The 57,671-nt window shown below is 35.8% G+C and carries 63 protein-coding genes and 4 tRNA genes (2 of these 67 only partly in view); 44 read left to right on the forward strand and 23 right to left on the reverse strand.

Features of this window, described 5'->3' with window-relative positions:
- The 4 genes from SMAR_RS05560 to SMAR_RS05575 form a co-directional block, all read left to right on the forward strand.
- Positions 1–145, forward strand: partial view of a ferritin family protein gene (locus SMAR_RS05560; RefSeq protein ID WP_011839362.1) — the 3' end only. The gene continues 173 nt to the left of window position 1, outside the view; 145 of the gene's 318 nt are visible here — the last part of the coding sequence; the start codon falls outside the window, past its left edge; the stop codon is at positions 143–145.
- Positions 146–167: 22 nt separating this feature from the next.
- The gene (locus tag SMAR_RS05565) at positions 168–644 is read left to right on the forward strand and encodes a hypothetical protein (RefSeq protein WP_011839363.1); all 477 of its coding nucleotides are present in this window, start codon (positions 168–170) and stop codon (positions 642–644) included.
- Between the two features lie 66 nt (positions 645–710).
- Positions 711–1,415 (forward strand): DNA/RNA nuclease SfsA, encoded by a 705-nt coding sequence (gene sfsA, locus SMAR_RS05570; protein ID WP_011839364.1) that lies wholly within the window; start codon positions 711–713, stop codon positions 1,413–1,415.
- 67 nt (positions 1,416–1,482) lie between these two features.
- A tRNA-Glu gene (locus tag SMAR_RS05575) sits at positions 1,483–1,594 on the forward strand.
- 8 nt (positions 1,595–1,602) lie between these two features.
- Here SMAR_RS05575 and SMAR_RS05580 read toward each other — a convergent pair.
- The 6 genes from SMAR_RS05580 to SMAR_RS05605 all read right to left on the reverse strand — a co-directional run bounded on the left by SMAR_RS05580 (position 1,603) and on the right by SMAR_RS05605 (position 8,092).
- Positions 1,603–2,877: an MFS transporter gene (locus SMAR_RS05580; RefSeq protein ID WP_011839365.1), complete on the reverse strand. Its 1,275-nt coding sequence runs from the start codon at positions 2,875–2,877 to the stop codon at positions 1,603–1,605.
- A gap of 102 nt (positions 2,878–2,979) precedes the next feature.
- Positions 2,980–3,510, reverse strand: coding sequence for a dCTP deaminase (gene dcd, locus SMAR_RS05585; protein ID WP_011839366.1), 531 nt, complete (start codon positions 3,508–3,510; stop codon positions 2,980–2,982).
- A complete protein-coding gene (gene thyX / locus SMAR_RS05590; protein ID WP_148676757.1) occupies positions 3,500–4,471 on the reverse strand; it encodes an FAD-dependent thymidylate synthase in 972 nt (323 codons plus the stop codon). Before thyX ends, dcd begins: the two co-directional genes overlap by 11 nt.
- Positions 4,472–4,475: 4 nt before the next feature.
- Entirely contained in the window at positions 4,476–5,279 is an 804-nt protein-coding gene (locus SMAR_RS05595) for an anaerobic ribonucleoside-triphosphate reductase activating protein (RefSeq protein WP_011839368.1), read from the reverse strand.
- A 61-nt stretch (positions 5,280–5,340) separates the two neighbouring features.
- Positions 5,341–7,224, reverse strand: a complete 1,884-nt coding sequence (locus tag SMAR_RS05600) for an anaerobic ribonucleoside triphosphate reductase (RefSeq protein ID WP_052833938.1) — start codon at positions 7,222–7,224, stop codon at positions 5,341–5,343.
- 175 nt (positions 7,225–7,399) lie between these two features.
- On the reverse strand, positions 7,400–8,092 hold the full coding sequence (locus tag SMAR_RS05605) for a 16S rRNA methyltransferase (RefSeq protein ID WP_011839370.1): 693 nt from the start codon (positions 8,090–8,092) through the stop codon (positions 7,400–7,402).
- Between the two features lie 174 nt (positions 8,093–8,266).
- Here SMAR_RS05605 and SMAR_RS05610 point away from each other — a divergent pair, with 174 nt between their 5' ends.
- The 21 genes from SMAR_RS05610 (at position 8,267) to SMAR_RS05705 (ending at position 22,224) form a co-directional block, all read left to right on the forward strand.
- Entirely contained in the window at positions 8,267–8,614 is a 348-nt protein-coding gene (locus tag SMAR_RS05610; RefSeq protein WP_052833845.1) for a ribonuclease P protein component 4, read from the forward strand.
- Positions 8,533–8,901: a YhbY family RNA-binding protein gene (locus tag SMAR_RS05615; RefSeq protein WP_011839371.1), complete on the forward strand. Its 369-nt coding sequence runs from the start codon at positions 8,533–8,535 to the stop codon at positions 8,899–8,901. The genes SMAR_RS05610 and SMAR_RS05615 overlap by 82 nt, the downstream gene beginning before the upstream one ends.
- Positions 8,886–9,383 carry a 30S ribosomal protein S19e gene (locus tag SMAR_RS05620; protein WP_011839372.1) on the forward strand — a complete coding sequence of 166 codons (498 nt, stop codon included), beginning with the start codon at positions 8,886–8,888 and terminating at the stop codon, positions 9,381–9,383. Before SMAR_RS05615 ends, SMAR_RS05620 begins: the two co-directional genes overlap by 16 nt.
- 17 nt (positions 9,384–9,400) lie before the next feature.
- Positions 9,401–9,727, forward strand: coding sequence for a DNA-binding protein (locus tag SMAR_RS05625; RefSeq protein WP_011839373.1), 327 nt, complete (start codon positions 9,401–9,403; stop codon positions 9,725–9,727).
- 17 nt (positions 9,728–9,744) lie between these two features.
- Complete coding sequence (locus SMAR_RS05630) at positions 9,745–9,900, forward strand: 50S ribosomal protein L39e (protein WP_011839374.1); 156 nt, start codon at positions 9,745–9,747, stop codon at positions 9,898–9,900.
- Positions 9,901–9,941: 41 nt separating this feature from the next.
- A complete protein-coding gene (locus SMAR_RS05635) occupies positions 9,942–10,250 on the forward strand; it encodes a 50S ribosomal protein L31e (RefSeq protein ID WP_011839375.1) in 309 nt (102 codons plus the stop codon).
- An 87-nt stretch (positions 10,251–10,337) separates the two neighbouring features.
- On the forward strand, positions 10,338–11,021 hold the full coding sequence (locus tag SMAR_RS05640; RefSeq protein ID WP_011839376.1) for a translation initiation factor IF-6: 684 nt from the start codon (positions 10,338–10,340) through the stop codon (positions 11,019–11,021).
- A 2-nt stretch (positions 11,022–11,023) separates the two neighbouring features.
- On the forward strand, positions 11,024–11,287 hold the full coding sequence (gene rpl18a, locus SMAR_RS05645; protein ID WP_011839377.1) for a 50S ribosomal protein L18Ae: 264 nt from the start codon (positions 11,024–11,026) through the stop codon (positions 11,285–11,287).
- Positions 11,284–11,763, forward strand: coding sequence for a prefoldin subunit alpha (pfdA, locus tag SMAR_RS05650; RefSeq protein ID WP_011839378.1), 480 nt, complete (start codon positions 11,284–11,286; stop codon positions 11,761–11,763). Before rpl18a ends, pfdA begins: the two co-directional genes overlap by 4 nt.
- A 50-nt stretch (positions 11,764–11,813) precedes the next feature.
- Positions 11,814–12,701 carry a signal recognition particle-docking protein FtsY gene (ftsY, locus tag SMAR_RS05655; protein ID WP_011839379.1) on the forward strand — a complete coding sequence of 296 codons (888 nt, stop codon included), beginning with the start codon at positions 11,814–11,816 and terminating at the stop codon, positions 12,699–12,701.
- A 20-nt stretch (positions 12,702–12,721) separates the two neighbouring features.
- Positions 12,722–12,910, forward strand: coding sequence for a SecE/sec61-gamma family protein translocase subunit (locus tag SMAR_RS05660; RefSeq protein ID WP_011839588.1), 189 nt, complete (start codon positions 12,722–12,724; stop codon positions 12,908–12,910).
- Positions 12,911–12,914: 4 nt separating this feature from the next.
- Positions 12,915–13,394: a transcription elongation factor Spt5 gene (locus tag SMAR_RS05665; protein ID WP_011839380.1), complete on the forward strand. Its 480-nt coding sequence runs from the start codon at positions 12,915–12,917 to the stop codon at positions 13,392–13,394.
- Between the two features lie 2 nt (positions 13,395–13,396).
- Positions 13,397–13,927 (forward strand): 50S ribosomal protein L11, encoded by a 531-nt coding sequence (locus SMAR_RS05670; protein ID WP_011839381.1) that lies wholly within the window; start codon positions 13,397–13,399, stop codon positions 13,925–13,927.
- 7 nt (positions 13,928–13,934) lie between these two features.
- On the forward strand, positions 13,935–14,582 hold the full coding sequence (locus SMAR_RS05675; RefSeq protein ID WP_011839382.1) for a 50S ribosomal protein L1: 648 nt from the start codon (positions 13,935–13,937) through the stop codon (positions 14,580–14,582).
- A 7-nt stretch (positions 14,583–14,589) separates the two neighbouring features.
- Entirely contained in the window at positions 14,590–15,606 is a 1,017-nt protein-coding gene (locus SMAR_RS05680) for a 50S ribosomal protein L10 (RefSeq protein WP_011839383.1), read from the forward strand.
- Between the two features lie 116 nt (positions 15,607–15,722).
- Positions 15,723–16,049 (forward strand): 50S ribosomal protein P1, encoded by a 327-nt coding sequence (gene rpl12p / locus SMAR_RS08420; RefSeq protein WP_148676881.1) that lies wholly within the window; start codon positions 15,723–15,725, stop codon positions 16,047–16,049.
- Between the two features lie 207 nt (positions 16,050–16,256).
- On the forward strand, positions 16,257–18,986 hold the full coding sequence (gene alaS, locus SMAR_RS05685) for an alanine--tRNA ligase (protein ID WP_011839384.1): 2,730 nt from the start codon (positions 16,257–16,259) through the stop codon (positions 18,984–18,986).
- Positions 18,987–19,036: 50 nt separating this feature from the next.
- Positions 19,037–19,111: transfer RNA gene (locus SMAR_RS05690), tRNA-Arg, on the forward strand.
- 211 nt (positions 19,112–19,322) lie between these two features.
- On the forward strand, positions 19,323–20,756 hold the full coding sequence (locus SMAR_RS05695; protein ID WP_011839385.1) for a TrkH family potassium uptake protein: 1,434 nt from the start codon (positions 19,323–19,325) through the stop codon (positions 20,754–20,756).
- A gap of 27 nt (positions 20,757–20,783) precedes the next feature.
- Positions 20,784–21,428 (forward strand): potassium channel family protein, encoded by a 645-nt coding sequence (locus tag SMAR_RS05700; RefSeq protein WP_011839386.1) that lies wholly within the window; start codon positions 20,784–20,786, stop codon positions 21,426–21,428.
- Positions 21,429–21,480: 52 nt separating this feature from the next.
- Positions 21,481–22,224, forward strand: a complete 744-nt coding sequence (locus SMAR_RS05705) for a hypothetical protein (protein WP_244372347.1) — start codon at positions 21,481–21,483, stop codon at positions 22,222–22,224.
- Here SMAR_RS05705 and SMAR_RS05710 read toward each other — a convergent pair.
- Positions 22,216–23,505, reverse strand: coding sequence for a tRNA (N(6)-L-threonylcarbamoyladenosine(37)-C(2))-methylthiotransferase (locus SMAR_RS05710; RefSeq protein ID WP_011839388.1), 1,290 nt, complete (start codon positions 23,503–23,505; stop codon positions 22,216–22,218). The genes SMAR_RS05705 and SMAR_RS05710 overlap by 9 nt on opposite strands.
- A gap of 111 nt (positions 23,506–23,616) precedes the next feature.
- Between SMAR_RS05710 and SMAR_RS05715 the strand changes: the two genes are divergently transcribed.
- The 9 genes from SMAR_RS05715 (at position 23,617) to SMAR_RS05750 (ending at position 29,197) form a co-directional block, all read left to right on the forward strand.
- Positions 23,617–24,045 (forward strand): translation initiation factor IF-2 subunit beta, encoded by a 429-nt coding sequence (locus SMAR_RS05715; RefSeq protein WP_011839389.1) that lies wholly within the window; start codon positions 23,617–23,619, stop codon positions 24,043–24,045.
- 93 nt (positions 24,046–24,138) lie between these two features.
- Positions 24,139–24,465, forward strand: coding sequence for a DUF424 domain-containing protein (locus SMAR_RS05720; RefSeq protein ID WP_011839390.1), 327 nt, complete (start codon positions 24,139–24,141; stop codon positions 24,463–24,465).
- A gap of 22 nt (positions 24,466–24,487) precedes the next feature.
- A complete protein-coding gene (locus SMAR_RS05725; RefSeq protein WP_011839391.1) occupies positions 24,488–25,573 on the forward strand; it encodes a 60S ribosomal export protein NMD3 in 1,086 nt (361 codons plus the stop codon).
- Entirely contained in the window at positions 25,566–25,901 is a 336-nt protein-coding gene (locus SMAR_RS05730) for a translation initiation factor aIF-1A (RefSeq protein ID WP_011839392.1), read from the forward strand. The genes SMAR_RS05725 and SMAR_RS05730 overlap by 8 nt, the downstream gene beginning before the upstream one ends.
- The gene (locus SMAR_RS05735; RefSeq protein ID WP_011839393.1) at positions 25,898–26,707 is read left to right on the forward strand and encodes a serine protein kinase RIO; all 810 of its coding nucleotides are present in this window, start codon (positions 25,898–25,900) and stop codon (positions 26,705–26,707) included. The genes SMAR_RS05730 and SMAR_RS05735 overlap by 4 nt, the downstream gene beginning before the upstream one ends.
- Positions 26,680–27,282, forward strand: a complete 603-nt coding sequence (locus tag SMAR_RS05740) for a KH domain-containing protein (RefSeq protein WP_011839394.1) — start codon at positions 26,680–26,682, stop codon at positions 27,280–27,282. The genes SMAR_RS05735 and SMAR_RS05740 overlap by 28 nt, the downstream gene beginning before the upstream one ends.
- Before the next feature lie 162 nt (positions 27,283–27,444).
- Positions 27,445–28,353: a hypothetical protein gene (locus SMAR_RS05745; protein ID WP_011839395.1), complete on the forward strand. Its 909-nt coding sequence runs from the start codon at positions 27,445–27,447 to the stop codon at positions 28,351–28,353.
- A 299-nt stretch (positions 28,354–28,652) separates the two neighbouring features.
- A tRNA-Trp gene (locus SMAR_RS08570) sits at positions 28,653–28,829 on the forward strand.
- 274 nt (positions 28,830–29,103) lie between these two features.
- A tRNA-Val gene (locus tag SMAR_RS05750) sits at positions 29,104–29,197 on the forward strand.
- A 46-nt stretch (positions 29,198–29,243) separates the two neighbouring features.
- On the opposite strand, the gene gcvH is transcribed toward SMAR_RS05750, so the two are convergent.
- Both gcvH and glyA read right to left on the reverse strand, forming a co-directional pair.
- The gene (gene gcvH / locus SMAR_RS05755) at positions 29,244–29,675 is read right to left on the reverse strand and encodes a glycine cleavage system protein GcvH (RefSeq protein WP_011839396.1); all 432 of its coding nucleotides are present in this window, start codon (positions 29,673–29,675) and stop codon (positions 29,244–29,246) included.
- A gap of 46 nt (positions 29,676–29,721) precedes the next feature.
- Entirely contained in the window at positions 29,722–31,041 is a 1,320-nt protein-coding gene (gene glyA, locus SMAR_RS05760) for a serine hydroxymethyltransferase (RefSeq protein WP_011839397.1), read from the reverse strand.
- Positions 31,042–31,109: 68 nt separating this feature from the next.
- On the opposite strand from glyA, the gene SMAR_RS05765 reads away from it, so the two are divergent.
- Positions 31,110–32,222, forward strand: a complete 1,113-nt coding sequence (locus SMAR_RS05765; RefSeq protein WP_011839398.1) for an ATP-NAD kinase family protein — start codon at positions 31,110–31,112, stop codon at positions 32,220–32,222.
- Here SMAR_RS05765 and gcvT read toward each other — a convergent pair whose 3' ends face one another.
- On the reverse strand, positions 32,223–33,335 hold the full coding sequence (gene gcvT / locus SMAR_RS05770; protein WP_011839399.1) for a glycine cleavage system aminomethyltransferase GcvT: 1,113 nt from the start codon (positions 33,333–33,335) through the stop codon (positions 32,223–32,225).
- An 89-nt stretch (positions 33,336–33,424) separates the two neighbouring features.
- Here gcvT and gcvPA point away from each other — a divergent pair, with 89 nt between their 5' ends.
- Genes gcvPA through lpdA form a run of 3 tightly spaced genes read left to right on the forward strand, consistent with a single transcriptional unit; the run spans position 33,425 to position 37,779 of the window.
- On the forward strand, positions 33,425–34,834 hold the full coding sequence (gcvPA, locus tag SMAR_RS05775) for an aminomethyl-transferring glycine dehydrogenase subunit GcvPA (RefSeq protein WP_011839400.1): 1,410 nt from the start codon (positions 33,425–33,427) through the stop codon (positions 34,832–34,834).
- Between the two features lie 5 nt (positions 34,835–34,839).
- Positions 34,840–36,405: an aminomethyl-transferring glycine dehydrogenase subunit GcvPB gene (gene gcvPB, locus SMAR_RS05780; protein ID WP_011839401.1), complete on the forward strand. Its 1,566-nt coding sequence runs from the start codon at positions 34,840–34,842 to the stop codon at positions 36,403–36,405.
- Between the two features lie 18 nt (positions 36,406–36,423).
- Entirely contained in the window at positions 36,424–37,779 is a 1,356-nt protein-coding gene (gene lpdA, locus SMAR_RS05785; RefSeq protein WP_011839402.1) for a dihydrolipoyl dehydrogenase, read from the forward strand.
- A 4-nt stretch (positions 37,780–37,783) separates the two neighbouring features.
- On the opposite strand, the gene SMAR_RS05790 is transcribed toward lpdA, so the two are convergent.
- Entirely contained in the window at positions 37,784–39,259 is a 1,476-nt protein-coding gene (locus SMAR_RS05790; RefSeq protein WP_148676760.1) for a DUF2139 domain-containing protein, read from the reverse strand.
- 119 nt (positions 39,260–39,378) lie between these two features.
- Between SMAR_RS05790 and SMAR_RS05795 the strand changes: the two genes are divergently transcribed.
- The gene (locus SMAR_RS05795) at positions 39,379–39,774 is read left to right on the forward strand and encodes a translation initiation factor IF-5A (RefSeq protein ID WP_011839404.1); all 396 of its coding nucleotides are present in this window, start codon (positions 39,379–39,381) and stop codon (positions 39,772–39,774) included.
- A 48-nt stretch (positions 39,775–39,822) separates the two neighbouring features.
- On the forward strand, positions 39,823–40,521 hold the full coding sequence (locus tag SMAR_RS05800) for a 50S ribosomal protein L11 methyltransferase (RefSeq protein WP_169696942.1): 699 nt from the start codon (positions 39,823–39,825) through the stop codon (positions 40,519–40,521).
- Here SMAR_RS05800 and SMAR_RS05805 read toward each other — a convergent pair.
- The 4 genes from SMAR_RS05805 to SMAR_RS05820 form a co-directional block, all read right to left on the reverse strand.
- Entirely contained in the window at positions 40,518–40,874 is a 357-nt protein-coding gene (locus tag SMAR_RS05805; protein ID WP_011839406.1) for a hypothetical protein, read from the reverse strand. The genes SMAR_RS05800 and SMAR_RS05805 overlap by 4 nt on opposite strands.
- Positions 40,837–41,772 carry a carbon-nitrogen hydrolase family protein gene (locus tag SMAR_RS05810; protein WP_011839407.1) on the reverse strand — a complete coding sequence of 312 codons (936 nt, stop codon included), beginning with the start codon at positions 41,770–41,772 and terminating at the stop codon, positions 40,837–40,839. Before SMAR_RS05810 ends, SMAR_RS05805 begins: the two co-directional genes overlap by 38 nt.
- Entirely contained in the window at positions 41,745–45,686 is a 3,942-nt protein-coding gene (gene rgy / locus SMAR_RS05815) for a reverse gyrase (RefSeq protein ID WP_011839408.1), read from the reverse strand. Before rgy ends, SMAR_RS05810 begins: the two co-directional genes overlap by 28 nt.
- Positions 45,687–45,777: 91 nt before the next feature.
- Complete coding sequence (locus SMAR_RS05820; protein WP_011839409.1) at positions 45,778–46,533, reverse strand: KaiC domain-containing protein; 756 nt, start codon at positions 46,531–46,533, stop codon at positions 45,778–45,780.
- Positions 46,534–46,666: 133 nt separating this feature from the next.
- Between SMAR_RS05820 and SMAR_RS05825 the strand changes: the two genes are divergently transcribed.
- On the forward strand, positions 46,667–48,868 hold the full coding sequence (locus SMAR_RS05825) for a CDC48 family AAA ATPase (protein WP_011839410.1): 2,202 nt from the start codon (positions 46,667–46,669) through the stop codon (positions 48,866–48,868).
- A gap of 21 nt (positions 48,869–48,889) precedes the next feature.
- On the forward strand, positions 48,890–51,346 hold the full coding sequence (locus tag SMAR_RS05830) for a tRNA(Met) cytidine acetyltransferase TmcA (protein ID WP_011839411.1): 2,457 nt from the start codon (positions 48,890–48,892) through the stop codon (positions 51,344–51,346).
- Here the strand turns inward: SMAR_RS05830 and SMAR_RS05835 are convergent.
- Positions 51,329–52,171 carry a KaiC domain-containing protein gene (locus tag SMAR_RS05835; RefSeq protein ID WP_011839412.1) on the reverse strand — a complete coding sequence of 281 codons (843 nt, stop codon included), beginning with the start codon at positions 52,169–52,171 and terminating at the stop codon, positions 51,329–51,331. The genes SMAR_RS05830 and SMAR_RS05835 overlap by 18 nt on opposite strands.
- A 15-nt stretch (positions 52,172–52,186) precedes the next feature.
- A complete protein-coding gene (locus SMAR_RS05840) occupies positions 52,187–52,477 on the reverse strand; it encodes a hypothetical protein (RefSeq protein ID WP_011839413.1) in 291 nt (96 codons plus the stop codon).
- Positions 52,478–52,616: 139 nt separating this feature from the next.
- On the opposite strand from SMAR_RS05840, the gene SMAR_RS05845 reads away from it, so the two are divergent.
- Complete coding sequence (locus tag SMAR_RS05845; RefSeq protein WP_011839414.1) at positions 52,617–53,204, forward strand: UbiX family flavin prenyltransferase; 588 nt, start codon at positions 52,617–52,619, stop codon at positions 53,202–53,204.
- On the opposite strand, the gene SMAR_RS05850 is transcribed toward SMAR_RS05845, so the two are convergent.
- The 3 genes from SMAR_RS05850 to SMAR_RS05860 form a co-directional block, all read right to left on the reverse strand.
- Positions 53,201–53,596, reverse strand: coding sequence for a hypothetical protein (locus tag SMAR_RS05850; RefSeq protein WP_011839415.1), 396 nt, complete (start codon positions 53,594–53,596; stop codon positions 53,201–53,203). The genes SMAR_RS05845 and SMAR_RS05850 overlap by 4 nt on opposite strands.
- A 120-nt stretch (positions 53,597–53,716) precedes the next feature.
- The gene (gene endA / locus SMAR_RS05855) at positions 53,717–54,304 is read right to left on the reverse strand and encodes a tRNA-intron lyase (protein ID WP_341871639.1); all 588 of its coding nucleotides are present in this window, start codon (positions 54,302–54,304) and stop codon (positions 53,717–53,719) included.
- On the reverse strand, positions 54,271–54,936 hold the full coding sequence (locus SMAR_RS05860; protein WP_011839416.1) for a DUF47 domain-containing protein: 666 nt from the start codon (positions 54,934–54,936) through the stop codon (positions 54,271–54,273). Before SMAR_RS05860 ends, endA begins: the two co-directional genes overlap by 34 nt.
- A gap of 116 nt (positions 54,937–55,052) precedes the next feature.
- On the opposite strand from SMAR_RS05860, the gene SMAR_RS05865 reads away from it, so the two are divergent.
- The gene (locus tag SMAR_RS05865; protein WP_341871637.1) at positions 55,053–56,651 is read left to right on the forward strand and encodes a B12-binding domain-containing radical SAM protein; all 1,599 of its coding nucleotides are present in this window, start codon (positions 55,053–55,055) and stop codon (positions 56,649–56,651) included.
- A gap of 17 nt (positions 56,652–56,668) precedes the next feature.
- On the opposite strand, the gene SMAR_RS05870 is transcribed toward SMAR_RS05865, so the two are convergent.
- From SMAR_RS05870 to glyS, 3 genes are all read right to left on the reverse strand, one after another.
- Positions 56,669–57,055, reverse strand: a complete 387-nt coding sequence (locus SMAR_RS05870; protein WP_011839418.1) for a hypothetical protein — start codon at positions 57,053–57,055, stop codon at positions 56,669–56,671.
- A gap of 50 nt (positions 57,056–57,105) precedes the next feature.
- The gene (locus tag SMAR_RS05875; protein WP_011839419.1) at positions 57,106–57,501 is read right to left on the reverse strand and encodes an AbrB/MazE/SpoVT family DNA-binding domain-containing protein; all 396 of its coding nucleotides are present in this window, start codon (positions 57,499–57,501) and stop codon (positions 57,106–57,108) included.
- A 78-nt stretch (positions 57,502–57,579) separates the two neighbouring features.
- Positions 57,580–57,671 carry the final stretch of a glycine--tRNA ligase gene (gene glyS / locus SMAR_RS05880; RefSeq protein ID WP_011839420.1) on the reverse strand. Its footprint extends 1,675 nt past the window's final position, so only the last 92 of its 1,767 coding nucleotides appear in the window; its start codon lies beyond the right edge, outside the window; its stop codon occupies positions 57,580–57,582.

Genomic DNA, 57,671 nt, shown 5'->3' on the forward strand with positions numbered 1-57,671 from the left:
TGCTCGAGAAGAAAAGACTCATCTAGGCGAGTTTCTCACACTTCTAAAAGCTCTGGATCCGGAGCAAGTAAAAGAATTACGTGCAGGACGCGAAGAAGTAGTTGAGTTAACTGGGATGGAAATACCTAATAACAATTATGATTAAAAATTAGATATGGTGAATAAATATGAAGATTGAGGAGATACGTGAAAAAGCTCGGGAAATGAGTGAGCTAGAAAGGAAATATGCTGAAGAACTAAGAGAATTAGCAAGCAAGTTTAAACACCCAGTTCTCCAAGCATTAATTCTAGGCATAGCTCAAGACAGTGATAAACACAGCATATTCTATAAATCCCTATATGAACTCTTGTCTCGTGCACAGCCGTTGCTAACTGAGGAAGAGCTCGCAATTATTAAGGAAGGCATTAGGAAACATATAGAGACAGAAGCTGAAATGGTTAGATTAACCGAAAAACTTGCTCAAGAATCCGAGGATCCGAGAATGAAGTTAATATTTGAAGCAATACATGAAGACGAAGTTAAACACCATAAGTTACTAATACTAATCCAGGAAAAGATTGCTGAGAGAGAGACTTTTACCGAAGAAGACCTATGGGACGCTATATGGAAGGATAGTCCCTGGCACGGCTCACCTGGTGGTTAGAACACAAATTTTTTCTTCAATTAAAACACTTATTGCTTTTCTTACCATATATTAGACGGTGTTATAATGATTATTTTTAACGATTTAGATCATATCCCTTGTCAGATATTAAGGCGAATTAATAGGTTTGTAGTTGAAGTCAATATTAATAATAGAATTGAGAAAGTACATATTAATAATACTGGTAGACTGAGAGAGTTCCTTGTAAATGGTCAGGTAGGGTATTGTCGAAGAATAAAGGGTAAAAAGCTAAAGTATAGATTATTCGCAGTAAAAAATAAAGAATATGCTTCACTAATAGATACTAATCTCCAAGAAAAAAGCTTTATCAAACTACTTAACGACAATCATATTCCATGGCTTAAAAACTGTGTATTAGTAGCTCGAAACGTTCACTTAAATAACTCTCTAATAGATTTCCTTGTAAAATGTAATAATCAATACGTATATACAGAGCTGAAGAGCGCTGTTCTTAGATATCAGCAAATATATGCTGCATATCCAGATTGTCCAACTATTAGGGGTAGAAAACAAATTAGAGAATTAATAAAACATGTTGAAGAGGGTGGTAAATCATTAATAGTTTTTATGGCAGCTCTACCCCATGTTAAAGGGTTCAAACCATATAAACATGGTGACCAAGTTATTGCCGAATTACTGCGTGAGGCTAGAGAGAAAGGAGTATTAATTAAAGCTATAAACATATATTATGACCCAATTAATAGAAGCATTGTCCTCGCAAACCCTGATCTCCCAGTAATACTAGACTGAAACAAAATATATAGAATATAGAACGTAAAATTAATTAGCACCACATAGGACACAGAAATACCTAGAAGCCGCCGTAGTATAGCCCGGCCAAGTATGCGGGCCTCTCGAGCCCGTGTCCACAGGGCCAATACAAGAAGGCCCGTGCGCGGGAGACCCGGGTTCAAATCCCGGCGGCGGCATATAAAAATCATTCAATCATTTCTTTTCTTGCCAGTTCTTTACCTGTTAGAACACCTAGTGCTCCAATGAAATGTATTGTTGCGAAGAATATGAATATTGATTGCCAAGATCCTAGGAAGGGAACTATATATGGGCCAAGTATTCCGCCTAGTCTACCAATAGTTGATGCCCAACCGGTTCCTAATACTCTAATACTGGTTGGATACTGTTCAGGTGTATACGTATATAATGCCGCCCAAGCCCCTAGATCAAAGAAGCTTAATGCTATTCCCGCCGTTAAGAACTGGTCTATGGTTCTAGCATACGCTAGTATAAATGCTGATAAACCTGTTAGTACGAGATATGTTCCAAGAAGTTTTTTACGGCCTATACGATCAACTAATAGTACAGCACTATAGTATCCAGGTATTTGTGCAAGTGTTATGATCAATAAGTATTCTAGTCTTTTAGTCTTTAAGTAGTTAGCTAATGCTTCAAAGCCGATCTCGGCTCCATGTGTTGATAGGAGTCTTGGATACCATATGAATAATCCATAATATCCCATTGTAATTGTAAACCATATAATCCATAAACCTATAGTGGTTTTCCAAAGATCCTTGCTGAATAACAACTTAACTCCGGCTATGAGGTTTGTTTTCATACCAATGTGCTTCGATAGTTTAATATTATATTTTTCAATTAATCTTTGGGCTTCATCTTTTCTCCCTATTGATAGAAGGTATCGTGGGCTTTCTTCTAAGAATAAGACTGAAAGTGAAAGAATTAATGCAATTATGCTGGTAATTAATCCATAAACCCGCCACCCCATAATGCCTAGGTAAAGATATGCTATGGTGATGGGTATGAGCCATCCTAAAGCCCAGCTACTCTCGAGTAGGCTTACTCTTTTACCTCTACTGCTCGGTAAACTATATTCTGATACAAGACTAGCTAATACAGGCAGTATTCCGCCTAATCCTATGCCGGCTAGAATACGCCATGTTATAAACCATAATGGATTAATAACTAAAACAGCTATAACACCTGATATTCCATGTAGTACTGCGAAAATTATAGCTGTCTTCTTTCTCCCTATATTATCACCGAGGAATCCGCTGATAAATGCTCCTATAAGCATCCCAAATAAACTACTAGAGCCGAGAAGACCCTTCAATCCTGGATCAGTGATTTGTAACTCGTTTATTAAACCATTAATTATGAATCCTACATTACCTAGGTTAGCAGCAACACTCATCCATGCTAGCATAGATAAAGCTAGTATTTTATCAAATGTTTTATTCATTATGTTCAGCATCACCTCTATATTCAGGATTTGAACATCTAGGAATGATCCAACCATTATCTAATAAATAAACTAACTATAAAATATTATTTTTGCTGAAGATTAGTCGGGTTTCGGAGGAGTAACACCTCTCTGCTTTTGGTATTTTCCGCTATATGGTCTATATACTGGACTACTTGTTCTAGCAAAAATTACGTGAAGGAATCTCTGTTTTGGATATACTTTTACAGGTATACTTCCACCTATTAATTCAATGGTGATATTTCCTTTAAATCCAGCATCAATTATGGTAGGCGGTATATATAGTGAGTATCTGGCAAATGTACTTCTTAAATTAACGAAGCCAATTAGATCATTAGGCATTTCAACCCATTCAAGAGTAGTAGCTAATACGTGTTCTAAAGGATTTATTATTATGCCATTATTTTCATCTGTTTCTTCACAAACCAATGTTTTATCTACAGGATCTCTTGCTGTATCTACTATTATGTTTTGGTCTTTCTTAAACCTACAAAATTGATATCCGAACCTTAGATCAACACCGTTTTCACGTATAGTATCGGGAAATAATGGATTAATTACTAATAGTTTCTTTTCAAGATAAACTCGTATATCCCAATCACTAAGTATCAATTATTTCATCACCCATACTATTCCATAAATCTTTAGATGCATAATTAATGCATTTTCTTATACCTTCTCTAGGTACTAGTTCTGGGCATCTAGTTATGATGAATTCACATTTCCCATTAATATATTCGTCTAGTTTGCAGGGTTGTTGTCTAACTCTGTTTTCCATATATACGCATCGGGGGCCAGCATAACTGAATATTTCGGGATGTATTTTTACAAGTTGTCTCCATAACTGCCAAGCTATGTATCTAATCTCCCACTGAGCATGACTACACATTCTCAGAGGCAAAAAGCTTTCTAGGAGTTCTCTTGCATTCATAGATACAAGTATACGTGTCTTAACTGCTTGGGGAAGTATGAAGCGAGCGTCTTCATAAGATATGCCATTATTTATTAATGAATAATATGTCTTAACGCTTCTTAGCAGTTGTTTGAGAAATTCTCTATTATTCGATTTCACTATCTTCGGCGGTACAATGAAGGCTTCACCAATAATTTCTAACATGTCCCAAAAGCTTAGACTCGAATCTATGGTCTCCTCTAATATCTTCATGTATTCGCCTATATTGTTTTTCTCTATATTTTCATAGCCAAGCTTAGTTGCTGCAAGCATGATCATGTTTCTCAAATATTTATCATTATATCTCTGGCTTAACTGTGTATAGCTGGCTATTCGGTGTCTCACGAGTTGATGACTAGCTACACGACTACATGTTATTTCGAATATGTAAATACTATGTTCAAGCGGTGAACCATGTCCTCTTCTTATTAGTTCAGTGATCCACTTCATTGTCTTATCTTTATTCATTTTCCCATATATTTCGCTGAATTCCTTCGGTGATAATGTTTGTTTACCTGCTGAAGCGATTATTCTAGGGGCATCCCCTATATAATTAAATAATTTAACACTAGGCTTAATCTTTGATAAAATTCTATGGTTTGCTAATGTTTCTTCAAGCATTTCTTCACCCAAAACTTAATGTTTCACGTACGATAAGTCTTTGTATACCCATATTTTCTAGTTCGTTCTTAATAAGATAAAGTGTATGCTTATCTGGATCACAGTATTTTCTGCACCATTCCGGATTTCTAGGATTTGTTATGGGTGGACCCAGTAATGGCTGAATAATAACATAGTAGTTATTGTGTTTATCGAGTTTATCGAGAGCTTCAGCTAGGTATTTTCTGAATATTTTAATATTAATGTTTTTCATAACAGGTATTCTAAGTTCTAGTGGAACATTATATTCAGATACAAGTGCTAATGATTTAATGAATAGTTTCCACAGGGTATCAGCTACTTCTTTACTATGTCCATAGAGAAGATCATATGGTATCTTTAGATCAGTTGCTAAATGATCAACTATGCCTGAATCTATCAAGTGTTTTAATGGTTTATATAATGTGAAATTCGTGTTTATACTAATATTGACTCCGATATTATTCTTTGCCAGCGATAATATCTTTTCTAATTCACGGTACTGTATAAGCGGTTCTCCCCCAGTTACATGTAGGTAATCTATTAATATTCTAGCAGACTCTAGTTCTTCGATTAGCTTATTAATATCTAGGTAACGACATGTACTTGGATGATTTATGGCTAGCATCCAGTTATGGCAGAAAGGACATTTTAGATTACAGCCACACAGCCATAATGTGAATGTTACAGAGTTGTATACGTCTATCATGCTAATAGGTTTCCAACCACTACCGATCAAATAGATATTTCTATGTTTAATCTCTGAGAACTGTTCAGTAGTTATAGACAATTCCTTCACCATTAATTAATTGTTGAGTGATAAGCAATAAAAGTAGGTTGATAAAAGTTTATTATTTCTGCTTATAATGTTTACGAGTCCAAAATTCTCTTCTACGGAATGGATTCCAGTTCTTTAGTGGACGATAATATCCTATAATTCTACTCCACACCTCTACGTCTTCGCTTCCACAAACTGGGCATCTACGATATAATCCTGTAAATGTTCTACCACACTTGTTACAATGTGTTATTGCAGGTGTATAGCTCCAATAGACTAGATCGGTTTGCATCAGTCTCTTCGTCAATTTAGCGAGAGCTTCGGGATCAGGTTCTTCGCCTAGGAATATGTGCATCATTACTCCTCCAGTAAATATTTTCTGAACTTTTGATTCAATCTCTATTCTCTCAGGTAGATCTATTTCTCCATAGTATGGTGCTATACTTGTTGAATAGATAGGATTATCTGGATCACTTAGATATTCTAGTACTTCCGGATACTTCTTTACATCCTTGATAGCTAGTTTAGCAGCTGCTGATTCACCAGGTACTTCTTCAACATTCCACGGCGTACCTGTTTCTTTCATCCATTTCCTAGCATGACTAACTGCGTATTCAACCATTTTCTTCATAATATCCGTTGCTTTTAGCCAATCCCTCCTTGACCCCTCCATCCAGAGCCTAGGTTCTTGTAAATAGATTGCAGCCGCCTCTGGTAATCCAAGAATACCGATGGTGTTGAAATGAGATGATGGGAATTCTTTCAAGTATTCTTTTATCATAGAGTACATTCCAGTATATTTAGCCATGAGGTCTAGGTAGCGTCTTCTAAACCATTCTTCACTAATCCTAACAATTTCTAGTACCTCGCTATAGAGTTCCCAGAATCTTGTATCATCGCCTCTAGCTTCTAGAGCTATACGTGGCAGATTTACTGTTGTAACATTTACAGAGCCTGTAATATCTGGGAGTGCCCATAATCCGCCGAATCTTTGTTGTTCTATCTTCTTCATTGTTTCCTCTTTTTGTTGTTCTAGATCCTTCTTCAGGCTAAAGTTTAATCCTAATCCTTTAGGTTTTGTCCCATATGCGTAGAGGAGTTCGTTTTTATCTATATTTATGCGGCAACACATAGCATAGCTTGCATCGGGGTCGACCACTCTAGTATTTAACCAGTAAAAGCTTCCACGATGTGCTGCTGTTTTAAATACTGCTTCGAAAACCTCTGGTTCATCCCAGATCATATTCGCGGTTGTCATAATTGTTGGTATTGGGAACGTGAATGGTTGTCCATACATGTCTCCATGGTATAGAATATCTGTTAGAGCTAAGAAGAATGTTTTTGCTTCCTTATAGTATTCTCCTAGCGGCTCAATTTTCTGTCCATCATATACTGCATAGTCTCCTGTAAGCATTTTCTTCGGAGCATCAAGTGTTACTGTGAAGTTAGTGAATGGTGTCTGCATACCGACACGTGTTGGATAATTTAAGTTGAATATGAGTCTTTGAATCTGTTGTTTTACAGTTCTATAATCTAGTCCATCTTTCCTTATGAATGGCCCAGCATACCATTCAACACTTGAGAATGCTTGAGCTCCTGTAAAGTAATGCTGTAATGTTATTAGATAATTAGCTATGTGATCAACATATGTGTCAAAATGTCTTGCAGGCCTTGATATGATTGTAGGTGTTTTTAAGCCCTTCTCTAATAGGCGTGAAACACTGTGTCCTGTACAGTATGGAATATATATGCTATAAGGTAATTTGTGAACATATATGTATCCATCAATATGTGCTCTTAGTACAGGCGATGGCAGTAGATCAAGTAGTGTTTTCATCATGTATTCTTCGAGTAGATAGCTAAAGAAGCCTGTTGGGCCCATGTATCTATTTGCATTCTCGTTCACGTCGAGACTGTTCCATTTAGCATATTCTATTATAGGGTCTTTTTTCTGCATATCTAGTAGCTTCTCCAAAATATTTCCCTCCTAAAACAGTATAGGTGCTTTTAAAACGAAACTTTTTTGCAAATAGTCTATGTCTTGGTAATACCTTATAATAATGACGGTTATTCCGCTATTGTTAGGTTTTTTATGGAAGAATAATAGCATTAAATATTGTTTAATCAGTTGATTATATGATATTGTATAGGTGTTCGGCTCCTACTATTACTCGAGATATAGTGATCCATGTGGTTAATGGCTTATTATATATGGAGAATTCAGCCTTACTAATACTAATAATTTCTTGGCTATAGTCTCCGTGAGGAAATCCCCCGATGCCAATTGCATAATTGTTTTCAACAGCATATTTTACAATATTTTCAGGTTTTTCCTTTTCTCCATGTTCTCTCAACAATATGATTCCATTTTTATTTATTTTTTCGAGAAGATCACTTATTGTCATAGTTTTCACATATAATAATGGGTCGTCGCTGTCGGGGGGTACTTTGCCATGTATTAGTAGTTGTTCCATTAAACCGACAAATCTATTATAATTTCTTGGAATCCTAGTTTCTGGTTTCACAAATATTATGTGTCCGGGATAAGTATGTATATATATTCGTAGATATCCTTCTTTGTTTAATGGGCTTTCAAGAGCGTTTAATAAGGATATATGAACAATATCTGGTCTTCCTCGTTTCTCTTTGTCCTTCAGTTTCTTCATTGCATGATAATGAAGTGAAACATCAAGCAAGGTCTCGCCAGGTTTTTTCCCTCTTCTCCTCGCATTCTTTACCACGGCTGGGTGCTTCCATAACTCCTTAGGAACTAGTTCTAGAGCTGATTCTAACAATATTATGCTTATCGGTTCTTTCATGTTCATATTACTACACCATTATACCAATATTTCATGAATACCGTGATAATTGGTAAATACATGTTGATGGCTTAATATATTATAGCATCAACCATAATTAAACAATACAGAATCCAGGATTTGAATTTGTAATACTCTATAGTTGGTGATTGGGGCCTAGGTGAGAGGGGATATTATAGTTTGAGAAAAAACGTTTTGAAAGATCTAGCCATTCAGAGAATAAGGTATTTGTATAAATTAGCGCTTGACAGGACTCGTAGTGGTGATTATGATTTAGCCCGCAGATATATAGAGTTAATCATTAAATATGCTCACAAAGCAAGAGTAAAACCCCCAAAATATATTAGGAGGGGTTATTGTAGAAAATGTAGGATACCATTAATACCTGGCTTAACAGCTAGGGTTAGAATTCAGAGTGAAGGTAAGGGTTCAAGGGTTGTTGTAACATGTCTCCTCTGCGGCTGGAGAAGAAGATATATGATAAAGACATCTGGAGAAAAATCAAGGATAGAAAAGCTGGAAAAGTAGATGTACAACTAGGTAAGAAAGGATTGACACAAGGTTTTATAAACGAAGTTAAAGCAAGGCTTGAAAAACACGGCGTAGTTAAGATAAGGATGTTAAAATCATATGTTAAATCAACAAATACTGATAGAAGAGAAACAGCTAAGATAATAGCTAAGGTCTTAGGGGCAAAACTTATAGAAGTTCGAGGATATACCTTCATAATCGCTAGAAATAAAGATAAATATAGGAGTTTAAAGATTGTAGGAGAGAAAGAGAATAGTAGGGATAGAAAATGGTTACAGCATTAGAGGTGCCAGCTGACAAATTAATCGCGAGATTAGCCACGTATTTAAAGGAAAATGTGCCAGAAGTTAAACCACTTCCATGGGCATATTTCGTTAAAACAGGTGCACATAAAGAGAGGCCACCCCAGGATCCAGACTGGTGGTATTATAGAGCAGCTAGTATTCTGAGAAAACTATACAAATCCGGTGAACCAATCGGTATTGAAACTTTTAGAACAATTTATGGTGGAAGGAAAAACTATGGATCAGCCCCTGAGCACTTTGTAAAAAGTGGTGGAAGCATTATTAGGAGGATTCTTCAACAACTAGAGCAAGCTAGACTTGTTAGAAAAATAAGGGGCAGAGGCCGCATATTAACTCCTCAAGGACGAGCCCTACTTGATCGATTGGCATATGAGGTAATGCTTGATCTAGTAAGAGAGCAACCTGAGCTGGCAAAGTATTTGCCTCCGAGTGTTAGGTCTAAAATATACTTTAAGAAATAATATTTTTGGTGATAAAAGTGAGTGAATCCTACGATGCTGAACTGGAGGAAATTAAAAAACGTAAACTACTAGAATTGCAGAGAAAGATGGAGGAAGAGAAACAGAGGAGAATGCAAATAGAAGCTATACTTAGAAGAATTCTCACACCAGAAGCTAGAAGTAGGCTTGCTAATCTAAGACTTGTCAAACCAGAATTAGCAAATATTGTGGAACAACAACTTATCACACTTGCGCAGTCAGGAAGAGTTCCTGTCCCGATCACAGATAATTTTCTGAAGAAACTCCTTGCACAAATATATGAGCAAACACATCGTGAAACACATATACGTATTTTGAGGAAATAAATTGGAGGGTTTTAATTATGGCTAGAAATAAACCACTAGCTAGAAAGCTTAGATTAGCAGCAGCTTATAAAGAGAATAGGCCTGTGCCTATCTGGGTATCTGTAAAAACTAGGTTAAAGGTTAGAAGAGGCTTTAGACTTAGACATTGGCGCAGAACAAAACTTAAGGTATAATAAAATTAATGATTTACCGAGTTAAGAAGAGGTTGATTTAAATGAGTGAGGAAGGAAAAATAACTAGGTCAATACATGTTATTCCTTTAAAAAGAGTATACTGGGGTAGAAGAACCAATAGAGCAGATAGAGCTGTTCGATTGATAAGAAAATATGTTAGAAGACACTTCAAAGAAGCTGAAAAAATAATCATTGATCCGGCTGTCAATGAATATGTATGGAGTAGGAGCAGGGAGAAACCCCCTCGAAGAGTAATTGTTGAGATCAGATTTGATAAGGAAGAAAAAACCGCTAAGGTTTTATTAATAAGGTCTTCTAAAGCCAAGATAATGTCAGCAAACAGTAAATAAGGCTAATTATATATTTTGCCTTCTAAAAAGAACTAATTATTATAGGTATTCAAAATATTTTTACATAGTTATACGGGATGATCATCCATGGAAATTGTTAGACTAAGCTTATTCGGAAATCCAAACATCGGTGTATACGTGTTCGCAAACAATTCCATTGCTTTAGTTCCTCCAAGCCTATCTAGTGGAGAGAAAAAAGTAATTGCGGAAACACTCGACGTAGAACTTGTAGAGACAAAAATTGCAAACACAATTCTAAATGGAGTATTAGTTGTCGGAAATGATAACGGTATTATTCTTCCGAGAATAATATTAGATGAGGAACTTGATATTCTAAATAACAATTTAAAGAAACATGATCTAAACATATATGTTTCAAGATCTAAAAATACAGCTCTTGGAAACATACTTTTATGCAATAATAAAGCATGTATTGCTGGCTCCGAGCTTGAACGACAAGAACTGAATAAGATTTCGGAAGCTCTCGGCGTCGAAGCACTATATAAGGATATAATGAATTTAACAATTCCCGGTAGTTTAGCTGTTGTAACCGATAAGGGAGGAGTAATACATCCAGATATTTCCGATGATGAAAATAGAGAATTAAAAGAAATATTTAAAGTAGCCTTCGAACGTGCTACTGTTAATTCGGGGATACCCTTTATTAAGAGTGGTTTAATAGCTAATAATAAAGGCATAATTGTAGGTGAATATACGACAGGCCCCGAAATACTCCGAATAAGAAGGGGATTAAGTGGAGGTGCTATATAGGAATGAGCGAAATAAAGATCTATAGAGTAGAAGGTGTAATGTTACTTAGCCATGATAGGTTCCCAGTATGGCAGAAGTTTACTAAGGAAGTGCGGGCACTAAATAAAGAACAAGCTATTGAATATGTCTACTCGGTTCTAGGAAGTAATCATAAGCTTAGAAGAAAACATATTAGGATAACAAAAATTGAAGAGATAACATTGAGTGAAGTAAGGGATCGTAGAATAGTTGCCTTAGCAAGACTCGAGAGGTTTGTTAAGTTATGAGCAAAAATATACGTGAAAAAAGAACTGCTGTGACACTTACAGAATTAATAGCCAGAGCAAATGAGCTCCGAGAATACTTAAATATTTTACAGGCACAAATAGAGACATATACTTCGCAATTATCAGAGTTGCAACTAGTCAAGAATACACTTGAAGAACTACCTATTAATACATTTGATGGCTTAGTAGTTCTTGACAGATTAAACACAGCATTTATACCTATAAGAATCAGTGAAAATTGGCATAACAATGTAATTGTAAATATTGGACGCAACTATTATGTGAAGACAAATAAGGAAAAAGCTTCAAAGATAGTTATTGATAGAATATCCGTTATCAGAAGAATACTCAATGATCTTAGGAAGCAATACCAAGCTGCACTAATGGAGTATAATACTATACAGCAAATACTTGCAAAAATATATGTTCAATCACAACAATCACAACAAGCACCGCAACAAACAGGCGCTAGCTGATATCATAATTATTCTAGGTGTTTAAACCATAACAAGAAACGGTGATATTTTTGTTTCGCAGAATTAAAAGAGTATTTTCAAAATTCATCGATAAAGCATCAGCTCTACTATTTTCTAAAGAACAACTAATGGATTTAATAGATGAGTTTAAATTCGAGCTAATATCAAATGATGTAGCATACGATGTAGCAGAGGAAATCACAACTAAACTTGTTGAAGCAGTTGAGAATAAAATAGTTAGAGATAAAGAATCTTTGATAGAGTTTTTAAAGAAAACTATTAGGTCATATTTTGACTCTGTGGAATTAATCGATATTTTTCATGAAGCATCTAAGACTAAACCTTACATAATAGTTTTTCTAGGAGTTAATGGTGTTGGTAAAACAACAACGATAGCTAAAACAGCAGTATTGTTTAGAGATAAAGGATTTAAACCATTAATGGTTGCTGCTGATACTTTTCGAGCAGGAGCGCAGGAACAATTAAGGATTCATGGAGAGAGAACTGGTATACCAGTATTTATGGGTAAATATGGAGCCGATCCAGCTTCTATAGCGTTCGACGCCATTAGACATGCAGAAACTCGCGGTTATGATGTAGTATTAATTGATACTGCTGGTAGAATGCATACAGACTCTAACTTAGTTGATGAACTTAGAAAAATTATTAGGGTTGCAAAGCCTCATAGAAAAATCCTTGTAGTCGATGCTCTCACAGGTAATGATGCTATTGAGCAAGCTGTATTTTTTGATAAAGCAGTAGGTGTTGATGCTGTAATAGTGACTAAAGTTGATGCATATGAGCAGGGAGGGGTTCCTCTAAGCATAGTATATAGTATTAGGAAACCCATAATCATGATTGGGGTTGGCCAGGGATATAAAGATTTAAAACCCTTTAATATCGATGAATTCCTAGATAAAATATTATCCGTTAAATAAGGTTTTGGAGCGGATCATTAATGGGTTTTAGAGAGTTAATAGATTCGTGGCGAAGAATAATACGGTTGGCAACTAAGCCTAATAAAATAGAGTATATGACTAGTTTAAAAATAAGCTTGTTAGGATTAACTCTCGTAGGCTCAATAGCTTTCATAGTTAGATTTATATTTATATCATTTATATTTCCACAGCAACTATATGGAGGCTAAATCTTTGAGTATTAGGAGAAAGACAAGTTTTTATGCAATAAGAACGACTATGGGACGGGAAATAGACGTTGCTTTAGTTATAGAATCTAGAATAATGGATCTAGTAAAGCAGAACAGAGATCCAGGCGTAAAAGCAGTATTTGTTCCTCCAGGTGTTAGAGGATATGTTTTTCTCGAAACATCAAGATTAGCATCGATTTATAGGTTGATAAGTGAATTAAAATATGTTAAATCAGGTCAACCAATCAAAGTTTCTCTAGACGAAGTAGGAAGACTTGTTAAGCCTAAACCTGTTATCGAAATGATTAAAGAGGGAGACATAGTAGAAATTGTGAGAGGCCCGTTTAGAGGAATGAAAGCACAAGTTATTAGTATAGATAGGAATAAAAACATGGTTGTCCTGAGTATATTAGAGGCTGCTTTCAATGTCCCTATAACTGTTCCAGGTGATTATGTAAAACCCAGTAGGAAGAGCGGTGTCTAGATATGGGTAAGAAAGTAATAAAAGTAATGGTTGAAGGTGGAAAAGCTAATCCAGGCCCACCTCTAGGCCCTACACTTTCACCGTTAAGAGTTAATGTTATGGAAGTAGTTAAAGCAATTAATGAAGCAACTAAGGATTTTGAAGGATTAACTGTTCCAGTTGAGATCATAGTTGATACATCTACTAGAAAATTCGAAGTAAAAGTTGGTATTCCAACAACAACAGCCTTGCTCCTTAAAGAAGTTGGTGTGAAACAACCACCTGGCGATCCTGCTCATCAGAAAATAGGGGATCTACCTATTGATAAAATCATAAAAATAGCTATATTAAAGAAAGAACAATTAACGGCTAAAACGTTAAAAGCAGCGGTAAAGACTATTTTAGGTACTGCTAGAAGTATAGGAATAACAGTAGACGGGAAAGATCCTAAGATTGTCCAGAAAGAAATAGATGAAGGATTATATGATGCTACGATAGCTAAATATGAACCTGAATGGGAGAAAGAGGAGGAACAAGAGACTGGCGAGGTGTGAATAGGAGATGCCTCTTCCAAGTAAGGAAGAATTAAAGGAAGCTATAGTTAAAGCAGTACAGTACAGTCCGAAGAGAAACTTTAAACAAAGTGTAGAATTAATTGTTGTTCTAAAAGATGTTGATCCCCGTAGTCCGGAGGGAAGAATTAGAGAGACGATATTTTTGCCGAAAGGACTTGGTAAAGATAAAATAATATGTGTTGTTGCCGATGGTGAAATGGCTGAAAAAGCTAGAGCAGGTGGTGCACACAGAGTTATAACAAGAGACGAGTTGCTCGCATTAAGCAAGAAAGACGCTAAAAAAGTAGCTCAAGAATGTGATTGGGTTCTTGTAAGGACGGATCTAATGGCTAATGCCGGCAGAATACTGGGACCAGCTCTCGGTCCTCGAGGAAAAATACCTGTCCCAGTTCCTCCCGCCGCAGATATAGTATCGGTAATGAATAGATATAAATCTGCAATTTTGCTGAGAAATAAGGATCAGCCACAACTAATGACTAGAATAGGAACAGAGGATATGAATCCCGAGGATTTAGTTATAAACGCACAGACAATATTATCACGTCTAGAAACAAAGCTGCCGAATGGAGCACATAATATTGCAAAAATAGTTGTTAAAACCACAATGGGTCCGCCAATAGAGGTTATGGGGTGATTAAAACATGTCTGCAACAGCAGTTCCCAAAGCTAAGAGAATTCCTCAGTGGAAAATAGAAGAAGTAGAATATTTAACAACATTGTTTAAATCATACCCAGTATTCGCAATAGCTGATCTAACAGGTTTTCCGACAAACCAGCTTCAAAAACTAAGGAAGAAATTATCGAAGAAAGTATTATTCAGAGTTTCTAAGAACAAATTAATTCTAAGAGCACTTAGAAATGCCGGTATTGATACAAGTAAATTCGAGGAACTACTTACAGGACAGAATCTATTATTGTTTACACATATGAATGCTTTCGAGTTAAGCCTATTACTCGATAAATACAAGGCAAAAACTTATTATAAACCAGGTGAAATAGCTCAGCAAGAAATAGTTATTCCTGAAGGAAACACCGGTTTATCACCGGGACCTATTCTTAGTACTTTCAGCAAACTAAAGATTCCTACACGTATACAGGGTAACTCTATAGTTATTACACGCGATACAGTTGTTGCGAAACCAGGAGATACTATATCTGAGGAATTGGCAAGTCTTCTGCAAAGACTAGATATTGCTTTAAAAGAGGTTAAGATAAATATTAAAGCAGCATATGATCATGGAATAATAATATTGAGGGACCAACTAGTCCTAGATCTCGAAGAGTATAAGAACATGGTTATGAATGCTCACCTAGACGCATTAAAGATCGGATCAGAAATAGCATGGCCTGTGCCAGAGATATTAGAGTTATCATTAAACAAAGCATTCCGTCAGGCATTAGCATTAGCTGCTGAGGCAGGATATGTAACACCAGATACTGCTGAATACGTGTTTAGAGCGGCAATAATGAAAGCACTAGCACTTGCAGCAGAAGTTTCCAAGTATGCACCAGATCTAGGATTAGAAGTACCAACAATACAACCGACAACTCCGCCTGAGAAAAAGGAAGAGGAGGAGAAGAAAGAGGAGGAAGAAGAGGAAGCTGAGACTGTTAGCGAAGAAGAACTAGCAGAAGGACTAGGAGCACTCTTCGGATAAACATGGGTAAATATTTTTATTAGGGAGAATACATTTTAAAACACCCAGATAATCATGGATAAGTGGATGTGTAAATAGGAAATAAGATAAAACATATATCCAAGAGGTGGTGAACGATCGAATACATATATGCTTCACTACTACTATATAAGGCTGGTAAAGAGATAAATGAGGAAAACATAAAGAAGGTATTAGAAGCTGCAGGAATTCAAGTAGATGAGGTAAGAGTAAAATCGCTTGTAGCTGCCCTGAAAAATATTGATATAGCAAAAGTACTTGAACAAGCACTAGCCGCTCCAGTAGCAGCGGTTCCAGCCGCACCGGCAGCACAGGCTCCAGCGGAAGAAGAGAAGAAGGAGGAGAAGAAAGAGGAGGAAGAAGAGGAAGCTGAGACTGTTAGCGAAGAAGAACTAGCAGAAGGACTAGGAGCACTCTTCGGATAAACAGTTTTTACAGCTCAAATAATTCAAGCCTTAAAACAATGTTCTCGGAGCAGATATGGTTTTTGTTTGGTCTTATTAAGAAATAATCTACCTTATCTCTTAGAAGCCAATACTCAACCATTACATTCAATACTCATATATTGGACGTTAATAACTAATATCATAACTAGTATGTAACAGAATATAGTGTGGATTAAGTGATGTATAATGGTCGAAGAAGAATTTATGAATGAGTTTTTGAAGAAAACCGGTTATCAAGTATATAAGTGTAAGAAGTGCGGTGAAAGATTCTGGAGCCTAGTGCCGAGAGATACCTGTCCTGATAGGCCGTGTAGTAAATATGATTTCTTATATAACGAGTATAAGGGAGTTCCTCCTTTAACATTTGATGAAGCAAGAAGGAAATTCATAGAATTCTTTACCTCTCATGGACATGGATATGTTGACCCCTACCCAGTTCTTGCTAGGTGGAGAAACGATCTATATTTGACAATTGCGTCAATAATTGTTTTTCAACCAGCTGTTACTGAGGGAATAGTTGATCCGCCATATAATCCGCTAGTCATAGTTCAGCCCAGTGTTAGGTTGGAGGATATAGATAATGTAGGCTTAACGTTTGGAAGACATCTTACAAGTTTTGAAATGGGAGGACATCACGCATTTAATAAGAAGGATCAATATGTTTACTGGGTAAACGAAACACTTCAATACGCATTCGACTTCTTTACAAAAATAATTGGGATAGAACCTGAGAACATTGTTTTCAAAGAATCATGGTGGGAGGGAGGAGGAAATGCTGGACCAGCATACGAGGTTCTAGTTGATGGGTTAGAGCTTGCCACACTAGTATTTATGAAGTATAAAATAGTCAATGGGAAAAAAGTTAGAAATCCCGTACTCGTAGTTGATACTGGTTATGGTATAGAGAGAATTGCCTGGTTTACTCAGAGAACACCAACAGCTTTTCACACAATATTTAGTTCATTATTGGAGACATATAAGAATATTTTAGGAATAGATGAACCTCCCTATGATGTGCTTAAAAAAATAGTTTACTTACTTAGTGATAAGGAGATCGAAGACGTATATATGTTGAATAAATATCTTGAAGAGATAGATTATTCTGAATATTATAAATCCTTAGTAGACACGATCAATCTATATACAGCTCTCGATCATGTTAAGACCTTGTCCTTAATGTTGAGTGATGGCATAGTATCATCAAATACTGGTGAAGGGTATCTAGCACGTTTAGTTATTCGACGCTTATTGAGAACACTTATACGTTTAGGAATAAAAGTATCTACACTAGAAGATATAGTTCTAGAACTTATAGATAAACAAGCGAAGTATTGGAAAGGCAGATATGTATACGATAAGTTTCACCGCAGACTAGACTATATACTCGACGTAATGAGTTATGAGACGAGAAAATATATCGACATAGTTACTAGAGGAATTAGAGAGGTGGATAGGTTTATTAAGAAGAAAAAGAAGATTACCTTCGATGATTTAATACAAATATATGACTCTAAAGGAATACCCCCCGAAATTGTTGTGGAGAGAGCAAAGCATTATGGGCAAGAAATACGTGTTCCCAGCAATTTCTATTCATTAATAGCTGCTAGACATGGTGGTTCACAAGCATTAATCAAAGAGAAAGAGCATGAATTACCGGATGAAATAGTTGAATGGGCTAGTAAACACGATCCTACTAAGAAGCTGTTTCACGAAAACCCCTATCTAAGAAGAGCTAGTGCGAAGGTTCTCGATTCATTGAATGAGTATGTTATATTTGATCAGACAATATTCTATCCTAGAGCTGGAGGACAAGATCACGATAAGGGATACGTTATATTAGGTAATGAGCATATACCCGTTAAACATGTGTATAAAGTTGGAGAAGTAATAGTTCATCAACTAGCTACTAAAAGAAGACTAGTACCCGGAACACAGGTGGAGCTAGTTATTGATTGGTATAACAGGTATAGATTAATGAGACACCATACAGCAACACATATTGTTCTAGGAGCTGCAAGAAAAGTTCTCGGAGAACATGTATGGCAAGCTGGAGCAGAGAAAACTGTTGAGAAAGCAAGGCTTGATATAACTCATTATAAATCGTTAAGTGATGAAGAGATCAGAAAGATCGAAGAGTTAGCTAATAAGGTGATCGATGAGAGAATAGACTTAAAATTTTATTTCCTACCAAAATTTGAGGCTGAGAAAAGATTTGGATTAAGAATATATCAGGGCGGAGCAGTTTACTCACCTATTCTTCGCATAGTTGAGATACCTGGATGGGATGCAGAAGCATGTTTTGGCACACATGTATATAATACTTCAGAAATAGGAGGAATAAAGATAATTAAAGCAGAAAAGATCCAGGATGGTGTTATAAGGCTTGAATACATAGCTTCAACAAGGCTTCCAGAATACATATCCGATCTACAGAAAGAAGTGGATAAGGCTCTCAAGTTTCTAGGCGCTAAAGGCTTGCCGATCTCTATAGTTGCGAAAAAAGTTAGTGAAGAACTTGATAAATACAAGACTCTATTAATTCAATACCGCAGGTTATTCAAAGAAATACTATTAAAGCATTTATTAGAAGAGGCACTGGAGATCTGTGGATTAAAAACAGTTGTGATAGAGAAACAGCTTGAAGACGAACAACTCTATAAATCAATTATTGAGGATTTATCGTTGAAGAAAAGAGTTCTAACAATATACGTATCAGATAAATTTGTAGAGATAGCAATTCATCCAGATGAAGCTAATAATAGAAAACTTGATCTAAGAAAGCTCGTGGAAATTCTACAAAACATGGGAGGAAGAGGCGGCGGAAAACCAGATCACATTTATATAAAGATAAAAGAACCTAAACAAATAGTCAAATTAATAGTAGAGGCAATCACAAACCTTTTATGCAAAGCATAAAATCTATAACCCGAGATAAATAACCAATTATAAGATGAGAAATAATACTTGGGCCCGTGGCCTAGCCTGGATAGGGCGCCGGCCTTCTAAGCCGGAGACCCGGGGTTCGAATCCCCGCGGGCCCGCATTTCTATTATGCATCATGTAGTTCAATACTTACGTATATCCTAGTTTAAGATCTTATCTCTTGTCAGTAAATACGTTTATATCGTGATTGACCAGATTTTATATTTGGTTATATTATATGATGAAGGAACCGTCACGGGTCTGATCAATATGATGATCGGGCTATGGGCTGAATCTTACAAGTAGAGTATATGAAATGGTGTTAATGTATTGAATTGGCGAGGCATAGCAAAGATTATTGGTGCTTTGGAAATCGTTGTAGGATTATTAATGCTTTCTGTCCCTTTAATCGATCTTTTAACATTGAAGCCGTTAACGCTTAGTTTTACTTTTTTTGCATTATTTTTAATTTTCATAGGCTATTATTTGCAACAGATAGAGGCTAAGCCCATCGGTTTACTTGATGGCATAGTTGCAACAAGTATTGCTTGGCCTCTAATTTCTTTTGAGGCTTCAATCCCCCTCATGTTGAGTCTAAACATTAGTCTGGTGGATGCATGGTTTGAATCGATATCAGGTTTTACAGGTACAGGCTTTACTGTACTGACAGGTCTAGACTATATGAAGCCCTCAATTGTTACTTGGAGAAGTATAATGCAGTGGAGCGGCGAGCTTGGAGTAGTTGTTTTCGCTATGGTTTTATTCCCATATTTTTATCGTTTAGGAGCTTCTGCATATGGTGTTGAGAGGCCTCTGAAAATAGAGGCTTCATTCTATATGACTGCTCGAAAACTTATACGTATATATTTAGTTCTTACAATAGCTGGTATAGTATCCTATGTATATGCTGGCATGAATTTTTATGAAGCATTCAACCATGTATTAACAACTGTTGCAACAGGTGGTATGTCAACATATGATGCTGGATACAATGTAATATTTGAGAGAGCACCATTCACGTATATACCGGTAATGGTTTTTATGTTTCTAGGAGGTATGAATTTTGTGTTATTAGATAAACTACTTCGAGGAGACTTAGGTAGAGTATGGAGAAGCGAAGAATTTAAAACATATCTTTATACAATGCTAGTGCTAGTATTTCTAACAATTATATCTTATTATTTTGTTGATCACTACAATTTATATTATAGTTTAATCGCAGGCTCATTTAACCTAGTCTCAGCTATGACAACAACTGGTTTCAGCATCGGTTCCATTTCAGACTTATCCGCTACAACGAAATTAGTATTAATAGCATCTATGTATTTTGGTGGAATGGTTTTTTCAACAGCTGGCGGGATTAAAAGTTTCAGATTATTATTAATTCTCAAAAAATTCAAGTATTCATCGATATCAACTATTCTTGGCGGAAAAGTTGAGAAAACATTGCGGGTTGACGGTAAACCTATTGATGAAGCCGAGGTTTCTCAAGCACTGCTTTTCTCTTTTATACATTTACTTGCTATTTTTATAGGAGCAACATTTATGACAATCTATGGTTACAGCTTCGTTGACACATTATTTGAAGCAACATCAGCGGCTGGATGTGTTGGTTTAAGCGTTGGTGTTGTATCTCCGACAGCTCCGTTAGGCGTAAAACTAACAATAATGACTTTAATGTTGCTTGGAAGAGTAGAATACGTACAAGTAATCACTATATTTGGATACATTGCAGGAAGGAAAGCCGTTAAAATATTGAAGTAGTATTTTCAATAATATAGGTGTATATCATTGAGAATACTTATAGTTGGCGGAGGAAAAGTTGCTGAAGAATTACTTAGAAGACTCGATTTAAAGAGGCATCAAGTCTACGTTGTCGAGAAAGATCCTGTTAGGAGACAAGAAATTTCAAGCAATTTCGATGTTTTCGTTATTGGTAAAGATGCAACTGATGTATCGCTTTATACTACTGATTTACAAATGGAACAAATAGATATGGTTATTGCTCTAACCGGAAGCAATGAAGTTAATTTATTAGTTCTTGCAATTGCAAAGCTATATAATGTACCGCACCGTATAGCTAAGGTCACTGATCATAGAATGGCTGATCTACTATATGAGCTAGAACTCGGTATACCTGTTACACAATCTTCAATTGTAGCTTCAATGATAAGCAATTATTTGGAATCAGTGGTAAGCTCGCTACCAATAGGTAGTTTCGGAGATTATTATCTCCATCTCATCTCATTAGCAGAAACAGACATGGTTGTCGGATCTAAGATTAAAGAATTAAATTTACCAGAGGATATAAGAATTCTCCTAGTATTTGATGGTAGAGACTTCAAACCTCCAATGGATGAAATAGAGTTAAAACCCGGGTACCAATTAATTGTCTTATCTAAAATAAGAGATATTGAAAAATATTTTAAAGGGTGATCATATGACTATTAACACCACTAACCTGACAATCGAGGGTATTCTGTTCAGTTTGCAGTCTGCACTTATAGTAACTTTGCTAGTAGTCCTTGTTCGTTTTATAATAAATAGGTTTCTCACAGTATTATTTGATAGAGGAGTAATTACTATTAGTACCAAGTCCACTGTGATGAGATTTGTTGATCTCTCCGCTATACTCGTTATACTTGTAGCGTTTCTTCAAGCACTTGTTTCACCACCCATAGTTATTTATGCTGTCTTAGTATTTGCGTTCATAGCTATCACACTATTCTATTATGAGCTAAGAGAATTTGTTGCATACATAAATCTCCAATTAATTAGGCATATGCGTGGCAGAAACTACGAGATCTATTTGCCGAATCACCATAAGCCTATCTATGGTAGGATTGTAAGCGTAGAGCTTACAAACACTATTATAGAAGATATATATGGTAGAAGAATATATGTCTCAAATAGTTCGCTTACAAATGCTATAATTAAGGAATATGTGCCGGTAATACAGTTAAGGTTGAAGCTTAGCCATGCCGAAGGCGATCCTATTAAAGTAATAGAAGATATAACTGCTTCACTAAGAGAAATAGATACTGGGATTTTCAGACTTGATGATAAAAAAATATTGATAGATAGAATAGGGGGAGGAGAAGTAATTGCTAGAATTAATGCCTATCCTCTATCAATACCTTTAAGATTCTCAGACCTAGTAAAGCTTGCTGATTTATTAAGTAAAAGTCTCGCAAAATATAATCCTATCATAGAATTTATAGAGTTAGGATGAAACAATAACACCTCTCAAATCATAAAATGTCGCATTAGTTATTTGAATCTTTACATGTTTTCCAAAATCTAATGTGTTCTCGGAAAATATTATGACCGGTATATAGTTTAAAGTTCTCCCGATCCATGTATTGCTATGTTCTGTTATGAAAGTATCCAAGACTTTTCCTAAATATTTTCTATGAACCTCTAATCCAACATTTTCTATAATCTTCAATAATCTAAGCATTCTCTCCTTCTTAACACTCGTTGGTATTTGACGTAATGATGCTGAATAGGTATTTGGCCTTATACTATAAACAGCTGGATGTACTCTTTCAAATTTTAACTCCTTTATAATATCAAGTGTTTGTTCAAAATCTTCTTCTTCTTCACCTGGATGACCTACGATAATATCTGTTGCTATGCTGATTTCCGGTATTTTCTTTCTTAAAATCTTAACTATCTCTCGATACTCATCTACTGTATATTTCCTCCTCATAATCCTTAATACCTTATCACTACCGCTTTGAAGCGGTATATGTAGGAAACGATAAATGTGAGCGCTGTTTTTAATCACTTCTATTAATTCATCAAGAATATTAGCAAGTGTATCTGGATTCATCATTCCAATTCTTATCATGAAATTACCTTTTATCCCATCTAGTTCTTCGAGGAGATTTGGTAGCATTTGTTTTCCATAAAGATCTAATCCATATGAAGCTGTATCTTGACCTGTAATTTCTATTTCTACCACTCCTTTACCAACTAGCTCTTTTACCGTGTTTTTAATTTTATTAATCGGGTAGCTTACAAGTTGTCTACGAGCATTCTTTACTATACAGAAGCTACAGTTTCCTAAACATCCTTCTTGTATTGGCAAATAAGCTATTTGTTTATCAACATATGTTCCTAGAATTCTTCTATTACGTTCACCTTTTAATAGAAATACTTGTCCATCGCTTTCGACAGCTATCCATATTTTGGGAGCGTTTTGTGGAGAGACAAGACTAGTTTTGGGTGCTATTTTATGTATTTTGTATGGTTGAGCTTTAGCCATGCAACCAGCTATTATTAGTTTTTTATTCTGTTCACTAGCTATTCTGTAGAGTTCCTTTATTCTCTTAATCATTTTTAGTTCTGTATCATATCTTACTGTGCAAGTATTTATTATGATAGTATCTGCTTCTGTTATTTCCTCAACTAATTTGTGCCCCCTACTAACTAGCACAGTCTTCATAATATATTCATCTCCTCTGTTCAGAGCGCAACCATATGTTTCAATATATATCTTCCTAGCCATGACTGTATACCTTTCCTTGCTTAATTATCAATTATCATTCTAAGCATACATTATTTAACCGCTAATATACTTGATTTTAATAAGTAAAGAATACTTATTAGGGGTGGGGAATTGACTCGTCGAATACGTGACTACAAATTTGAAGAACTATTAGAGAGAGCATACTCTAAATTGCCGGCGAGAACAGTATCTAAGGAGACATTCGAGGTTCCTAGGGCTGAAGTAATGTTTGTTGGAGGGAAAACTCTAATACTCAACTTTAAGCAAATAACAGACGTTATCAATAGGGATCCAAAGATCTTGCAGAGATATTTTGTCAAAGAATTGGGAGTTCCAGCGTATATGAATGAATCAGGTCAATTGATATTGCAAGGTAGATTTAGCTCGCACGTTATTAATAGGTTGATAGACTTATTTGTTAAAAAATACGTTATTTGCCCAACATGTGGTAGTAGATTCACTAAATTAATAAAGAAAGGAAAAGTTTTCATACTTAAATGTGAAGCATGTGGTGCAGAGACCACTCTAGAAGCGTTTTGAAGGTATCTAATTTTCTGCTCATATTTTATCTTTAATAAGGTGTTAAATAGAATTTATTTTCTAGAAAGAATATGATCATGGTTTGATAGTATCATGAAGTACAGTATGAAAACAGATATGGTATATGTAAAAATACATAGGTATGGTGAAGAAGTAGTTGTTGCTATATGTGATGAAAAATTACTTGGTAAAAAACTTGTTGATAAAGAGAAAGGTATAGAACTATATGTTGATCCATATTTTTACAAGGGAGAACTTATGAGTTTGAATAAGGCTTTCAAGATTCTCGGAAAGGCTACTATAGCTAATCTTGTAGGTATAAATATTGTTGAAAAAGCTGTTAAGGAAGGATTTATTCATCCAGATGCTATTTTATGGATAAATAATATCCCTCATGCGCAATATGTTGTATATCATTAGTTAGGATCAAAGGTTGATAATTATGTATAAATACTGTGTACGTTGTGGAAGAAGAGTTTCAGAGGATGAACCATTAATAAACGGGTACTGTATTGATTGTTATCTCAAATATAAAGGAATATTTGTGACAAAGCCTGTTTTAAACATAACAATATGTCCTAGATGCGGTTCATGGATGTATAGAGGTGAATGGAGAGATCCTTTGCCGTTAAGGGAGATTATTAGGAGAATACTGATTAGCGAAGCATATAGATTCATAGATCGTCAACATGTTAACTTATTAGATGCTACCATATTATCGGAGCCGTACAAAATAAATGAATCACAATATGCTGTTAAAGCCTTATTACATGTAGTGATAGAGGAATATTATCCGTTGAACTTAGAGAAAGAAATAGTTCTAAATATTAATAGAAAAGTATGTCCCAAATGTTTAGCATATGCAGGAAAATCTCATCGAGCACTAGTACAAATTAGAAGTGTAAATGGATCATTTAGTCGCGAAGAAGAAAAAATAATAAATAAAGCAATAAGTGATCCCGGTGTTGCGGGAGATATTGTTGAAATAAAGAAGAATAAATATGGCTTGGATGTTAAGCTTTTAACGAGTGTAGCTGCCAAGAGATTATCTACTATCTTAAGTAGACTAACGGGTGCTAAAATTATTGAATCATTTAAGCCTGTACGGTACAATCCTGATAAAGGGCGTTGGTCTGGGATAACAACTTTATCTGTTCGTTTACCCTCAATTAAGAAGGGTGATCTAGTAGAGTTTGAGGGAAGGCCTGGTGTTGTTAGAGATATAAGTCCACATGGAATAAAGATTGAGTTCTTAGATGATGGAAGAACTGAGAATATAAAGTTTGAAAAATATTGGAGCGGAGACCTGAAGAAAGCTGAGAATCTAGTATATAGTGAAACATATAGTGTGATTGCAGAAGATAAAACTACTATTTACCTATTAGATGAGGAGACAGGTAATATAATAGATTATCCTAGAACAAAAACTTTAGCTAACATATCTGTAGGCGATAAAGTCCGAGCTGTTAGAGTAAGAGATAAAGTCTACATGATTAAGAATAGTGAATTAGGTGGTAATAATGCCTAAGAAGAAAAGAAAAAGATACGAAGAAACAAGCAAGGAGCCTCCTCTACCGACTGAGGGAACAGTTATTTGCGGCATAATACGTCATCTAGGTGGTGATTATATGGTTGTTAAATGCATGGATGGCATGGATCGTAAAGTACGTATTCCTGGTAAAATGAGGAGAAGAGTATGGATGAATGAAGGAGACATAGTCCTCGTAGCTATATGGGATTTCTCTCCGGAAAGAGGTGAGGTCATACATAAGTATAGTAGAAGCGAAGTAACAAAGCTCGTGGAGAGAGGAGTAATTCCCAGAGAGTTCTTGGAAGCATTAAGTGAGTATATATGATCGATGAAGATTTCGAACCTATTATTAGGCGTGGGGATCTCAAGAGATATAAGGACAAAGATCTATTTGAAACGGTTGAGGAGGTTTTTGATACAAAAACCGTTATGACTATTCTATATCTTATGAGGAAAAGAATTATACGTAGAATGAATGGAGTCATAAGTGCTGGTAAAGAAGCACGCGTATATCTTGGTTTTGGATGGAAAAATGAGCCTTTAGCTGTAAAAATATATTTGACTAGTACAGCAGTCTTCAAAAAAGGAATGCTAAAATATATAATTGGAGATCCGAGATTTGAGGATTTTAAGCCGGGAGATACTAGAGATATAATATATGCATGGACACGTAAAGAGTTCCGCAACCTTAAAAGGATGTTTAATGTAGGAGTCAAAGTACCCAAGCCGATAGCATTTAAAAACAATATATTAGTAATGGAGTTTATGGGTGAAAATAATAAGAGATATCCACTACTCATAGAAGCCTATTCTCATCTAAGCATTAATGAACTCAGAAAGATATATGAGTATATACTAGAAGAGCTATTTAAGACTGTGTGTAAGGCGAACCTAGTTCACGGCGATCTATCGGAATATAATATAATGATTAAACCTGGACCAGATATAGTCATAATAGATGTTAGCCAGGCTGTACACATAGATCATCCTAACTCATTAGAATTTCTTATTAGAGATATTAATAATATAAACAGGTTCTTTAGAGAGAAAGTTGGATTAGATGAATTAGAAAATGTAGATGAGATATTAGAGGTGGTCAAAAAGTGTCTGAGGAGCAAAAGGGAAGATTAACTATGGGTGTTACAAGGCTTTATGAGAAGGTTCCACCTGATAGAATAGGTGTTTTAATAGGACATGAAGGCAAGATTAAGGAAGAGTTAATGCGTAGAACTAGGACGATCATAACGATAGATTCTACGACGGGAACAGTTATCATAGAGCCAGCATCTCCTACAACTACAGCATTAGAATTAATGAAGGCTAGAGATGTTGTTAGAGCAATCGCATATGGTTTTAGCCCTGAAAGAGCTTTTAGGCTACTTGATGAAGACCAGGTCTTGTTAGTTATCGATTTAAAACAATATGTGGGAGATAGACCTAATCATTTACAGAGAGTCAAAGGTAGAATCATTGGCGAAGGAGGAAAGGCACGCAGGATCATTGAGGAAATGACTGGAACATATATTTCAGTATATAAGAACTATGTTGCAATAATAGGTGATTTTGAATCAGCCAATATTGCAAAAACAGCTATTGAATTATTGATTGAGGGGAGAAGACATAGCACAGTATATAGGTATATTGAAAGAGAAACATTTCTCGAGAAAAGAAAGAAAATGAGACAGTTATGGAAAGAAAAAATATAATTTTCCCCTCCCATGCGGGCCTTATCTACATCTATAAATATTCAGCAATTATTACCCGGGTTCATTCTTCATCGGGGCATGTAAAGCCAATTATATATTTATTTTGAAAATGCCTAATAATATTTGGGAAGCATTTTCATTTATATGTGTGGAGGGAAAAAATTGCCAATAATTAGTAGTACAAAAGTTTTTGATAGTTCACTTAAAATAGAAGATGTAATTAAATTATTGACTGATATTGAGGAGTTAATAAAAAGCATTAAAGATGCTAGGATTATTGAAAAAACACAGAAGGGATATGTTGTTGAGTTTATTTTTAGAAGCTTTTTCAGGACAATAAGGGAAAAATTAATTGTTAATTCTAGGAGAACTTCTGAAAGATCAGTTGTAATTTCTGCAATAGGCGAGACACTAGACATTAATATATCTATAAGACTGGCGGAGATGTTTCCATATACTCGAATAGAAATAGTTACAACTTGTAGATCAGATATTGAAAAGCTTTGCAGGAAACTTGTGAAATTTGTCGAAGACTCTATTGTGAACTATATTAGAACTATGAGAAAGGTTGGAGTTAAGAAAGAAGCATTAGTAAAAGAAACTGTTCCTACAGAGAAAGAGGAAGCCCCGTCTAAACCAGCTGTTGCTGAGATAGAGGCGAGGAGAGTAGAGGAAGGCAGGCCTACTACGTATATCTCACAAGACATTATAACAAAATTAACGGATCCAATATACTTGGCCAATATTTTATTAAAAGCAAGACTCATTAAAAGGATCATAACAAGAGTACCCAGTAACGTCGAAGAATTCAGAAAAACAATAATAGAACCCATACTTGAACAAGCTAAGAACTATAAGTTGGTCCTAATAAGTATGAGAGCAAACAACACTGAAATATATGTTTCATTAACACCTGACGGGAAAATTATCGCAACGTATGGTGTAATTAAAAGAGTCAGAGAAATCAAAGGCGGAGAAGAAATGTTACCTGTCCTACTAGGAGTAGCAAAAGATAGAGAAGCAAAAATAAGAGTATGGGGCGTAACCGAGCTGGGGGTTCAGCTTACGTAGGTCTTGATAGAACTGCGTAGGCTTTGGTGTGCATTAACTTCAGCTTTCTCAGGGTTCATTGGAGCATATCATTGGTCTTTCACTCTTTCAAGGCAACCCAGCTCCTTCTCAGGATTGGAAGGACAAGATCATCCCAGACCCTCATCGAAGGAAAAATCCCCACATCCTTAGATATAGGTTTATCCCACTAATACCCATGAACGCCTACTAGATACTTTACAGTTACGGCAGGCATAGGTCAGATCACAAAAACGCTTATATCACAGTATACAATAACCCATATATTGATGACTGTTGGTGGGCCCGTAGCTCAGCCAGGTAGAGCGGCGGACACCCCCTCTTAAACTCTATAATGGGGGGTGGTCGAAGCTCCAGATCACTGCTATGGGTCATATGACCTCCCAATGGGGAGGAATGAATTAGATCTGGAGGGAGTGACCCGTAGGTCGGGGGTTCAAATCCCCCCGGGCCCACCATGATCTCTGTTTGTATAAGAGGTTTTTCGTAAAAGTTTTAATAATCCATATTTTAGGCCATTCGCTCATTTGGACATTACAGTTATTTGGGAAGCTTTGGAAACCATTATTGTTTGGAATTATCTCTGTCTGCTTAGAGTTCACTTTATAAACCCATATGCACTCTATGATATACATGGTTTGGGAAACGCGGATGAAGGGCTCTGTGTAGAGCCTCGATCCAAGAGCGGTATTCGGTACAAACGCTATTGTATAGGAATTGAGAACAATATTTGGGCCCGTCGTCTAGCCTGGTTAGGACGCCGCCCTGACGTGTCTGGGTAGGCTTAGAAAGGCGGAGGTCCGGGGTTCAAATCCCCGCGGGCCCACTATTAATAAATAATTCGATCTAGTAGCTAAGTGTTCAAAAAATAATTATTTAGATTCTTTTTGTTTAATCATCTCTGCATATTTTTCTGGCGGAAGTAATGATTCATATTCTTTAGGATCTTGTGGTTTTATTTTAGCTATCCATCCTTCACCATACGGGTCTATATTTAGTAATTCAGGTTCTTCTAATAATCTCTCGTTTACCTCTACTATTTCTCCGGATACTGGAGCATAGTACTCACTTGTCGCTTTTACTGATTCAATAACGCCTAGTTCTTCACCTTTTCTAATGTTTCTACCTGTTTCAGGTAGTTCAATGCCAACTATATCTTTCAATTCTTTCTGCGCATAATCAGCGATGCCCATAACAACTATTCCATTTTCTATTTTAGCCCATTCGTCCGTTTCAGTATATTTTCTATCTGTCTTTACAATGTATTTCTTCCTACCTACTTCAACAATTATCTCATCAGGCATGTTTACACCCAATGAATTGTTTTAGATGATGTTATAAAAATATTAGTTAGACTTCTCCATGTAACATTATTTTTAATAGTTTGGTTTCTTCCTCGCCACTTATTTTAAACCCATAATGTATTTCTAGAAAGTTCTTTCTAAACTCTATTACCTTATTTCTTATCTCCTTAGGATCCCTCTTATCTATAACTACTAATCGCATGAACTCAGCTATAGTTTTCATATCTTCTTCCTTCATACCCCACCTAGTTACTTCTTGAACTCCTAGACGAATACCACTTGGGTTCTTAATATCTTCTGGTTTATCCCATGGTAGCATGTTCTTGTTCACAATAATATTTGCCTCCTCCAATAATTTTGCGTTCTTGGCTCCGCCACCGTGTTCTCTAACATCAATTATTACTTGGTGGCTCTCAGTATATCCCTTGTTTTCACCTATAACTTTGAAGCCGTTTTCTGCAAGAGCTTCTGCAAACGCTTTTGCATTCTTAACGATTTGTTCAGCGTATTGTCTACCGAAATACTTCATTTCTAAACCTGTTACTGCAAGTGCTGCTAATCTATGTAGATGATGATTTGAAACGAACACTGGGAATACAATTTTTGAAACTTTTTTATAGTCGTCTTTTGTAACGGTTGCTATTAGTCCTCCTTGTGGTCCAGGGAATGTTTTATGTGTCGATGAAGTCAGTATATCTGCTCCTTGTTTCAAGGGGTTCTCCCAGACTTTTCCGGTAATGAGTCCGAGAACATGTGCTACATCATACATGAGTTTTGCTCCTACACTATGTGCAGCTTCAGCTATTTCTTTGACTGGATGGGGAAATATGTATAGGCTTCCTCCAAGTATAACTATTTTTGGTTTAACTTTTTCAATCACTTTCTTAGCTCCGTCAACATCTATGTTCCACTCCTCTATATTGAATGGCATTTCTACTTGTTCTATACCGAGTCCTCCAAGTGTTCCGTATCGTGTATGGCTTACATGTGCACCTGCCTGGACAGGGACTACAACAGCTTTATCTCCATGTTCTGCAAAAGCTTTGAATACTGTTGCATTCGCTATTGTTCCACTAATAGGTCTTAGCTCAACATAGTCTGTTTCGAGTAGTTCACCAATTATTCTTTGTGCCTTAACCTCTAATTCATCAACAAATTTTAATCCTTGATAGAATCTCTTAAACGGTTTCCCCTCCGCATATCTATGCATCATATCATTGAGGTAGAGAAGCATTGCCAGAGGGCTCATAACGTTCTCGCTAGCTATGAGATTAATGCATTCTTTCTTCCTCCATATTGTATGGTTAACTGTTAATTCATATATTTCCTTGAGCTCAGGATATTTCTTAGTAATATCTATAACCATGATATGAACACCTCAATATACTATATACCGACACAGATATATAATCTAGAATCATGGGTGAAAATATTTTGATTAAAACTATTCGAATAGGTTTTATAGTGAATCCGATTGCGGGAATGGGTGGGAGAGTAGGGTTAAAGGGTACTGATGGAGAAGCATACTATGAAGCTCTGAGAAGAGGGGCTAAACCAGTATCTCCAATTAGAGCTCTCGAATTCCTTAACAGCATAAGAACGAGAAATATACAAATAATTACTGCCCCTAAAGTTATGGGGGAGGATATAGTTAGAAAATCTAGACTTAGAGATAAATTGTTCAAGATAATAAATAGCATTAACCAACCAACTACACCGGAAGATACCCGTAGAATAGCGAGGCAAATGATCGAAGATATTGATATACTAGTGTTTGTAGGTGGTGATGGAACTGCTAGAGATATTCTTGAAGCAGTTGATAAAAAAGTACCAGTGCTAGGTGTTCCGGCAGGTGTTAAAATGTATAGTGCTGTTTTCGCTACAACACCGCGGGATGCTGCAATAGTTATTGAGGATTTTGTGAAGGGGAATGTAGAGATAGTTGAGAGAGAAGTTCTCGACATAGATGAGGAGGCATTTAGAAGAGATAAACTTGTAGTTAAGCTCTATGGCTACTTATTGGTTCCCGTATCTTCGGGAAGGATTCAGTCAAGTAAGACTATTTACCAAGATTTTTCCGAGGAAGAAAATAAAATAGCTATTGCTAGATACGTAATTGAACATATGGATAAAGATACTATATATATTCTCGGTCCTGGCTCAACCGTTAAGACGATCAATAAGTTACTAGGTATCGATGGAACAATACTGGGAGTCGATGTTATATATAGAGGAAAACTGATCGCGAAAGATGTTGGAGAAAGAGAACTATTAGATATTATTAACAAATATAATAAGGCAATGATAATAGTCTCGCCTATAGGTGGTCAGGGCTTCGTGTTTGGTAGGGGAAACCAACAAATATCTCCTGAGATCATTAGGCGTGTAGGTAGAGAAAATATACTAATAGTTTCTACGTGGAGAAAAATCAATTCGGTCAAGGTATTAAGGGTAGATACAGGTGATTATGAAGTTGATGCTATGCTTAAGGGGTATTGGAAAGTTCTTGTTGATTATAATAGATTTGTTGTTAAAAAAGTAGTTTGACTATTTATTTATGAATGGAAAATCAACGATTTTACCCTCGTAAAACCTGTTTCTCATCATGATCTTAACAGGTAGATCTTCGATAGCATACCTAACATCAATATATGCTTGAGCTATTCCTCTTCTCAAAATAGGAGAGTATGTTCCACTAGTGACCCAGCCTACCACTTGATCCTCTACATAGACAGGAGTATGTTCTCGAGGAATTATCCTTGCATTCTTCTTACTCATTTTTATCCCCATTCTAATCCACCTCACTCCTTCTCTTAAGTATGCTCGTAAAGCTTCTTCTCCAACATATCCCTTCTTACTCCACGTAATAGCTCCTAGCCCGTATCTTAAACTAATTACACATGGGTACTTGGTTGGGTCCTCTCCGTATTCATGATCGCCTAGAACAAAACCCATTTCCATTCTTAAAGTATCTCTTGCAATTATGCCTGCTGGTTTAACCCCTTCTTTGACAAGAATATCTAATAGTTTAGCAATACTGCTATGTTCTCCCCAGATCTCAAATCCATCTTCTCCTGTCCAACCACTCCTACTAACGAGGAATAATTTGATATCATTGAGCTTGATATTGGTTATAAATTGCAGAGGTTTGAGATCAGCTGCTTCTTTTAATCCTATTTTTTCCATTATATTGGGTGATTTAGGTCCTTGTACAGCGATCATCGAGTACTTATGTGTTAAATCTTCTATTACTACTTTGTATTGATGACTATCTATTATGCTTTTTAGATATGACAACATTTTCTCTCTAACTAAGGCATTGGGTACTAGTAGCCACTCCTCATCACTAATCTTGTAGAGCATTTCATCATCTTTTACTCTAGCCCATTGATTAAGAGCGAGAGTCGGTCCACTCATCCATCCAGGCTTTACTTTCGAAAGATCCTTGGTATAAATATATTGTATTAGCTCGAATACATCGGGTCCTCTCAGCCTTACTCTGCCCATATGGCTTACATCAAAGACTCCAACATCGCTCCTAACGGCTAAGTGTTCTTCAATAGTGCTTGTATAACGCATTGGTACCTCCCAGTCACCGAAAAAACCTGGTTCTGCACCCAGTTTTTCCACGTGATAATTTAGAAGCGGGATCTTTGCCAATATTTTCACCCAGTCTACTTTACAAGTCAAATCTATTAATGAAGTATTTAATAAAAAGATATGACAATGCTTCGAAGGTGTTTGGAAATATGGATTCTCATCCATGGATCCCTAATAGTACTAGGGAGATCAGAGAAAAAATGCTGGAGAAAATAGGTGTTAAAAACATTGATGAGTTCTTCAATGATATACCTCGAAATATCAGGATTAGCAAGGAGGAATGGGATAATTTAGAAATTGGATTAAAGAAGCCTATCTCAGAAATTACAGCAAGGAGAATTATCGAAGAAAAACTATCTATGAATAAGGTATTTGTTCCCCTACTCTTTCTAGGAGGCGGTGCTTATCCACACTATGTGCCATCGGTGATAAAATACTTGATTTCACGAGGAGAATTCTTAACCTCTTATACACCTTATCAACCCGAGATCTCACAGGGAATTCTTCAAGCATTATTCGAATACCAGAGCTTAATGGCTGAACTATTAGATATGGATGTAGTTAATTCCTCCATGTACGATTGGGCTTCTGCACTAGCTGAAGCCTTACTTATGAGTCTTAGAGTTAAGAAAAATAAGAAAAAAATATTGCTACCATCAAACATGAACCCTATTCATAAAAGAGTTGTAAATACCTATCTCTCTCCTCATAATGTTAGAATTGAATATGTGAATTACAATCATGATACAGGACTCATAGACTTGGAAGATCTTAAAAATAAAATTGATAACGACACAGCAGCAGTATATGTTCAATCACCAAACTTCTTCGGATACATAGAGGAAAATGCAAAAGAAATAGGAGAAATAGTTCATGATATAGATTCCCTGTTTATCATGGGTATAGATCCAATATCTCTAGGGTTGATTAAACCTCCCGGCGAATTAGGCGCAGATATAGCTGTTGGTGAAGGCCAACCATTAGGTTTAGGCTTAAACTATGGAGGCCCGTATCTGGGAATATTTGCTACACGGATGGATATGAAACTTGTAAGACAAATGCCGGGAAGAATAATAGGATTAACAAGATCTGTTGATGGATCAAGAGCTTTCACGATGATATTGCAGACTCGTGAACAACATATTCGTAGAGCCAAGGCAACATCTAATATATGTACAAATGAAGCATTATCAGCTATAGCTGCAGCAATATACTTGGCATTACTAGGTAAGAGTGGAATACGTAAACTAGCCGAACTAATATATTATCGATCACATTATGCTCAGGCTAGACTTAGAGAAATAGGATTGAACACCGATATATTCAAATCCGATTTCTTCAAAGAATTCCCAATAAACTTCGACAATATAGGAGTAAAGTATAGGTATGTTCATGAAAAACTACTTGAAAACAATATTCACGGAGGACTATACATAGGTAACTGGTTCCCGGAACTCGGAGAGACAGCACTATATGCTTTCACAGAGATACATACAAAAAACGATATAGATCTCCTTGTTGAAAAACTAGCTGATATAATAAATGAGTTGAAAAGGTGAGAATAATGTTTAGACAATCTAGATGGGATGAACCCTTAATATTCGAACTTGGAAACAAGGGTAGAAAAGGCTTCATTGTTCCCGAGCCCGAGGAAGAAGTTAAGAGAAAAGTGGGCGGGATAAGAATACCAGAGAAAATTTTACGTAAGAAACCGCCTAATCTCCCCGAAGTAAGTGAAGTAGAAGTGATACGTCATTATACTAGGCTTACGGAAATGAGTTATGGAGTAGACAATGGACCAGTACCTCTCGGATCATGCACTATGAAATATAATCCCAGAATTGCTTGGGAAATAAGCAATGATTATAGGATAAATATGCTTCACCCATTACAAGATGAGAGGACAATTCAAGGACTACTCGAGATATTATATGAGCTTCAGAAATGGCTTGCAAACATTACTGGAATGGATTATTGCTCACTACACCCAGCTGCCGGGGCTCACGGAGAATTCTCTGGTATACTGATTATTAGGAAATACCATGAATTAAAGAAACAACTAGATCGAAAAAGTGAAATCATAATACCTGATTCCGCTCATGGAACAAATCCTGCGAGTGCTTCAATGGGCGGGTTCAAAGTTGTAGAGGTGCCGTCTGGAGAAGATGGTAATATAGATATGGAAGCTTTAAAGAGCGTTGTTGGTGAATCAACGGCTGGCCTAATGATTACTAATCCAAGCACTCTCGGATTATTTGAGGAAAATGTAGTTGAGATATCTAAGATTATTCATGGAGTAGATGGACTACTATACTATGATGGAGCGAATCTTAATGGAATAATGGGTTATACTAGGCCCGGTGATATGGGATTCGATATTGCACATATAAATATTCATAAAACATTTGGCGCTCCTCATGGTGGAGGAGGGCCGGGAGCGGGACCAGTATGTGTTAAGGATAAATTAATTGATGAAGAAAGAAATATTTGGCTGAGAGATCTATTGCCAGGTTATAGAGTTGTTTATGATGAAAAAACTGGATTATATAAGCTGGTTAATAATGAGAAATACAGTATTGGTTTGTTGAAGGCGTTCTTCGGTAACATAGTTCCCCTAATATGGGGATATACATATATATTAATGCTCGGCTCTAAAGGGCTAAGAACAGTTACCGAACAAGCGGTTCTAAACACCAACTACTTCATTTCACTAGTTAAGGACATAAGAGGATACGATATACCTTATGGAAAAGATAGATATCGTAAACACGAAGTCGTGTTAAGCGCTAAACCACTATATGATGATACGGGAGTTTCAGCTGAAGATGTCGCTAAAGGATTGCTTGACGCAGGATTCTATGCGCCCACAATATATTTCCCATTAATTGTTCATGAAGCATTAATGACCGAGTTTACAGAATCAGAAACCATTGAGTACATCGAGAAATATGCTGAAAGATTACAAGAAATAAGCACTATAGCATATAGTGATCCGGAAAAAGCTAAAGAGTGGCCGCTTAATACAAGTGTTAGAAGAGTAGATAATGTAAGAGCTAATCATCCCAAAACCCTTGCCCCAACATGGAGGATTTATATGGAGAAAGTTTGTAGAAAGTATAGTGAATGCTAGCATTGGTGAGAATTAGTAATGTATGATGTTGTAGTAGTAGGTGCTGGAGTAGGAGGTTATCCAGCAGCTATATATCTTGCTAGACATGGTTTGAAAGTTGCTGTGATTGAGGAACATTTACTGGGAGGCGAATGTACAAATTATGGATGTGTCCCGAGTAAAGCTCTATATAATATTGCTGAAGCATTTCGAACTATAGAGAAAGTAGGTGGAAATGCAAATATAGATTGGAATAACTTATCTAGATGGGTATCATCAGTTGTTAAGGAAACACGTAATGGAATAGAATATCTCTTAGAAAGCTACGGTGTTGATATAATAAATTCTAAGGCTGTTCTAAAAAAAGATACTGCGATCAAAATAGGTAATGATATCATTTCTCCTAAGAACATTATACTCGCTCTCGGAACAGATCCTAAACCGCTTCCAAACGTGAATTTTGACGGTAAATATTTGCTGAGTAATAGAGAGGTATTCTATATGGAAGAAAAACCCGAAAAAATATTAATTATTGGTGGCGGAGTTATCGGTGTTGAGGCCGCATACACTTTTTCACAGTTGGGTATAGATGTTACTATTGTTGAAGCAATGCCTAACATACTTCCTTTCCTCGACAAAGACATAAGTTTAACTATGAAAAGATTTCTCAGAGAGAAAAACGTTAAGATCTATGAGAATACTTTTGTCGAAAAAATAACTATTGAAAACAATAAGGTAAAAGCTAAACTATCAAACAATAACCTCATTGAAACCGACAAAATCCTAGTAGCTATTGGTAGGAAACCTAAAACTACAAATATAGGTCTAGAAACTGTACGTGTAGAAACAACTCAAAAAGGCTTTATCAAAGTTAATGAGAAGTATCAAACAACTAATCCCAGAATATATGCTGTAGGAGATGTTATTGGTGAACCATTACTGGCTCATAAAGCAATTCTAGAAAGTATTGCGGCAGCAAGAAATATTTTGGGGGAAGAATCCTTTTCTTTAAGTTACCACTTAGTACCACAGACAATTTTCAGTGGTTTAGAAATTGCTTGGATAGGATATACAGAGAGAGAACTCAGAGAAAAAGGAATAAAGTATCGTAGGATTAGGATGCCAGTATCTCATTTATCAGCGGTTAGAATAAAGGATAGCAAGTATTCTTATGTAAAGATCCTAATGGATGAAAACAATGTTCCATACGGTATATTTGTTGTTTCCCCATTAGCCTCTGAAGTAATATCATCGTTTATACCTTTCATCATGAACAAGATAAGGTTAGAGAAAGCATGGAGAATACCTTATCCACATTTGACAGTATCTGAAACTGTTAGAGAAATTAGCGAATATATTTTGGGCGAACCAATACATTTGTATCTTAAAAAATAATTTTTCACCTCAGATAAATAATTACTAAATCATCTTCGTTAAGGCTTTTATCGAATTTAAAGGATACTATTCCACTGTAATTGTTTAAGTGTATACGGTTTCTTCCGGAGTTAATACTGATTTTTTCATTATGTGTTAGCATTGGTGGTAGAGTAAACATGTATTCATTAATTGTTAATTGATTTTCTTTCTTCGTTATTATTATTAGCTCTGGATATCTATAGCCGGTTAACGGTATTCCTCCAAATACTTTATCTTTTATCATCCATCCTGGAACCACTATAGTGACTGAAGGAGGAGAATTGTTTATGATGCTTGTGTTTAGTACTGTGAATCCTCTTATACCTTGATCATATGGTGAAGCATCATATCTATATGTGTTCGCCATAGTATTATGTGCTAACAATATCTGATCTCCGATTACTTCTACACTAGTTATTCTTGCACCGAAAGCCCCAATTATTTTTACTAGGGGAGGAGCGATATATAGGAGAAGTGTTGGCGATATAATAGTATTTGTTGCTTTCTTAGCTTTTTCCTCGAACTCATTTGTAGGATTGATTACTGAGTGTACAAACATATTATATGGAACGATTACTCCGCCTCCAAATATTTTAGCGTTTGCTCTTGCGGGTCCAAGCTGTGAATATGGAATATCAAGTAATCTAACAAAGTATTTTTCGCCGAGCACTGGGTTATAGACTAATACGCCACCTTTCATAAACGCAAATACTCTACCATATAGTGAAGATACTGGGCCTACAAGAGGATAAAGAACATCTCCATCGTCAATAGTATATTTGCCCGGATCGAATTTATCAATAAGAGTTTTTCTCTCTATTAAATCAACACACTCTATGCCGTTAAAGCTTTTTGGGAAATAATGTATTGAAAAGCATGCATAATCTAAGTTTATAGCCCCCTTTAGTGCGGGTTCATCCAGAATTTTTCTTGTTTTTCCACTTGAAGGATCAAGTTCGTATACTCCTAGGTTTGTGTGGCCGTCAGCTCTTGCTAGTAATAATTTCTGCTCATAAGGATCATATATTATCTCCGATATTTCTCCAACCCATTTCTCTGGATCATGCATGCTTTCCTTCCATATAAGTGAGACTTCATTATTACTTATATCGTATTTGTGGACGTGGCTATACTTATTGCGGAAATCAATAGTGGCTCCTTTACTAGTTCGTCCTCTATAAATAGCTGGTGCATGAACCCATCCACCAAAATAGATTGAATCATCTATAGCATATACAGCATTATATGTGTCTCCGCCTGATACTGGTTTAAAACCTAGTTTTTCGAACTCATATATTTTCCTTATTCCACCACGATCTATGAAATAACCTTGGGCTTCAAAAGCTAACATATAATATAGGACTCCCTTATGATATTTCAGTCCGAATATGCCTCCACTACCCCATTCTGGACCATAATTTGGAGGGTATTCACCAAGATAATCAATAATATGAGTCAACAATGATACACCTACTCGTTTATTTTTCCACACATGTTTTATATATGGCTAGAATAATAATTTATTCCGAACAAACCAAGTATAGGTCAGGATATAATTGTTTATGAGGTGTATAATAGATGAGCAAAACCTATGCCACTCTAGGAGAATTAAAACCAGGTAATTTCATTATTATAGATGGTGAACCATGTAGAATAGTTGAAATGAGCAAAGCTAAAACAGGAAAACACGGAAGCGCTAAAGCACACGTAGTAGCGATAGGATTATTTACAGGTAACAAGAAAACCCTTGTAGCTCCTGTAGATCAGAGGGTAGAGGTTCCAGTTATTGAGAAGAGAGTTGGACAAATAATAGCTGATATGGGGGACTTATTACAAGTAATGGATATGGAAACATTTGAAACATTTGAAGTTGAAAAGCCTAGTGATGAAAAACTTCGAGAAAAACTAAAGCCTGGAGTAGAAGTAGAATACTGGGTTGTCATGGGTAAGAGAATGATTATAAGAACAAGGTAAACAATGTTTTTCCATATACAAAAAATAATTCCTTGCATTACAAGATATTTGCTGCAAGAAAAAATCGATAAAGCAGATAGTTTATCTAGGCAAATCGCTAACAAAGCCTATGATTTTATACAGAAACATGTGGGTCCAAAAGAAATTCAAGAATACATAGACAAAAATACAGGTGGTCTTGGATATAGAAATAAGCTTGTTGGAGCTGATTGGGAAAGAGTCGTCGCTCTTGGATGCTATATAGCATGGGCGGAAGCAGTTTCTAATAAGGATACTGTTTTAGAAATTGGAACAGGGCTTGGCAGAACAAATTATTGCTTACAATATAGTGGTGCTAAACAGATAATTACTATAGATATTGATCCATATATTGTAGGTATAGCCCTAAATAATAATCCATATGAAGCGTTTCAACACGCGCTAAATAATAGATCAATTACGAAAATCATTCTAGGAGATGCTAATATTTTGACAAATATATTACTTAGAATAGGATATTATTTTACCCACATCGTCCATGATGGAGGACCTAATCCCCGTAAAAATCCACGGATTTTTTCAAACAGTTTTCTTTTCAAGCTACATGTTCTCCTAAGGAAAAATGGTAGAATATCGGTGTTTGCAGGTAAGGATCCAAGAATTGTTAGTAGGATATATAAGTTCTTCAAGGATCTAGGATATGAAACATATACATTTAACCCACCCGGACTAAACATAAAAATTGTGAGAGGAATTAAAAGTTCCTAGTCAAGTTCGGGAATAAATAATGGTTTTTCTGCCAAAGTAATCATAGGTATAGATAATCCTGGTTTTGGATGTTTTGAAAATTCTATTTTCTCGTTATCACTAGTAATTATTATATAGTTTTTATCAATTACTTTTTCAGCATCTTCTTTCTCAAGGGTATAATAATAAAACATTGGTAAACCATATAGTTTATAATAGTCTCTGAACACTCCGAGAACGCCTAAGACTAATTTGTTTCTATACTTAAATTTAAGAATATACATCATAGCTTGAGGACTAGAAATAGTTGCTGCTAATCTTACAAGATCGTTTAGACTATTCAATTTTATAGGTATAACCTTTTCCAGATCCAATTCTCACACCTCTTTTTTTGTGTCGAAATAGTCTACTATATAATGTATAGATAAACATAGTTTCTTGATCAATTTTCTTATTTTCCCTAATAAGATATTGTGTGGGTAGCATTATTAATGCTTGTTCATCGCTTATATACTTGAATAATACGTTGCCTCTTTGATCAAGAATGATTGTTGGGACAATATAGCTTAACTTATTCTCATAATAATATATTCCCCCAACTAATACAATCTTTGACCGGGTCATAAGTGCTAATGATTTGATTATGCTCATATAGTTCTTAACGGGATAATCCGGAGCTATTCCTACGAATAATATGTCTGTTCCAAGATATAGGTTAAGCTTTGCTAGTTCTGGATATAGAATTTCGTCATCTAAAACTATGCTATAGTAGATGTTTCTACATCTAAATTTTTTAATTGTTTTTCCTTTGTTAAAGCCTATAATTTTCTCTCGATCGCTTAGTACTATTTTTCTATACTTTTCGATTGGTTCACCTATTATACCCGGAATCAAGAAAGCTGTTACGTAAATCTTTGAACCAGCTTTTTCTATAGTGCTCATGAGTAAAACATTTACTCCATAATTTTTAGCAATAATGCTTAGACTAGCTAAATACCCACTTGTTAGTGATAATCCATATTTTTTCCGTAGTGTGCTTTTAGAAATATTATTATCAAGTATGGGTCCATATGGTTGCATATATGGTAGTATAAGAGTATCAACATAGTTTTCATGAGCCAACAATAAACTTTTTCTAGCTACATCTAAATTATTTCTTTTATCTCTGATATATACGTTTAAATGACCTATAGCTATATAACTACTTATAACATGTTTGCTTGTCTCTGACTGGAATGGATTTATTATTTTGAAGACTCTATTTGTCCGCAATGTTTACTCCACTTCTGTTCCAATTCTTTGTTCACTACAGGGTTATCTATGATTTTAGTTTTTAGTTCATTAAATATTTCATGAAGAACTTCCTGATAATCTCTAATACCCTCTTCTACTTCTTTCATTTTCTTTTCCAACTCCCTTGTTACTTCTACGCTGACAACATCTTTGTAGTACTTATCCAAGAATTCTTCATATACCATTGTTCCTCTTTTTGTTGGAATTAATGCTTTTACACGCTTAGATACGTTAACGTATTTTCTATCGATTAGTGTCTGTATTATTTTAGCATAGGTGCTCGGTCTACCTATTCCATTGGTCTTCATCCATTTAATGACATCATGATATCTAGCTAAGGGCGGTTTTAATACTTCTACATCCACTACTGGATAAGTCCCTGGTTTAACTTCTTCCTCTACATTAACTGTTTGATAGAATTCTAGGAATCCTTTCTCGATAATACCTATTACTCTTTCAACTTTCTTCTCATATCCGTTCATTCTAATCTTGAGAACTTGTTTCACAATCTTTGCAGGAATCATTTGGCTAGCAATGAATCTATTGAATATTAATTTGTAAACCATGTAGTGTAGTCTAGTTAATGGTCTTGCAAGAATTAATGCCCCCTCGCGAATCAGCTCTGCTAATCTATCAGCATCAATGGGCCTAGTAGGTCTTATTGCCTCGTGAGCACCGCCTACACCCCATGTTCTCGGTTTAAATACTTCCTTTGCTTTTTCACCAAGTTTTTCTTCAAGATACTGTCTTGCAACATTTATTCCAGCATCGCTTATCCTTGTACTATCTGTTCTATGATATGTTATCAGACCTAATTCGAATAGTTCTTGTGCAATCTCCATTGTACGTGTTGTCGATAATCCTAGTCTAATAGATGCTTCTTCTAGTAATGTATCTGTCGTGAACGGTGGAGGAGGATTAATGATCTCCTCTTTTCTATCTTCTTCTCGAACTTCGACTCTATAGCCAATAAGGTTTCTATGTGAGGTAATTCCGATAATTTCTAATACACTTCTATCAATATCTACTCGTAACCTACTATCATTGATCTTTATCGTCAATAAATATCTGAACTTTGACTCATCATTATGTTCTTTGAATCTTCTAATAATATATCCTAGTACAGGAGTTTGAACTCTTCCAGCACTAAGGTTTCTATTCTCTATACAGCAAAACGGCATTTTATCTGTGATTCTCTTCCCTTCCCTTACATATTTATTGAGGAGAGGGTGTAAGACTTTGAAACAGTATATTGGCCAGAAGTATTTCTGTACCTTCTTAGATAATGCGAAACCAAGCCATCGATCCTCTACTCTACGAACAATTTGTGCTTCCACAAGCTTCATATCGAAGTCTCTGGGATTTCTTATCGCATTTAATATAGCTTTTCTAGTAATTTCATGAAATTCCACTCTTTTGATCTCCCTGGCATATGGTTCTAGTAATACTTTAATGTCCCACCCAATCTTTTCTCCTTCAGTATCTGGATCTGTGCCAATAAATACTACATCTACTTCGTTTGCTAGTTCGCGTAGTGTTTCTACTATGTCTAGTTTTCTCGATATATCTCTGCTACCACATTTTGGACATGTATTTGTTTCAGCTGTGAACTGGTATCCGCACTTATTACATCTTTTTATATCTGTATATACTGGGATGAATTTATCACCGACTAGTCTGACGCCGTAATTGTATAGTCCATCGTCAACTACTAGATCATATACGTGGCCTATGCTAGCAATTATTGATAATACATAGTCACCCGTAGTAACGTCGTATACGGGCATACCGTTTTCTAGTATTCTTATAGAGGGTTTTCCGAAGAAATTAGCTATTGTTCTAGCCTTATTAGGAGACTCCACTATGAGTAACGCTGATTTTGTTAGTTCAAGTGTTTTCTCTACTTCAATTCTGCCTTCCAGTATCATTTTGACTTTTCTTCTTTCCTCATTTATTTCTTTCATGAGTTTATCTAAGTCTACTTCGTCTAGTCTCTTCATATCAAATTCTTCAAATAGCCATCTCATCCTTTTAATTAGTCCATTTAATAGTCTCTGATCATCAACTATGACTATGGATAATCCCTTAGTGATCCCTCCGGGATATAATCTAGAAGTTCTACCGCTTGCTTGAATATATGTCGCGACATCTGGGATCAAAATATAAGATTTACCGTCCTCCTGAACTAGAGCTACATCTCCTTTTTGTTTTAGTTTCTCCCAGATCTCTGGTTTGGAAAGTAATTCTCTAGCCATCGATAATGCTTCCATTAACAGAGATAGTAATGGGTACTCTTCAACCTCTTCTCCTTGAAGCTTCTTCATGAAGTCCTCTTTTAATTTCATAAGTGCTCCTTGACTGAGTCGTCTGAGCCTCAACGATATACGGCCAATCAGGATCTCGGCTTTTCTTTTTTCTTCTCCTTCAAGTACATCCCGAAGAATTGTGAATATTCGTAGCACATCGATGGGTGAGGGTGACTCTAATCTTGTACTGAATTTGTGTCTAGGGACACCTGTGAATATGGCATACTTAACTCTGTCCGGCAGATCTAGTCCACGAACCATTACTCCATAATATGTTGCTACACCGACCAGGATATCTATATTGCCAGAAGCGAATTCTTCCAGTAATTTAACCGCTTTTTTCGCGTGAAATGCTTCAGCGTTTATTCCATGTTTCTTTAAAAGCTCAGCTATAGTCTCAGCATACTCGACTCCCTTATCTATTGGAACAAATATTAGTCCTCCATCGCCCAGTTTCTTTGCGAGCCTAATAATTGTTTGTTCAAGCGATTCTTTGGAATAAGTATAAGTATCAACAATGTTCCTGATAGCTTCAGCTCTAGAACCTGCTTCAAAGTTTAGTAATATTCTAAATAGTCTTGGATAAATTCCTCTAGGTTTACCTGTTGCACTTGAAACAATAACAACTGTGTCGATTTTTCTTTTATACTTCTCTATTCTCTTCTCTAATGTTTCTAGTTTTTCTTCTAGTTCTCTTCTTTCTTCTTCTGATAATTTTAATGCTAATCTCTGTCTTAGCTTTAGGTATTCTATAGCTTCATTTATTTCTTGATCGGTAAGCCCTAATATATAGAAAAGTATACGTATAGCTTTTCCACTGCGCAGTATAGCGTCGACATCATCCATGACTATTAATTCGTATTTCTTGTCAAGCAATAACTCATAGTTTTTATGCATAAACATATTAGTTGATAACAATATGTCGAAATTTCCTGATCTAATTTCTTCTAATAATTTCTCTCGTTTCTTCTTAGGAACACGTCCATGTATACTGATAATATTTAAACATGTTTGATCAGAATCTTCTTCTTGGCAAACAGGTATTTTTTCCTGTTCAGCTAGTTTTCTAAGCTTTTTCTCAGCTTGGAGTAATAGAGGCGTAGTGGGAAATACTAAATAGATCTTTTTACGTGAAATCCTATTCTTTTGGATCATGATTTGTTTTTTAGATAAATAAAGCGAACTTATCAATGCAAACATTGTTTTACCCATACCGGTAGGTGCTATGATGCTGAAGGATCTACGTTTTAATAATCGTCTAGCCCATGTTCTTTGTGCACTCCAGAACTTATATCCTCCTGTTGCTTCGCTGAAAAATTTCTCGAATTTTTCTAGTTTTTCCTCAAATTTATATAGGAACTCAAATCTTTTCTTCAACTTATTATTTTTTAGAAGCATTCTATAGTATGTTTCAAGTATTTCCTTGTAGGATTTTTCACCAATGTTTTCTCTGATTCTATAAAATAGTTCTTCCTCAATACACTTATCACATGGTGCTTTATGTATTAATCGTAGGTCACTATCTTCGCCGCCACAATTAGGACACGAATATCTATAATATCCATGAATATGCTTTAATTCCACCATATATACCCAACCATGTTTAAAGTTTTAGAAAATCAAGTAATTATAAATGTATCTTAAAAACGAGAGGTTTTTAAAGTTTTAAAAAAGAATGCTAGGCTCCTTCAATATAAGCTGTTCCACCTTTAATTCTAACGACTTTGTCGTGATGAATAATTATTCCTTTATCTGTTATTTCGAAAGGATGTCTTCTCATACTATGTTTTGTACCTCTCATTTTCCAGACAATAATACTTCTTACAAGTTCACCATTATATTCATCTAGATCAAGCCTTACTATACCATCAGCTGCATGCTCTACACCTGGTCCACCAAATCCGCGCTCGGTAACCGATACTTGCGATACAAGAATAGATGTAGTACCAAGTCCTGATAATACCCTCTTTAATTGCAACACTACGCCTCTTGCAACTGCAGGTTTTGTTAAGTAAAGTGTTGAAACCGAGTCTATAACTACTCTCAAAGCTCCTACATCTCTAATAGCTTGTTTTAAAACATCTATTAACTCGCCAACGTCGGTAGGGTCTCTTACCACATATTTCTCCCTTTTAGCTGCTTCACCTATTCCTCCCGTAAAAGCATCAACAATCGCAAATACTCCTTGTTGCTCATATGGTCTTACATCCCATCCAAACTGTCTCATATTAATTCTTACCTGTACTGGATGTTCTTCTAATGCTACAAATACTCCAGGCTCACCCATTTGAAGACCGTTCCATAAATATTGTGTACCGAAAATTGATTTACCAGTTCCAGGGCCTCCGCTTAATAATACAACGTTTCTTTTTGGAATTCCACCATTAACTATTTCATCGAATCCTGGAATACCTGTTTTTACTCTTTCCACCATAACCTTCACCTCAAATGGAGTTTATTCAAATAATAATATTGTTTATGAATACTAATATCAATTTATGTAGCATTATATAATAGGGAGAAATGTTATATGTTGTTTCCAGAACTATGCCTTTGAGGTGACGGTTATGCCTAGAAATAATAATAGAGAGATAAGACTTAGAGTAGCAGAAGCAAGACAAAGAGATGTTGGGAGAAAGATTGTCAGGATCAGTAGAACAGATATGGCCAGGATAGGAGTTGTTACAGGAGATTTCGTGGAAATCATTGGTCCTCGAGGAAGCATTATTGCGCAGGTTTGGCCGGCTTATCCTGAAGATGAAGGTAAAGACATAATACGTATGGATGGATATTTACGTAGAGCTATTGGAGCTAGTGTTGGAGACATAGTTAGTGTTAAGAAAACAAGTGTTGAGCCGGCAACTAAAGTAGTTCTAGCACCAACAGAACCTATACGTTTCGGTCCAGATTTCGTTGAATATGTTCGTCAATTCTTAATTAGAAAACCACTTAGCAGAGGTGAGGAAATAGAAATCCCGATATTTGGTATGAGCCTAAAATTTGTCGTTATAGCAACACAGCCTGGATACAGAGTATATGTGACTGATGAAACAGAGATACAGATACGTAGCGAACCTGTTAAGGAGGAAGTTATTGAAAGAGCTAGGATGATACCTAAAGTAACTTGGGAAGACATAGGTGATCTTGAGGAAGCTAAGCAAAAGATAAGGGAAATAGTTGAATTACCATTAAAACATCCCGAACTATTCAAACATTTAGGTATAGAGCCTCCAAAGGGTATCTTACTGTATGGTCCACCAGGTACTGGTAAGACATTATTAGCTAAAGCCTTAGCTAACGAGATTGGAGCATACTTTACAGCGATAAATGGTCCTGAGATAATGAGTAAGTTCTATGGTGAATCAGAGCAGAGGCTTAGAGAAATATTTGAAGAAGCTGAGAGAAACGCTCCAGCAATAATATTCATAGATGAAATAGACAGTATTGCTCCTAAGAGGGAAGAAGTTACTGGCGAAGTGGAAAAAAGAGTTGTAGCACAACTTCTAGCATTAATGGATGGTTTGAAAGAACGTGGAAAAGTAATAGTGATTGGAGCAACTAATAGACCTGACGCATTAGACCCAGCACTCCGTAGACCCGGAAGATTTGATAGAGAAATAGAGATTCCACCACCAGATAAGCGTGCTAGAAGAGAAATACTTGCTGTTCACACACGTAACATGCCCTTAGAGGAAGATGTTGATCTAGATAAGATTGCTGAAATGACTCATGGATATACAGGAGCAGATTTAGCTGCACTAGTTAAAGAAGCAGCAATGGCTGCACTAAGAAGATTCATTAAAGAAGGCAAAATAGATCTAACACAACCTATTCCAGCAGAGAAACTAAGAGATCTGAAAGTTAAAATGTCTGACTTCCTTGAAGCAATGAAATATGTGCAACCAACACTTATCAGGGAAATATATGTTGAAGTCCCAGAGGTTAGATGGAGCGATATTGGAGGCCTTGAAGATGTGAAGCAACAGTTAAGAGAAGCTGTTGAGTGGCCTATGAAGCATCCCGAAGTATTTGAACAAATGGGTATTGAGCCGCCTAAGGGAATACTATTGTTTGGACCGCCAGGTACTGGTAAGACATTATTAGCTAAAGCTGTTGCCACTGAGAGTGGTGCAAACTTCATAGCAGTAAGAGGACCAGAAATACTAAGCAAATGGGTAGGAGAATCAGAAAAAGCAATTAGACAAATATTTAGGAGAGCAAGACAAGTTGCTCCCGCCGTTGTGTTCTTTGATGAAATAGATTCGATCGCGCCTGCCCGTGGTTATAGGCATGATACAAGTGGAGTCACAGATCGTATTGTGAATCAATTATTAACAGAGCTTGATGGAATAGAGCCTCTTAGAAAAGTAGTAGTTATAGCTGCAACTAATAGACCAGACATTCTCGATCCAGCACTGCTTAGACCGGGAAGATTTGATAGATTAATATATGTGCCACCACCAGACTTTAAAGCGAGAATAGAAATATTCAAAGTACACACGAAGAAAATGCCTCTGGCACCCGATGTAGACTTAGAAGAACTAGCTAGAAGAACTGAAGGCTATACTGGGGCAGATATAGCTGCGGTTTGTAGAGAAGCAGCAATACTTGCTTTAAGAGAGGAATTCAAAGTAAGACCTGTTGAAATGAAGCACTTCTTAGAAGCATTGAAACACGTACCTCCAAGCCTGACAAGAACTGATATGGAAAGATATGAGAGAATGGCTAAAGAACTCAAGAGAATGGGCGGACTACCATATAGGGTCTAGAGAGCTTAGGTGAAATAATTATTGCGGATAGAAAGCGGTGAAGACTATACTATACCATATTCTTTTCAACGATTCCTTAGACTATATGGTAAGGTAATAAAAGATATTGTTAAGGGAAGATTCAGAACATTAATGGTCATATCAGGTAGTGACCCCGTTTTCATGGGTTTACTAGCTGCAAAAGCTATACAATACTATGAGAGACAAAGACATCGTTATGATAAGAAAAAGTATTCTGGACTATATGTTTATCACGACGAGTTTGACGATGCAGTTCTATTGAAAGAAGTATTTAATAGAAATCTCAATATTAAATATACTGAGTTTCAATACGCAGTCTATGAGCGTAGTGAACGATATCTAGGATCAACATTTTCATTCCTAATCATGGACTTAACTAAAGATCTTAAACCTAATGATCTTGGTCGATTAGTTGGTATAGTAGAGGGTGGCGGATTAATTATTCTACTAACTCCTCCATGGGATCAATGGGATACCTATATGACTATATTTAAACGAAACATAACTGTTCCACAATTTCCAGAGCCAAGACACATATTTATAAAATGGGTTAAATCCAAGCTTTTGAAACATGATTCTATAGGCATATATGATGCAGATAACAAACGTATTATCAAGAAAATAGAGTTAAAAAGAGAAATCAAATCATCCGAGGAGAAAATACAGATACCTCAAAACACTCTTTTCCCTAGACGCGTCTATGAATTTGCATTAACACGTGATCAAGTCGAAGTAATTAAGTTGATGGAGCAACTATATGAGAAACCACGTAAGGGCAAGAAAAAAGTCATAGTTATAACAGCTGATCGTGGCAGAGGAAAATCATGTGCTGTAGGAATTGGTTCTGTAGGATTAATACATGTTCTGAGAAAGGTAAAACCAAAACCTAGAATACTGGTAACAGCTCCTAGTCCAAGTAATGTTCAGTCCTTAATGATGCTTGCTAGAAAAGTATTAGATGCACTAGGCTATAAATACGAAGTTATCAAGAGAGAAGGTAACGTGATTGAGCTTAGAGGCGAAAAATTCAGTATTGAATATTGGGAACCAATCAATATTCCTAGAATTAGAGGAGATATTGTAATAGTTGATGAGGCCGCTGGAATACATGTTCCAATGCTCCATAAAATATGGATGAGTCATAATCGATTAGTTTTTTCAACTACTATACATGGATACGAAGGAGCAGGTAGAGGATTCTCTGTTAGGTTTCTCACTAAAATACGGAATGATAAAAACACACAGCTAATCGAGTATGAAATGACAGAACCTATACGTTACTCTATCAACGATCCAATAGAGGAATGGCAGTTTAAAACCCTTCTACTAGATGCTGAACCAGCAGAATTAACAAGTGAGGACGTAAAGGATATTGAAGAAAAGAACCTTATCTATGTAGAATACGATCCTCGTTACTTGTTTAGTGAAAAAGGAGAAGAGGAGTTAAGACAGTTATTTGGAATATATGTATTAGCACATTATCGGAACGAACCCGACGATCTTGGTATGATTGCTGATGCACCACATCATATCGTAAGAGCAGTAAAGACACGTAGCGGGAAAATAGTATGTGCTTTACAAATAGCTTATGAAGGCAGAATAGATAAGGATACAGCTAGTGAATTATTAAAGGGTGGTAGAATACCCGGTAATATAATTCCTGATAGATTCCTGAAGCATCTTAGATATAAGGGATTTGCAGAACTATTTGGATGGCGTATTGTGAGGATAGCGACACATCCACAAGTTCAAGGAAGAGGTATTGGTAGTTGGGCATTAAGTAAATTGTCTGAAGAAGCTATTAGTAAGGGGTTAGACTGGGTTGCAGCAGGTTTTGGAGTAAACTATGAATTATTAAGATTCTGGCTTAAAAACGGCTTCTACCCATTACATATAAGCCCAGATAGAAACCCTGTTAGCGGGGAATATACATTACTCGTCATAAAACCGCTGAATAAAAAAACCGAGGAATACGTGTTAAAGGCAAATAAGGAATTCAGGCTTAAACTCCTAGATTCACTTCCAATCGTTTATAGAGACATGGAGATAAGCGTTGCTATGCAATTGCTCGACTATGGTGATTCACTAATTAGCGAAGTTCCAAACAATATATTCTCGCCTGTTCAAATAGATCGTTTATGGATTTACTGTATGGGCCCAATGACGTTTGAAGCAGCAGCTGATATCATGCACAAACTAGCTAAGTTGCACTGGTTATTATCCAAGGATAAAAGAGTTGAGCTATCAAGAATAAAAGAAGCTATATTGATTGGAAAAGCTCTTCAAGGAAAGACTTGGGAAGAGTTAAAAAGTGAGCTTAGATTACATTTGAAAGAACTTCACAAATTTGCACGGGATATAGCGTGTAAATATTTTAGAGCTTTAACGAGAAAAGATCCCGAAATACATGAACCAGGAGTTGAGAAATTAGATTATGATTTAAAGATTATTTTCTAAATCAGACCCCTCTAAATCTCCACTCATTAGTTCGGTCTCTTTTTTCAACTCGGCTGATAACATTTTTGCTAAAACACTAAATGGTAGAGATATTTCGCCTCGACTGATATTATAAGGTCCTAAAACAACTAATCCCTTTTCATTCACTATATCTATCAGAAAAACTCGCTTATCATGATCTGTTTGCCTCATTTTCTCGACTACTAGAAATCGTTTAAGTTCTCCTCCGAGAACGGATTTTCTAAATCTAATGATTCCATCTGCTACGTGTTCAACACCGAAACCGAAACCTAGACTTGTTGTGACAGCATATTGACTTGTTAAGAGAATAGTCATGTTCCATCTAGCAAGTCTTCTTTTAACAATGTAGCTATACTTTCTAGCCATTGCTGGTTTATCCAGCCAGAATGCACTCATGGAATCAATTACTAGTCTAGCATGGCCATAACCAAGATATTTCTTGGCCTCTATAATCTTAGATAATAGCTCTTCTATATCTAACTCTCTAAGACTCCAGGGATCACCTCTTTCCTCCATTAAAGCATCAATTATAACTAGATTTCCTTCATCAAGGTATTTTCTGAGATCAATGTTGAACATAGCGGCTTGTCTAATAATACTTTCACGGCTCTCTTCAGTTGTTACATATATCCCCTTATCACCCATTTCTAAGCCTTTACCAATGAAATGTATGCAGAACACAGTTTTCCCTGTTCCAGGCTCCCCGACAACTGCTACAACAAAACCTCGCGGAATACCTCCGCGTAAAATCTCATCTAGCCCTTTAACACCTGTGGGAATTCTCTCAATACTTAGTTGACTCAAATATTCTCCCCGAGATTATTCTTTTATTAAGGGCTTAATATAGTGTATATTTAGCTTATAATCTGGGAAAATTTTTCGAATAATATTCTTAATAAGCTCTAATACTGGTTCAGCATATTCGATATTAGACATGTATATTCTGAGAACAACTTCTTTATATCCTGGATAAAGATGTATTCCTGCAATCATTTTACCATTATATAACAGCCTATAGCTATAGGAGTGCCTACTAGCAAAGATATTGTTTTCTCTTAGTTTAAAAACTAGTTCGTCAAGCTTTCTTGGATTCACCCATCTCGTATACATTTTTATTTATCACCTGTTTCTTCAAAGATTTAATAAAATCGTTAAAACCATTATTATAATGGAGATGCTGAGGCTCGAAAGGGCTGAAAACATTATGATGAGCCCGCGCAGGCCTGATCCGCTTATATGGTGATTTTAATTGAATAATAGAATTATAGTTGGAATATCTGGTGCCAGCGGAATCAGATACGCCCTTAAATTACTAGATATGTGTTCGCTTATGAAAAGAAAATATAGTGAAGTAGATGTTATAGTAACAGATAACGCTAAGCTAGTGGCTAGGGTAGAGGAAGGAATTGATGATATAATTGATTATTTAAGAAAAAATAATTGTGTAGAGAAGATTTATGGAGAAAAAGATTGGTTTTCACCATTATCAAGTAGTAGCAACTTAGCCCATTCAGATATGGTGATAATTCCTGCTTCGATGAATACTGTAGCTAAACTAGCTGCTAGTATTCAGGACAACTTGTTGCTGAGAACGGCTGCTTCAATAATGAGGTTACACAGAAAATTAATTATTGTTTTCCGGGAAACTCCTTTATCAACTATGGATCTGAGGAACTTATACATGTTATCTATGGGTGGAGCAGTAATTTTACCAGCTAGCCCTGCATTTTATTCGAAGCCCCAAACAATAGATGATATAATATTGTTTATTGTTGGAAAAGTATTTGATTCCCTAGGAATTCCTCATGACTTATACTGTCGATGGATGTCGTGCTAGAGGAAATCTTCTACATCGTAGTCCTCGATCTCTTTCATTTCGCGGAAGAGTTCTTCATCCGTTGTTGATCGTGATCTTTTCTCTAAAGCCTTAGCACATCTACCGTCAGGTAATTGTGCATTGATTCTGCAACCTGAAAATTTGCACTCTGCACCAATACATTCGCTACCGGTTAGTCTGCAGAAAGCTACCTTTCTGATCTTACCTCTATAGGATTTTGTCACTATTACTAATGCTTTCCTTGTACATACAAAGAATGGACATAATGGATTGCACTTGTCACCTATAGGCATCGGATAAGCTCTTCTTTGTACAGGTCTACTTCTATCATGCTTGAAAGGTCGGTATGGTCCTCGGCTAGGATAGGATTTATTAAATGGACGCTTATTCAAGGGTTAATCAGCTCCACATCGTTTCCATTAGTTTTTTCTATTTTCCGGGTTTCTGATTTATACAAGACGTTAATAACGAACTTCTAGAGTCTATATTACCATAACGTCTTATATATTTTCTTATGGTTTCCACCAAGATAACAATACGTACTTTATTTCTTCATCACTAACTATTGCTATTATCAGTTTTTTTCTCACAGAATGTAGGAGGCGACCTATTCTAACAATGTCTATTGGATCATATTTTTCGCTTAATGAAAAGACTTCGACACCGAAAGGAGCATGATCTATTCCTGGACCAAACCTGTAGACTAGATAATCACAACCGAATTTTAGTCCTCGTCTTACAATAAATCCGCGATCCCTTAGATCCTTGTAAACAATGTATAACTCCTTAAATCTTTCAATATAATTGTTTCCTATAGTGTATAGCTCATTTTTTTCTACTTTCTTGTTTCCCATGTAGATGTTAAGGTTTCTTTTCTCGAGTAAATATAGTGCTTCAATAATGGATAATTCCAGTGGTGCCTGAATATTCTTATCTCTAGGCTTTTGTATTCCTAAAAATGTACCATAATAGCCGTCCCAATATATTTTGTTTGCACAATTATATTCGGGAATAATTACACGATTATAGAGGAGATAGCCTTTACAGGTTCCTGTCTCAATATTTGCTATGTTATTAGTATTCTGTGTAGTGCTAGAAATCGTAGCTCTTCACCTAAGGCCTTTAACAAATCTGCAGCGTTTTCTAGAAAATCAATTGCATCTTTTAATACCATTAATGGCACAATTTTGTTCTCATATTTAGTGTATATTGTGAAAGTTAAGTTTCTATATAGTTCATCTGCTTTATTCTCTAAACGGGATATTTCTCTTACATGCATCATGGTTTTCTTGGGATCAGTTTTAAGCTTGTTTAACCCCTCATTTAAGCTATGATATTGTGCTACTACTGTGGATGCTAGTTCTTTTAGTTGATTATAGATGCTCTGATCTATTCTGTACCCCTTTATTCTTAAAAGAGTTAATCTATATGATGCGCCATCTAATAGTTGGACAAGCCTATCTATACCAAGAGCAATCGATATATAGTTTTGCCTATTAGGTAAGGTCTCTCCAAGCCTTATAAGATACTCCATTAACATAAGTCTATTTTCCTCAACACGTATCTTTGGTGCTTGTATCTTGTTATATAATTTGTCAAATTCTTGATCTGATAAAAGATTCGATAAAACATCTGTAAATGCCTTAATAACATCATCTGCTTGGTTGAGCAGATTAACCATGTTTTCGTATATATGCATCTCTGCTAATGTATCCTGCTCGTATTCAGCCATTTTAATCTCCCTTTGAATATCTATAAATGGGTAGAGGTATTTAAGGGATACTTATTATCATTAGTTTTAAACAATATCTAAAAATATGGTTTAAGAAATAGTTTCGGATGCTAACAATGAAGGTTCTAGTTATTGATGCATTAGCTAGAGCTAGTGGTAGCAGGTATAGTACGTTTGACGTGGTTGGTGCTGGTCCTAGAGTAGTAGCTGGTATTATAAAGAATGCTGGGTTTAAAACCGATCTAAAAGCTTATGAACTAGTTATTAACAAGCCTGAACTACTAAGAAATTATGAAACAATATTGATCTCGGCAATGTCAAGCGATAAAGGCGCGTTATCTAAATTGCTTAATTTGATAGAAAATATTAATTATAAAGGCAAAATAATCGTGGGAGGACCAATAAGTTTTGAATATAAGGAATTACTAAAGAATAATCCGAGAATAAACTATGTATTAATAGGTGAAGCCGAGATACCTTTGCCTAAGCTCCTCGATAATATTATCTCTGGGGAAAAAGTCGGCAATGTACCAGCAGTAGCTTTTAAGGATGAAAATGGAGAAATCAAAGTTACCTCGCCACACATATATACGCCTGCAGAAATAATATCTAAAAATAAGCCTTGGGTAGAAATAGAAAAATCCTATCCTGATCATAAAGTGTATAGGTACTATGTTGAAGTAGTACGGGGATGCAGTAATTACTTCAGACCCATTATTAGTGGAATCGATGGATTAAACTGTATAAAATGCTTCATATGTAGAAAAGGGGATCTCGATAAAAGAATGTATTGTCCAGCAAATATTCCTCCTGGATGCGGATTCTGCAGTGTACCTTACATGTTTGGACCAGCTCGTAGCAGAAGTATTGATAGCATAGTTGAGGAGATCAATGAATTAGTAGGACATGGTGCTAAGAGAATTGTTCTAAGTGCTCCTGACTTCTTGGATTATGGTAGAGACTTACTAGTTAAACCAAAACCATTAACTGATCCCTGTCATCCGAAGCCGAATATAGAAATGATCGAAGCACTTCTATCTAGTCTTTTCGAGATAGATAGAGTGAGAAATAAAAGTGTGAGGATATTTATTGAAAACATAAAAGCATGTCTAGTCACAGAAGATCTAGCTAAGATTCTTGGAAAATACCTGTCTGGTACAACTATACATATAGGTTTAGAAACCGGTGATTCAAAATATAATTCCTTAGTTCTCGGAAAACCTATAAGTGTTGAACACGTCTATAAAGCAGTAAAGTTATTGAAAGCTAATGGTTTAAGACCTTATGTATACTTAATGTACGGATTACCATTAGCAAATGAGAAAGTTTATAGAAAAACTCTTCGGGTAATAAGTAAATTATCTAGTCTAGGTGTGGAGAAAATTACTCTGTACAAGTTTGTTCCATTACCTGGAACTGCTTTCCAAAATCTAAAACCAGATATTAAACAATATAGTAGAATAATCAGTTTGATCAAGAAAAAAGTTGAAAAATATAATTTATTGACGAAAACAAGCTTTATTGGGAGAAAAATACATGTACTACTGCTTCACAGCAACGGCAAATATTATGGTTATCCAATTAATCATGGCCCAACAGTTTTTGTAAAAGGATTAACGAGTCCAGGATTTTCAGGGTGTGAAGCATTGGTTGAAATATATGATGTAGCACCTCGATTTTTATGGGGGAAATTTATTAGAATACTTACTTGTTAAGTGTTCTCTAATTCTTCTCAGGTTAGTTGACTCATTGTTTTAATTAATGTATCTAGTTTTATTGCTTTCTTGAAATAGTTATTTTTTATGAGGGCTTGTTTTAATTCGTTTAGTAGATCATATGTGTATGGAATACTGACTAATTTCAAGTAGTTATAATATGTTTTTAAATATTGTTGTGTATTTTCATCAACATCACTATTTATTGTCATAATATCTTCGTGTTGGGAAAGCAGTATTGTTGTTTTTTCAATGATCCCTTTGATCTCTGGTATTATTCTATCTACTTTTTCAGGATCACTATTTGAAGCATTCTTTACATATTTTAACTTATCTATTAGTTCTTCATACTTGTTTACTAGGTCTCTGAGATTTGATAAGTAATCATATATGTGTTCATTCATGACTCATACCGTCCATGTAGAAACTTGTTATTATATATTTGGTTGTATAACTAATGTTTTCTTAGAGTTGCAATACTATTATCTGCTACGCCTTTTTCTCGTAGTTCTTCTGGGTAACAATACACTAGGTTTGTCCCGGCCTCCTCTATTATTATTGCTTTAAACAAGAATTTCTTTTTACCAGCAATAACAATTTCTATTGTATCGCCTTCTTTTATTCCAAGTGCTTCGGCGAGGTCTTTGGGTACTTTGGCCGTGTTTTCTGGAAGTGAATCATCATATTTTATCCTTATTCTTTTTTCACGTAATATTTTCTGTTTTCTTCTAAGCTCAGATGCTGGGGGTATTATTGATACGAGTTTTTTAACATCTACTTTTTTAGCGGGTTCGCTTTTTTCTTCATTTGCGCTTTGCGTTGGTGTGGTTTCTTTTTCTTCGGGATACATAGTATGCACCTTTCAGCTATTAGCTAGTCAAGGTGTCTCCATATATATCGTATTGATAAGGGATTATAAATTAATAGTTTAAAACTCTATGTTAAACTCTTTTTTCAATCCGAGCAGACTTATTAGTTTATCGTGTAGTTCTTGAATATGTAGTCTTATCTGTTCCCTTG

Source organism: Staphylothermus marinus F1 (genome assembly GCF_000015945.1).
Taxonomy (GTDB): Archaea; Thermoproteota; Thermoprotei_A; order Sulfolobales; family Desulfurococcaceae; genus Staphylothermus; species Staphylothermus marinus.

Bases quoted from the DNA above. Each gene is read 5' to 3' on its own strand.
- rgy (WP_011839408.1), bottom strand. From the start codon at position 45,686: ATGGTGGAATTAAAGCATATTCATGGATATTATAGATATTCGTGTCCT.
- rpl18a (WP_011839377.1), top strand. From the start codon at position 11,024: ATGAGCGAAATAAAGATCTATAGAGTAGAAGGTGTAATGTTACTTAGC.
- SMAR_RS05710 (WP_011839388.1), bottom strand. From the start codon at position 23,505: ATGGCTAGGAAGATATATATTGAAACATATGGTTGCGCTCTGAACAGA.
- SMAR_RS05875 (WP_011839419.1), bottom strand. From the start codon at position 57,501: ATGTATCCCGAAGAAAAAGAAACCACACCAACGCAAAGCGCAAATGAA.
- gcvPB (WP_011839401.1), top strand. From the start codon at position 34,840: ATGTTTAGACAATCTAGATGGGATGAACCCTTAATATTCGAACTTGGA.
- SMAR_RS05605 (WP_011839370.1), bottom strand. From the start codon at position 8,092: ATGAACATGAAAGAACCGATAAGCATAATATTGTTAGAATCAGCTCTA.
- SMAR_RS05860 (WP_011839416.1), bottom strand. From the start codon at position 54,936: ATGGCTGAATACGAGCAGGATACATTAGCAGAGATGCATATATACGAA.
- SMAR_RS05615 (WP_011839371.1), top strand. From the start codon at position 8,533: ATGTCTCCTCTGCGGCTGGAGAAGAAGATATATGATAAAGACATCTGG.
- lpdA (WP_011839402.1), top strand. From the start codon at position 36,424: ATGTATGATGTTGTAGTAGTAGGTGCTGGAGTAGGAGGTTATCCAGCA.
- SMAR_RS05870 (WP_011839418.1), bottom strand. From the start codon at position 57,055: ATGAATGAACACATATATGATTACTTATCAAATCTCAGAGACCTAGTA.
- gcvPA (WP_011839400.1), top strand. From the start codon at position 33,425: ATGGATTCTCATCCATGGATCCCTAATAGTACTAGGGAGATCAGAGAA.
- SMAR_RS05635 (WP_011839375.1), top strand. From the start codon at position 9,942: ATGAGTGAGGAAGGAAAAATAACTAGGTCAATACATGTTATTCCTTTA.
- SMAR_RS05600 (WP_052833938.1), bottom strand. From the start codon at position 7,224: ATGCAGAAAAAAGACCCTATAATAGAATATGCTAAATGGAACAGTCTC.
- SMAR_RS05825 (WP_011839410.1), top strand. From the start codon at position 46,667: ATGCCTAGAAATAATAATAGAGAGATAAGACTTAGAGTAGCAGAAGCA.
- glyA (WP_011839397.1), bottom strand. From the start codon at position 31,041: ATGGTTATAGATATTACTAAGAAATATCCTGAGCTCAAGGAAATATAT.
- SMAR_RS05670 (WP_011839381.1), top strand. From the start codon at position 13,397: ATGGGTAAGAAAGTAATAAAAGTAATGGTTGAAGGTGGAAAAGCTAAT.
- SMAR_RS05680 (WP_011839383.1), top strand. From the start codon at position 14,590: ATGTCTGCAACAGCAGTTCCCAAAGCTAAGAGAATTCCTCAGTGGAAA.
- SMAR_RS05865 (WP_341871637.1), top strand. From the start codon at position 55,053: ATGAAGGTTCTAGTTATTGATGCATTAGCTAGAGCTAGTGGTAGCAGG.
- thyX (WP_148676757.1), bottom strand. From the start codon at position 4,471: ATGCTTGAAGAAACATTAGCAAACCATAGAATTTTATCAAAGATTAAG.
- SMAR_RS05620 (WP_011839372.1), top strand. From the start codon at position 8,886: ATGGTTACAGCATTAGAGGTGCCAGCTGACAAATTAATCGCGAGATTA.
- SMAR_RS05630 (WP_011839374.1), top strand. From the start codon at position 9,745: ATGGCTAGAAATAAACCACTAGCTAGAAAGCTTAGATTAGCAGCAGCT.
- SMAR_RS05735 (WP_011839393.1), top strand. From the start codon at position 25,898: ATGATCGATGAAGATTTCGAACCTATTATTAGGCGTGGGGATCTCAAG.
- SMAR_RS05820 (WP_011839409.1), bottom strand. From the start codon at position 46,533: ATGGTGGAAAGAGTAAAAACAGGTATTCCAGGATTCGATGAAATAGTT.
- alaS (WP_011839384.1), top strand. From the start codon at position 16,257: ATGGTCGAAGAAGAATTTATGAATGAGTTTTTGAAGAAAACCGGTTAT.
- SMAR_RS05660 (WP_011839588.1), top strand. From the start codon at position 12,722: ATGGGTTTTAGAGAGTTAATAGATTCGTGGCGAAGAATAATACGGTTG.
- SMAR_RS05565 (WP_011839363.1), top strand. From the start codon at position 168: ATGAAGATTGAGGAGATACGTGAAAAAGCTCGGGAAATGAGTGAGCTA.
- pfdA (WP_011839378.1), top strand. From the start codon at position 11,284: ATGAGCAAAAATATACGTGAAAAAAGAACTGCTGTGACACTTACAGAA.
- SMAR_RS05640 (WP_011839376.1), top strand. From the start codon at position 10,338: ATGGAAATTGTTAGACTAAGCTTATTCGGAAATCCAAACATCGGTGTA.
- SMAR_RS05725 (WP_011839391.1), top strand. From the start codon at position 24,488: ATGTATAAATACTGTGTACGTTGTGGAAGAAGAGTTTCAGAGGATGAA.
- SMAR_RS05580 (WP_011839365.1), bottom strand. From the start codon at position 2,877: ATGAATAAAACATTTGATAAAATACTAGCTTTATCTATGCTAGCATGG.
- SMAR_RS05675 (WP_011839382.1), top strand. From the start codon at position 13,935: ATGCCTCTTCCAAGTAAGGAAGAATTAAAGGAAGCTATAGTTAAAGCA.
- sfsA (WP_011839364.1), top strand. From the start codon at position 711: ATGATTATTTTTAACGATTTAGATCATATCCCTTGTCAGATATTAAGG.
- SMAR_RS05840 (WP_011839413.1), bottom strand. From the start codon at position 52,477: ATGTATACGAGATGGGTGAATCCAAGAAAGCTTGACGAACTAGTTTTT.
- SMAR_RS05795 (WP_011839404.1), top strand. From the start codon at position 39,379: ATGAGCAAAACCTATGCCACTCTAGGAGAATTAAAACCAGGTAATTTC.
- SMAR_RS05730 (WP_011839392.1), top strand. From the start codon at position 25,566: ATGCCTAAGAAGAAAAGAAAAAGATACGAAGAAACAAGCAAGGAGCCT.
- gcvH (WP_011839396.1), bottom strand. From the start codon at position 29,675: ATGCCTGATGAGATAATTGTTGAAGTAGGTAGGAAGAAATACATTGTA.
- SMAR_RS05720 (WP_011839390.1), top strand. From the start codon at position 24,139: ATGAAGTACAGTATGAAAACAGATATGGTATATGTAAAAATACATAGG.